The organism is Sphingosinicellaceae bacterium (genome assembly GCA_019285715.1).
GTDB lineage: Bacteria > Pseudomonadota > Alphaproteobacteria > Sphingomonadales > Sphingomonadaceae > Glacieibacterium.
Window position 1 is genome coordinate 1,002,672 of sequence record CP079108.1, and the last position, 57,110, is coordinate 1,059,781.

At 64.0% G+C, this 57,110-nt stretch carries 56 protein-coding genes and 2 pseudogenes (2 of these 58 cut by a window edge); 29 read left to right on the top strand and 29 right to left on the bottom strand.

Annotated features, from left to right (window positions below):
• Nucleotides 1–759 carry the 3' portion of a hypothetical protein gene (locus KX816_04695; GenBank protein ID QXQ07332.1) on the top strand. Its footprint begins 288 nt before the window's first position, so only the last 759 of its 1,047 coding nucleotides appear in the window; its start codon lies beyond the left edge, outside the window; it ends in the stop codon at nt 757–759.
• Nucleotides 756–1,214 (top strand): DUF1440 domain-containing protein, encoded by a 459-nt coding sequence (locus KX816_04700; GenBank protein QXQ07333.1) that lies wholly within the window; start codon nt 756–758, stop codon nt 1,212–1,214. The genes KX816_04695 and KX816_04700 overlap by 4 nt, the downstream gene beginning before the upstream one ends.
• A 584-nt stretch (nt 1,215–1,798) precedes the next feature.
• On the opposite strand, the gene KX816_04705 is transcribed toward KX816_04700, so the two are convergent.
• The 7 genes from KX816_04705 to KX816_04735 form a co-directional block, all read right to left on the bottom strand.
• Nucleotides 1,799–3,061, bottom strand: a complete 1,263-nt coding sequence (locus KX816_04705) for a bifunctional alpha/beta hydrolase/OsmC family protein (GenBank protein QXQ08407.1) — start codon at nt 3,059–3,061, stop codon at nt 1,799–1,801.
• A gap of 310 nt (nt 3,062–3,371) precedes the next feature.
• A complete protein-coding gene (locus tag KX816_04710) occupies nt 3,372–4,397 on the bottom strand; it encodes an alpha/beta hydrolase (protein QXQ07334.1) in 1,026 nt (341 codons plus the stop codon).
• A gap of 153 nt (nt 4,398–4,550) precedes the next feature.
• Nucleotides 4,551–5,252 (bottom strand): class I SAM-dependent methyltransferase, encoded by a 702-nt coding sequence (locus KX816_04715; protein ID QXQ07335.1) that lies wholly within the window; start codon nt 5,250–5,252, stop codon nt 4,551–4,553.
• Nucleotides 5,249–5,890 (bottom strand): HAD family hydrolase, encoded by a 642-nt coding sequence (locus tag KX816_04720; GenBank protein ID QXQ07336.1) that lies wholly within the window; start codon nt 5,888–5,890, stop codon nt 5,249–5,251. The genes KX816_04715 and KX816_04720 overlap by 4 nt, the downstream gene beginning before the upstream one ends.
• Nucleotides 5,887–6,474, bottom strand: a complete 588-nt coding sequence (locus KX816_04725) for a chloramphenicol phosphotransferase CPT family protein (GenBank protein QXQ07337.1) — start codon at nt 6,472–6,474, stop codon at nt 5,887–5,889. The genes KX816_04720 and KX816_04725 overlap by 4 nt, the downstream gene beginning before the upstream one ends.
• A 217-nt stretch (nt 6,475–6,691) precedes the next feature.
• Entirely contained in the window at nt 6,692–7,255 is a 564-nt protein-coding gene (locus tag KX816_04730; GenBank protein QXQ07338.1) for a GNAT family N-acetyltransferase, read from the bottom strand.
• Nucleotides 7,256–7,418: 163 nt separating this feature from the next.
• Entirely contained in the window at nt 7,419–7,973 is a 555-nt protein-coding gene (locus KX816_04735) for a nucleotidyltransferase family protein (GenBank protein ID QXQ08408.1), read from the bottom strand.
• A gap of 509 nt (nt 7,974–8,482) precedes the next feature.
• Here KX816_04735 and KX816_04740 point away from each other — a divergent pair.
• The 3 genes and pseudogenes from KX816_04740 (at nt 8,483) to KX816_04750 (ending at nt 11,099) form a co-directional block, all read left to right on the top strand.
• Nucleotides 8,483–9,259 carry a tetratricopeptide repeat protein gene (locus KX816_04740; GenBank protein QXQ07339.1) on the top strand — a complete coding sequence of 259 codons (777 nt, stop codon included), beginning with the start codon at nt 8,483–8,485 and terminating at the stop codon, nt 9,257–9,259.
• A 238-nt stretch (nt 9,260–9,497) separates the two neighbouring features.
• A pseudogene (locus KX816_04745) lies at nt 9,498–10,608 on the top strand (IS1182 family transposase).
• Nucleotides 10,609–10,910: 302 nt separating this feature from the next.
• On the top strand, nt 10,911–11,099 hold the full coding sequence (locus KX816_04750) for a lysophospholipase (GenBank protein QXQ07340.1): 189 nt from the start codon (nt 10,911–10,913) through the stop codon (nt 11,097–11,099).
• Between the two features lie 247 nt (nt 11,100–11,346).
• Here the strand turns inward: KX816_04750 and KX816_04755 are convergent, their stop codons facing one another.
• The 4 genes from KX816_04755 to KX816_04770 form a co-directional block, all read right to left on the bottom strand.
• Complete coding sequence (locus tag KX816_04755) at nt 11,347–11,556, bottom strand: hypothetical protein (protein QXQ07341.1); 210 nt, start codon at nt 11,554–11,556, stop codon at nt 11,347–11,349.
• A gap of 201 nt (nt 11,557–11,757) precedes the next feature.
• Nucleotides 11,758–12,984 (bottom strand): dicarboxylate/amino acid:cation symporter, encoded by a 1,227-nt coding sequence (locus KX816_04760; protein QXQ07342.1) that lies wholly within the window; start codon nt 12,982–12,984, stop codon nt 11,758–11,760.
• Entirely contained in the window at nt 12,981–14,015 is a 1,035-nt protein-coding gene (locus KX816_04765) for an LLM class flavin-dependent oxidoreductase (GenBank protein ID QXQ07343.1), read from the bottom strand. Before KX816_04765 ends, KX816_04760 begins: the two co-directional genes overlap by 4 nt.
• Nucleotide 14,016: 1 nt before the next feature.
• Nucleotides 14,017–14,940 carry an alpha-L-glutamate ligase gene (locus KX816_04770; protein ID QXQ07344.1) on the bottom strand — a complete coding sequence of 308 codons (924 nt, stop codon included), beginning with the start codon at nt 14,938–14,940 and terminating at the stop codon, nt 14,017–14,019.
• A 282-nt stretch (nt 14,941–15,222) separates the two neighbouring features.
• Here KX816_04770 and KX816_04775 point away from each other — a divergent pair, with 282 nt between their 5' ends.
• Nucleotides 15,223–15,600, top strand: coding sequence for an antibiotic biosynthesis monooxygenase (locus KX816_04775; GenBank protein QXQ07345.1), 378 nt, complete (start codon nt 15,223–15,225; stop codon nt 15,598–15,600).
• A gap of 4 nt (nt 15,601–15,604) precedes the next feature.
• On the opposite strand, the gene KX816_04780 is transcribed toward KX816_04775, so the two are convergent.
• From KX816_04780 to KX816_04805, 6 genes are all read right to left on the bottom strand, one after another.
• Entirely contained in the window at nt 15,605–16,408 is an 804-nt protein-coding gene (locus KX816_04780) for an AraC family transcriptional regulator (GenBank protein ID QXQ07346.1), read from the bottom strand.
• 111 nt (nt 16,409–16,519) lie between these two features.
• Nucleotides 16,520–17,221, bottom strand: a complete 702-nt coding sequence (locus KX816_04785; GenBank protein ID QXQ07347.1) for a hypothetical protein — start codon at nt 17,219–17,221, stop codon at nt 16,520–16,522.
• A 463-nt stretch (nt 17,222–17,684) separates the two neighbouring features.
• Nucleotides 17,685–18,254, bottom strand: a complete 570-nt coding sequence (locus KX816_04790) for an SDR family NAD(P)-dependent oxidoreductase (GenBank protein ID QXQ08409.1) — start codon at nt 18,252–18,254, stop codon at nt 17,685–17,687.
• Entirely contained in the window at nt 18,140–18,433 is a 294-nt protein-coding gene (locus KX816_04795) for an SDR family NAD(P)-dependent oxidoreductase (GenBank protein QXQ07348.1), read from the bottom strand. Before KX816_04795 ends, KX816_04790 begins: the two co-directional genes overlap by 115 nt.
• 204 nt (nt 18,434–18,637) lie before the next feature.
• Nucleotides 18,638–19,351, bottom strand: coding sequence for a DUF3617 domain-containing protein (locus KX816_04800; GenBank protein ID QXQ07349.1), 714 nt, complete (start codon nt 19,349–19,351; stop codon nt 18,638–18,640).
• 52 nt (nt 19,352–19,403) lie between these two features.
• Nucleotides 19,404–20,633: a TetR/AcrR family transcriptional regulator gene (locus KX816_04805; GenBank protein ID QXQ07350.1), complete on the bottom strand. Its 1,230-nt coding sequence runs from the start codon at nt 20,631–20,633 to the stop codon at nt 19,404–19,406.
• Nucleotides 20,634–20,780: 147 nt separating this feature from the next.
• Here KX816_04805 and KX816_04810 point away from each other — a divergent pair, with 147 nt between their 5' ends.
• From KX816_04810 to KX816_04855, 10 genes are all read left to right on the top strand, one after another.
• On the top strand, nt 20,781–21,860 hold the full coding sequence (locus KX816_04810; GenBank protein QXQ07351.1) for a phosphotransferase family protein: 1,080 nt from the start codon (nt 20,781–20,783) through the stop codon (nt 21,858–21,860).
• 13 nt (nt 21,861–21,873) lie between these two features.
• A complete protein-coding gene (locus tag KX816_04815; GenBank protein QXQ07352.1) occupies nt 21,874–22,650 on the top strand; it encodes an SDR family oxidoreductase in 777 nt (258 codons plus the stop codon).
• 112 nt (nt 22,651–22,762) lie between these two features.
• Nucleotides 22,763–23,686: an SDR family oxidoreductase gene (locus KX816_04820; GenBank protein ID QXQ07353.1), complete on the top strand. Its 924-nt coding sequence runs from the start codon at nt 22,763–22,765 to the stop codon at nt 23,684–23,686.
• Nucleotides 23,683–24,720: an NADPH:quinone oxidoreductase family protein gene (locus KX816_04825; GenBank protein ID QXQ07354.1), complete on the top strand. Its 1,038-nt coding sequence runs from the start codon at nt 23,683–23,685 to the stop codon at nt 24,718–24,720. The genes KX816_04820 and KX816_04825 overlap by 4 nt, the downstream gene beginning before the upstream one ends.
• 14 nt (nt 24,721–24,734) lie before the next feature.
• Nucleotides 24,735–25,700, top strand: coding sequence for an NAD(P)H-quinone oxidoreductase (locus KX816_04830; protein QXQ08410.1), 966 nt, complete (start codon nt 24,735–24,737; stop codon nt 25,698–25,700).
• A 47-nt stretch (nt 25,701–25,747) separates the two neighbouring features.
• Complete coding sequence (locus KX816_04835; GenBank protein QXQ07355.1) at nt 25,748–28,243, top strand: TonB-dependent receptor; 2,496 nt, start codon at nt 25,748–25,750, stop codon at nt 28,241–28,243.
• A 9-nt stretch (nt 28,244–28,252) separates the two neighbouring features.
• The gene (locus tag KX816_04840; protein QXQ07356.1) at nt 28,253–29,473 is read left to right on the top strand and encodes a beta-lactamase family protein; all 1,221 of its coding nucleotides are present in this window, start codon (nt 28,253–28,255) and stop codon (nt 29,471–29,473) included.
• The gene (locus KX816_04845; GenBank protein ID QXQ07357.1) at nt 29,470–31,209 is read left to right on the top strand and encodes an acyl--CoA ligase; all 1,740 of its coding nucleotides are present in this window, start codon (nt 29,470–29,472) and stop codon (nt 31,207–31,209) included. The genes KX816_04840 and KX816_04845 overlap by 4 nt, the downstream gene beginning before the upstream one ends.
• Entirely contained in the window at nt 31,206–32,450 is a 1,245-nt protein-coding gene (locus KX816_04850; protein ID QXQ07358.1) for an acyl-CoA dehydrogenase family protein, read from the top strand. The genes KX816_04845 and KX816_04850 overlap by 4 nt, the downstream gene beginning before the upstream one ends.
• Before the next feature lie 34 nt (nt 32,451–32,484).
• The gene (locus KX816_04855; GenBank protein ID QXQ07359.1) at nt 32,485–33,309 is read left to right on the top strand and encodes an enoyl-CoA hydratase; all 825 of its coding nucleotides are present in this window, start codon (nt 32,485–32,487) and stop codon (nt 33,307–33,309) included.
• A 177-nt stretch (nt 33,310–33,486) separates the two neighbouring features.
• Here KX816_04855 and KX816_04860 read toward each other — a convergent pair.
• Nucleotides 33,487–33,665 (bottom strand): annotated as a pseudogene (locus KX816_04860) (alpha/beta hydrolase).
• A 73-nt stretch (nt 33,666–33,738) separates the two neighbouring features.
• Nucleotides 33,739–34,575 carry a helix-turn-helix transcriptional regulator gene (locus tag KX816_04865; GenBank protein ID QXQ07360.1) on the bottom strand — a complete coding sequence of 279 codons (837 nt, stop codon included), beginning with the start codon at nt 34,573–34,575 and terminating at the stop codon, nt 33,739–33,741.
• Nucleotides 34,576–34,668: 93 nt separating this feature from the next.
• On the opposite strand from KX816_04865, the gene KX816_04870 reads away from it, so the two are divergent.
• Nucleotides 34,669–35,559, top strand: a complete 891-nt coding sequence (locus KX816_04870; GenBank protein QXQ07361.1) for an SDR family oxidoreductase — start codon at nt 34,669–34,671, stop codon at nt 35,557–35,559.
• Nucleotides 35,560–36,224: 665 nt separating this feature from the next.
• Here the strand turns inward: KX816_04870 and KX816_04875 are convergent.
• From KX816_04875 to KX816_04885, 3 genes are read right to left on the bottom strand one after another with little or no spacing between them, the layout of a single operon-like run.
• The gene (locus KX816_04875; protein ID QXQ07362.1) at nt 36,225–36,518 is read right to left on the bottom strand and encodes a hypothetical protein; all 294 of its coding nucleotides are present in this window, start codon (nt 36,516–36,518) and stop codon (nt 36,225–36,227) included.
• 57 nt (nt 36,519–36,575) lie between these two features.
• Nucleotides 36,576–37,325 (bottom strand): hypothetical protein, encoded by a 750-nt coding sequence (locus KX816_04880; GenBank protein QXQ07363.1) that lies wholly within the window; start codon nt 37,323–37,325, stop codon nt 36,576–36,578.
• 23 nt (nt 37,326–37,348) lie between these two features.
• Nucleotides 37,349–37,966, bottom strand: a complete 618-nt coding sequence (locus KX816_04885; GenBank protein QXQ07364.1) for a DUF938 domain-containing protein — start codon at nt 37,964–37,966, stop codon at nt 37,349–37,351.
• An 887-nt stretch (nt 37,967–38,853) separates the two neighbouring features.
• On the opposite strand from KX816_04885, the gene KX816_04890 reads away from it, so the two are divergent.
• Entirely contained in the window at nt 38,854–39,921 is a 1,068-nt protein-coding gene (locus KX816_04890; GenBank protein ID QXQ07365.1) for a zinc-binding dehydrogenase, read from the top strand.
• 21 nt (nt 39,922–39,942) lie between these two features.
• Here KX816_04890 and KX816_04895 read toward each other — a convergent pair whose 3' ends face one another.
• Nucleotides 39,943–40,182 carry a hypothetical protein gene (locus KX816_04895; protein QXQ07366.1) on the bottom strand — a complete coding sequence of 80 codons (240 nt, stop codon included), beginning with the start codon at nt 40,180–40,182 and terminating at the stop codon, nt 39,943–39,945.
• 243 nt (nt 40,183–40,425) lie between these two features.
• Between KX816_04895 and KX816_04900 the strand changes: the two genes are divergently transcribed.
• On the top strand, nt 40,426–42,339 hold the full coding sequence (locus tag KX816_04900) for a PAS domain S-box protein (protein QXQ07367.1): 1,914 nt from the start codon (nt 40,426–40,428) through the stop codon (nt 42,337–42,339).
• Between the two features lie 356 nt (nt 42,340–42,695).
• Nucleotides 42,696–43,064, top strand: coding sequence for a response regulator (locus KX816_04905; GenBank protein QXQ07368.1), 369 nt, complete (start codon nt 42,696–42,698; stop codon nt 43,062–43,064).
• Nucleotides 43,065–43,083: 19 nt separating this feature from the next.
• Here KX816_04905 and KX816_04910 read toward each other — a convergent pair whose 3' ends face one another.
• Nucleotides 43,084–44,154 (bottom strand): PAS domain-containing protein, encoded by a 1,071-nt coding sequence (locus KX816_04910; protein QXQ07369.1) that lies wholly within the window; start codon nt 44,152–44,154, stop codon nt 43,084–43,086.
• Nucleotides 44,155–44,648: 494 nt separating this feature from the next.
• On the opposite strand from KX816_04910, the gene KX816_04915 reads away from it, so the two are divergent.
• Nucleotides 44,649–44,939 carry an SWIB/MDM2 domain-containing protein gene (locus tag KX816_04915; GenBank protein QXQ07370.1) on the top strand — a complete coding sequence of 97 codons (291 nt, stop codon included), beginning with the start codon at nt 44,649–44,651 and terminating at the stop codon, nt 44,937–44,939.
• A 209-nt stretch (nt 44,940–45,148) separates the two neighbouring features.
• Nucleotides 45,149–46,030 (top strand): hypothetical protein, encoded by an 882-nt coding sequence (locus KX816_04920; protein ID QXQ07371.1) that lies wholly within the window; start codon nt 45,149–45,151, stop codon nt 46,028–46,030.
• Nucleotides 46,031–46,464: 434 nt separating this feature from the next.
• Here the strand turns inward: KX816_04920 and KX816_04925 are convergent, their stop codons facing one another.
• Nucleotides 46,465–48,033 (bottom strand): hypothetical protein, encoded by a 1,569-nt coding sequence (locus KX816_04925; GenBank protein ID QXQ07372.1) that lies wholly within the window; start codon nt 48,031–48,033, stop codon nt 46,465–46,467.
• A gap of 58 nt (nt 48,034–48,091) precedes the next feature.
• Nucleotides 48,092–48,469, bottom strand: a complete 378-nt coding sequence (locus KX816_04930; protein ID QXQ07373.1) for a helix-turn-helix domain-containing protein — start codon at nt 48,467–48,469, stop codon at nt 48,092–48,094.
• Between the two features lie 262 nt (nt 48,470–48,731).
• Here KX816_04930 and KX816_04935 point away from each other — a divergent pair, with 262 nt between their 5' ends.
• Nucleotides 48,732–48,992 (top strand): helix-turn-helix domain-containing protein, encoded by a 261-nt coding sequence (locus KX816_04935; protein ID QXQ07374.1) that lies wholly within the window; start codon nt 48,732–48,734, stop codon nt 48,990–48,992.
• Nucleotides 48,993–49,036: 44 nt separating this feature from the next.
• On the opposite strand, the gene KX816_04940 is transcribed toward KX816_04935, so the two are convergent.
• Nucleotides 49,037–49,498, bottom strand: a complete 462-nt coding sequence (locus KX816_04940; protein QXQ07375.1) for a YkgB family protein — start codon at nt 49,496–49,498, stop codon at nt 49,037–49,039.
• Nucleotides 49,499–49,633: 135 nt separating this feature from the next.
• The gene (locus tag KX816_04945; GenBank protein ID QXQ07376.1) at nt 49,634–51,244 is read right to left on the bottom strand and encodes a PQQ-binding-like beta-propeller repeat protein; all 1,611 of its coding nucleotides are present in this window, start codon (nt 51,242–51,244) and stop codon (nt 49,634–49,636) included.
• 675 nt (nt 51,245–51,919) lie between these two features.
• Between KX816_04945 and KX816_04950 the strand changes: the two genes are divergently transcribed.
• The 6 genes from KX816_04950 to KX816_04975 all read left to right on the top strand — a co-directional run bounded on the left by KX816_04950 (nt 51,920) and on the right by KX816_04975 (nt 56,735).
• Entirely contained in the window at nt 51,920–52,351 is a 432-nt protein-coding gene (locus KX816_04950; GenBank protein ID QXQ07377.1) for a hypothetical protein, read from the top strand.
• Nucleotides 52,351–53,649 carry a sorbosone dehydrogenase family protein gene (locus tag KX816_04955; GenBank protein QXQ07378.1) on the top strand — a complete coding sequence of 433 codons (1,299 nt, stop codon included), beginning with the start codon at nt 52,351–52,353 and terminating at the stop codon, nt 53,647–53,649. The genes KX816_04950 and KX816_04955 overlap by 1 nt, the downstream gene beginning before the upstream one ends.
• A gap of 78 nt (nt 53,650–53,727) precedes the next feature.
• On the top strand, nt 53,728–54,357 hold the full coding sequence (locus KX816_04960; GenBank protein ID QXQ07379.1) for a DUF4142 domain-containing protein: 630 nt from the start codon (nt 53,728–53,730) through the stop codon (nt 54,355–54,357).
• A gap of 75 nt (nt 54,358–54,432) precedes the next feature.
• A complete protein-coding gene (locus tag KX816_04965) occupies nt 54,433–54,987 on the top strand; it encodes a YbhB/YbcL family Raf kinase inhibitor-like protein (protein QXQ07380.1) in 555 nt (184 codons plus the stop codon).
• A 164-nt stretch (nt 54,988–55,151) separates the two neighbouring features.
• Nucleotides 55,152–56,132 (top strand): alpha/beta hydrolase, encoded by a 981-nt coding sequence (locus KX816_04970; protein ID QXQ07381.1) that lies wholly within the window; start codon nt 55,152–55,154, stop codon nt 56,130–56,132.
• 132 nt (nt 56,133–56,264) lie between these two features.
• Nucleotides 56,265–56,735 (top strand): YkgB family protein, encoded by a 471-nt coding sequence (locus KX816_04975; protein ID QXQ07382.1) that lies wholly within the window; start codon nt 56,265–56,267, stop codon nt 56,733–56,735.
• Between the two features lie 314 nt (nt 56,736–57,049).
• On the opposite strand, the gene KX816_04980 is transcribed toward KX816_04975, so the two are convergent.
• Nucleotides 57,050–57,110, bottom strand: partial view of a DUF2188 domain-containing protein gene (locus KX816_04980; protein ID QXQ07383.1) — the final stretch only. 176 nt of this gene lie beyond the right edge of the window; only the last 61 of its 237 coding nucleotides appear in the window; its start codon lies off the right edge, out of view; its stop codon occupies nt 57,050–57,052.

Here is a 57,110-nt window from a genome sequence, read left to right on the forward strand (position 1 = left end):
AAGCTCGTCGTCTGGGACACCCGTCGCGATGCGCTATGGAAGGTGATCCCGCTACCGACCGCGGTGTTGACTCCGTTCTCGGAGCCGAACGACTTCGTCGTCGATGCGCCCCGTGGCAAAGTCTACATCGCCGACGAAGGTGCCGGCGGCGGTGGCGACGGTTCCCGCGCTGCCCTGATAGTCGTCGACATCCAGAGCGGGGCGGCGGTCCGGCGTCTAGAGGGGCACGAGGGTATCCTGGCTTCGCATGAGCCGCTCCTGATCGACGGCCTGAAGGTCGAACGGAACCTTCCGGATGGCACGCGCGAACCGATTTACGTCGGCGTCGACGGCATCGTCATGGACCGTTCCGGTGAGTGGTTGTACCTGTCCCCGTTGAACGGCAAGACGCTTTGGCGACTTCGCATCCGTGATCTGCTCGATACCGCTCTCGATGATGTCATGCTGGCGGCGCGCCTCGAGCGCTATGCCGACAAGCCGAATTCAGGTGGCATGTGCATGGACCGGAATGGTGACATCTACCTGACGGCCATTGAAAGCAGCGCGGTCGGGCGCATCAGGGCCACGGATCGCAGTTACGACGAGATCGTCGCGCGGCCAGACATGTTCTGGCCCGATGGTATCATGGAGGGGCCCGACGGGGCATTCTACGTGGTCTGCACCCAACTTCCACGTTCTCCGACCTTGGCGCGACCGGGGGAGCAACCGGAACTGCCCTTCAAGGTCTTCCGCTTCGAAACCGGAGAATCGCAGACGTGAGCGAGCTTGGCCGCGGCGCCGTCGCCGGCGTACTGGCGGCTGCGGTCACCAGCCTGTTTCAAAGGGCTTGGACCGCCGCCGGAGCGCCGCCCACCGATAAACCGGCCGGCTCACCGCCAGCGACCGAAGTCGTAGCGGATCGGGCCGCTCAGCTGATATTTGGGGAAGCATGGCCGCCGAGTACGCGGGCGTTCGCCGGCGAGGCCGTGCACTACGCCACGGGTGCAGCCATGGGAACGGCCTATGTTCTAGGCGGCTCCCGATGGCAGCGCGGTCGCGGTGTTGCCTATGGCCTGGGTTGGTGGGTCGTCATCGAGGAACTCGGTCTCAGCCTCGCAGGGATACGTCCCGCGCCGTGGCGTGTCGAACCGGCTGAGCACGTTCTCGCAGCGAAGTCCCACATCGTTTTTGGCCTCGCCCTCGATGGATTCCTGCGCCTCGCAAAAGGCGAATAGCCGCTGATCTGGTTCGCACGCCAAGCCAGGGCTGCGTAAGTCGATCGGATCGTAATTGAGGAATCACGATAAACTGAACGAAGCTCACGGACTACGCTTTTTCGATTAGAGCACAGCAGTTGCGATCCTGTTTCTTATGTTCATGACTGTTGTCCGCAATGAAACCAGACTGGTTTATGTTTGCGGCACGAGGTCTTTAAGCGACAGGCGCACGTTCGCGAACGACCGGGCTTATAGCTTGAATCGCTGAGAAATATGGCGTTGAGCGACCATTCTAGGCCGCTCAGCAAGCGCCTCGGTCTGGTCCTTCTCGAAAGCCGTTTCGCGTACTTTCGTGTGAGCGGATTCGGGGACCCTCTACACGGGCGACGTATAGCCCAATGTCACCGAGGACGCGATCGCGGACGTCCATGCTTTGAACCGTGGGCCCCGTGGTCACCGAGGTCAGCCGGGCTGGCGACGTCTGAGAAACCGAGCCCGCGCATCAGGATTACCTGGAGAGGCTGCCATATGGCGACACCGGCCAGTTCGTCAGACCCGACTGAGTGCGGCCACGCCGAGCGACCGCCGGCCAAACCCGAACATCAGCTTACCTCATTGCAAACAGTTTCCATGTCTCTGTAGTGCTCATCGTCGGGCCTTGCCGGGATCGCAGTTCCTGAACTCTCGGCAGCGGCGGTCTTAACGCGGGCGCCGTCTTCGAGTGTCCGATGAACGGGGCACCGGTCGGCGATCTCAAGCAGCTTGGCGCGCTGCGCGTCGTCAAGCGGACCATTGAGCGTGATTTGGCGCGTGAACAGGTCGGCGGGTACGGTGCCGGCGTCTTTCACATGGCGCACCGCAACGCCGACCCGATCCAGCGGCAGGTGCTTACGCGCACTGTAGAGACGTACTGTCATCGCGGTACAGGCGGCGAGGCCAGCCGACACCAGCTGATACGGCGTCGGACCAGAGTCTAGACCGCCAACATCCACGGGTTCGTCGGCGTAAAAGCGCGCGCTGCCCGCGGTGATCTCGATCTGGAACTTCCCAGCACCAGTCTCGACCGCACGCACGACATCATCTGCGGCCGCTATCGGTTCGGAAACTGCGCCTACGTAGCGCGACGACCAGCTGGCAACGACCTGCGCGACATAATCCGCATCGCGGGCGCGGGTCAGGAGGTGGTCGGCGTCGTCGAGCGAGACGAAGCTCTTGGGGTGTCGGGCGGCGGTGAAGATATCCGCAGCGTTGTCGATGCCGACGATCTGATCGACGGGCGAGTGCATAACGAGCAGGGCGCGATGCAGCCCGGCGATGCGCGCGCCCTGATCGTGGTCCTGCAGCCCCTCGACGAGCCGCTGCGAAACGATGAACGGCCGTCCACCGATCCGAACCTCGGCTTGACCGTCGCGCGCGATCGCATCGAGGTGTCCCGCGAACAGATGCGCGACATGGGCGGCGGAGAACGGGGCTCCGATCACCGCCACCGCCTTTACCTCAGATATCGACCCTGCCGCAGCGATCACCGCCGCACCTCCGAGACTGTGGCCTATCAGGAGCGACGGCGCGAACCCTGCGGCGCGCATGAAATCGGCCGCCGCGACGAGATCCTCGACATTTCCGCCGAAGTCGCTCTGCCCGAAGGAACCCTCGCTCTCACCCAGTCCGGTGAAGTCGAAGCGAAGAACCGCAATGCCCTGCTCGGTGAGTGCTCGGGCGATCCGAACCGCGCCGAGGCTGTTCTTGTCGCAGGTGAAGCAGTGAGCGAACAGGGCATAGGCATGCGGGGTTCCGACTGGGCGATCCAGACGCGCTGCGATCCTATGTCCGCCCGCGTTGGTGAAATGCAGTGCGTCCGATTGCATGTCTGTATTCCTTGATCCGATTTGTCTGATGGCCACAAAGGGCCGCCGCGTCACCCCTGTTCAGGAGTGACGTGCACCACAATGTTTGCTCGCGCTTCCTGGCGTCCGCGAGATCGCAACGGGACTGCTGCTTGCGGCCCGACCGCGGGGCCCTCGCGTGTCCGCGTTGGACGGACTGCTTCCGCTTACGGCCCCGAGCCTGCCTCTAAGGACCACTTGAACAAGCGTCCGGTCATAGCATCCTAGGCTCGCTAAGGGATGACCGACTATTGATCGGCAGCCGCTCCGTTCAACGTCGGCGCAGCTGCCGTTACGGTTTGGCGCGAGACGCGGCAATCACGTTCTCGATTGCATCGATCACCGCTTGAGGCTGATCGACCTGGATGAAGTGGCCGGTCTTCGGCACGACGGCCGACCGGCCGCGCGTTGAGCGAGCGGCCAGTGCGTCGTGTCCAGCCTTCCACAACCCCCAATTACGCTCGGCGAGGGCACGATCGGCGTCGGCAACTTTCGGATCTGGAACAAGGGCTGCTGTTAGGACGACAACCGGCATTTCGCCCCAATTGCGGCGCGCGCCGAGCTCCTGGCGCGAGTTGATATCGCTCCGTCCGTCAGTTGAATGCTGGCTTTCAATCTCCGAAGCCATAGCGTCATACCGATCGGGCCGGATCATCTGATAGGTTAGAAACGCCCGTTGTTCTGGTGTCCGCTCGGGTGAAAAGGCGAAGCACTCGGGGTGGCGCTCGGTCGCGAGTTTGCCCGATCTCGCGAGGCCCGAGCAGGCTCTTAGATGCGTGATGGTCTCGCTGAATGAAGACGCATCTTTGGCTAGCTCGTCAGGGCTCTCGCCCTTGTCCTGCTCGGCGTACGACGGATCGATCAGCACAAGCCCGGCTAAGTCGGCTGAATAGCGATCAGCGTAGAGGGTGGAGTACAAGCCGCCGACTGAGTGGCCGACGAGAATGACCGGTAGGCGCACCCGGCTGCGACGAAGGACTTGATGCAGGTCGGCTACAGCTTGGTCAGCTGTCGATGGCCCACGCGGGGCGTCACTGTAGCCGTAGCCAGCTCGATCGTAGAAGCATGCGCGGGTCGATCGGGTCACAGGTACCGCTACCTTCTGCCAAGTGAGCAGATTGGCGCCGAGCCCGAACTCGAAAACGACGGTCGGCGCACCCCGCCCCGAACAGACGAGATTGATTCGGCGCCCCCCGGCAATCTTCACGAGATGCTTGCTCGAGAGGATCGTGTCGGCCGACAGAGTTGATGCCCGCGCGGCGGTCGCGACAAGGAGCAACGACGTCAAGCCAAGCGCAAGCAGGTGGGCTGATCTCATTCGCGGCTCCTACGGGTACGGCGTGGGTAGTCTCGCTATCGGTCACTCTAGTCAGCAAGCGTTCGCCGTCCAGCGTTCGCTTCAATGGTTGCGGATCGGACAAGGCTCGGGCGGCACCTTCCTTTCTCGAGCGGTCATGCCTGGGAGTGGAGGCTACGGCTTTCCCAGAGCGTTGCGCTCGAACACGAGCCGATCCCAAGTTACTCCCGGACGCTTGAGCTTACTGTCGGCACCAGACTCCTCGTGAATGCACAGCAACCCGCTGGCAGCGGCCAGGGCAATCGTCTCGCTCGCGCTGACCTCGAACATACGGCGCCCAGCAGGCACTGGACCGTGGCGAAGCGACAAGAACAATCGTCCGCCCGGTCGCGCGCAGGCTGCCACGTTCGGCATTGCGATCTGTCGCTCCGCCTGATCCAGGTGCATCCACACCGCCGTCAGCATCACCAGGTCGAATATTTGCGCCGTCGCAGCCAGCACCTGAAGTTGGGGCAGACAATCGTCGAGCCATTTGATCCTTGGCGAGGGATGCAGCGCTCGCGCAGGCATTCGAAGTTCCGCCGTCGGCTCGACCGCGACGACGTGATATCCAAGGTCAGCGAAGCCCGCCGCGTCCCGGCCAGTTCCAGCACCAACGTCGAGCACATTGGCAGGCGGTGGTGGAAACAGATGAAGGTGCGACGCATGCGCCTCCGCAAACGTGAAGCTCTCGTATTGGACGAGTAACTCTAGCGCTTCCGTCGCATACCCCTCCGTACCGCTGACACTCGCCCTCGACATCGGCCTTTGAGTCCGGGCGCTGGATGACAGGACCGTGCGCCCGCCGCCGTCCTGCAGGCTGCGGTCAGCGGTCATAGCGCCGCGATCACTTCGGGAAGCTCATGCAATGACGCCAGTCGAGCGTGAGCTTGCTTGCACCCAGGGAGGTCGGGATGCAGCACGCCCCAGGGACCGCGCCTCAGAAAGATCGCGATAAGGCCAGCCGATCTCGCGGGCAGGATGTCATTGTCGAGGCGATCACCGACATAAGCGATCTGGTCTGGTGGAAATCCAATCAGATCGATCAGCTTGTCGAAAAAGTCGGCCGACGGCTTTTCGACCCCTAGGCTGGCCGAGGACGCGACGAAGTCGGCGTCCAGTCCGCACGACTGGAGCGCCTCATCGGCGCCATGTGGCTGATTGCCCGCGATGCCGACCAGGATTCCGGCGGCACGCAGCCTCGCCAGACAAGGCAAAGCATCTGGGTAAAGGTCTTGTTGCTCGATCCGGTACGCAGTCCCGCTTGCAGCCATGCCCGCCTCGATGCTCGCTATATCCACGCCAGGGGCGACGAGGTCGAAGACACGGCGATGATGCTCGCCACGCTGGATCACGGCACCGAGGGCAGCAAAGAACGTGAAGCGCGAGATGCCGAGGCGATCCGCCCAGATACCCCACTGGCGCGTCTCGTCGACGAGTGTCTCGCCGACGTCGAAGACGACAGCCCGGATCATGCCTGTGTCTGAGGGGGCGAATTCGCAGCCGAGCTTGCCGCAAGCGCACGCCTGATCTCACTGGCCGCCTGCTCAGGATCGCACGCGATTGCATCAACTTCTAAATCGTAGACGCAGTTTAGATGGACCACCCCGTGTTGTCCGCGCGCCTGACCGACCCGGCGATCTCCTCGGGCAACTTCCCGGCGCTCGGCCTCGGTGATCGGGCAGTGGACGCCAACAAGGGTCAGGTGGATTCCCGCCAGTACGATATGCCAATCTTCAAGCAGCCACGGCTCGAACAGGACGTCATCCACGATTACGTTCAGTCCGGCATCGGCCACCGCCCGAACAGCCCGGTGAAAGGCGCGTTCGAGCTTCACTCCCGCCGGACCCAGCCGAAGTCGGACGCCGTCCTGATGGTCGATGAAGTATACTCCTCGGGCGCTGCCGTGCAGATCGGGCGGCAGTGCGCTGAGAAACTGGTCGATCCCGAGAAGCACATAGTGATCAACCAGCTGTCTCTGCAGGGCTATAGCGACGCTGGTCTTGCCAGCAGAGCTCGTGCCGTTCAGCAGGATAACTTTGCCGAGCTGCGAGCTCACTGGGCGGGACGTTGCAGCGGGACCAACAGGCACTGGCTACCGCCGCTGACGATCAGCCGGCCGTCGATAGCTATCCTTCGGCTGTGAGTGTCTGCTTGCGACCGGCCTGATCGGCAAGCGGACCGTCCGCGTTCGGCCACGAGCCGTAGCTCCGGAAGCCGGGTGCCGCCACGGCGATTCTCGATCTCGTCAGTCGCGCGACGAACCTTCGGATGCGTCAACATTTCTCTGCGCGACCTTTCTCCGCTGATCGTTCACCGCCCATGCTTGGACTGGCGCCCTGCTGCTCGTGCCAGTCTTTGCGGGTGCGCGCGTAGATGAAACAGTCAGACGGGTCACCTGACCCGAATCCGGAACTGCGGAGCAGCCCTTCGCGGATATAGCCACAGCGCTCGGCAATCCGCCACGAAGCCGTATTCCAGACCTCGATGATCAGCTGCAGTCGATAACAACCTGGTCTCTCGCTAAAAAGAAGCTCGGTGAGCTGTCGAAGCGCTTCGCTGGCGTAGCCTTGGCCGCGATCGGACGGGTCGTGTATGATGTAGCCGAGCTCGTATCCGTGAATGCACGGGGCGGAACGGTAAAACTGGCAGGTGCCAACGAGCTTTCCGGCAACCTCGATCGCTCGGGCGCCGGCATCCTGTTGCCAGAGGCGCTCAGCTTTAAGATTTGCAAGCAAGGACTCTACGTTCGCCATCGACGTCGTGATCGACACCGTGAAGTCGTAGTCCGCGATTGCCTTCAAATCGCCGGTTTCGACGGGCCGGAGCTTTACCTGCATGGCTGCATCATGTGCCAGACAAGTGGCCGCCGCCAGTGCGGACGGGCCCGGCGCCTATCTAGCATTGCGATTGATGACTGCCACCGTCAGGCACCGCTCCGAAGGCGTCCGCTTTCCGGATCGTCACCCCTCAGCGGACCGTCTGCCTGCGGCCCCTAAGCTGTCATGGGATAATCTGAAGCCACGGCCAGCGGCTCTTGTAGCTCTCCGCCTTGGCGCGAAACTGGTCCGGCTTAGGGTTCGCCGGGTTCATGGCAAGCCGGCCGGCGGCGAGGTCGTCTAAGCCATAAGGAGCGTACACCTCGTGGCTCGTCACATCGATGCCCACGCACGTGCAAGAAACCAAGTACATTCCAATGCCTGCGCGCACCGAGGGGAGCTGCGGATATGAGCCGCCAAAGCGGTTCCCGTACCAAAGATGCACCCGTGCCTGGTTCTTGACCTCAATCTCGATTGGAAGGTCAGCAGTAGCCTGAGCTACCCAACGAATGACGCTGTCCTCCGCTTCCCAGCTCAGATCCTGGTCGTCGAAGTAGAAGACATCGTAATCCTTGATGCCCCAGCTCGAAGCATGTCCCGAGCGCTCGTTCCAGATTGTTTGGAACAGGCACCCGGCCGTCAGGTGGCATTGCGGCAGGTCCAGAGACGCCAAGCGGTCCAGCAGTTGCGCATTGAAGGGGTTAAGGAGCGCAGCGGCGCGGAATTCTGGGCCCGTCATCATTGCCAGTATCGAGTGCGCGTGCTGCTCTGGCAATCAAGCTGGCGCATACGAACGCACAGCTCTCGCCTGCCGGTCGGAGGTTCAAGCTGTGCTGATCACTGTTGCCTTGCTGCTTGCGTCCGCTCAGACTTGTACTGACGTTAAGCGAGAGTGCCGCGCCTGCGCGGTGACAAACGGGAAGCGCCGGTGCTCGACCATCGCAATCGCCTGCCAGCCATCAGTCCGTGTTTGCGAGCCAAAGATAAATTCCCCGTCGGCTCGCGTAAGCACGCCGAAGACACCCACTGCAGTAGATGTTCACAAGCAGGCGAAGCAGCCAAAAAGCAGCTGACGGTCGAACGTCTGCTTCCTGCGGATTTACGCTGTTAGCGGACAGTCCGCTTGCGGCCCCAAAGCGGCCGTCGAGACTGCGGCTGGTGAGCCGGCTGCAACGCCTCGAATTAAGTGGAGAGCGGACATGGCCAAAGCTGTATGGTATTACTCGAGCTGCCGTAGGGGGTCTGACAATGAACACCAGCGGGAAGCTCAGGCGCTTTGTCGTCGTCACGATGATTTTCGTGACGCAATCGATACAGGCACAAAAAGCCGCCGATGCGCCGGTCCAGAACGGCGACATCGTCGTTACGGCGAGGCCGGACAAGGATGAGCCCGACTTTTCGAACTCACGTCCCATGGTCATTGTCGGGTCGCGAATTCCGCGAGAGAGCCTCCAGCACAACCCATACATTGCTAGCGCCACCAGCCTTGGCGGACTGACTCCGGACTCAGGTCTCGACGCGTTTGGCAGCATACGGAATTACCGCTGGCAAACCTGCAAAGCCGATGGCGCTGCCGTCCGCAAACATGTCGCCTGCCGCCTTGCCCGCGTCCAGCAGGCGTTGACTACCGGACATCCACTGCTGGCGGAGGAACTTATCTTACCCCTGTCCACGGACAGCGATCTGACCCTGGAAGAACGCTATGTCGTGCAAGAATACCGCTACCGCATTGCAGAAGCGATCCCCGACGCTGGACGTCGGCGCACGGCTTTGGCAGCGATGGTCGCTACCGGCTTCATGCCTGTTGCCAAAGAGCGAGCAGCACAGCTCACGCTGGCGTCGATGGCGCTCAAGGCCGGCGACCCCTTAGAAGCAATCGAACGCTATCGGGCAGTCGCGAAACTTGAACCTGATGACACCCAAAGTCGGATTAATGCAGCCGCACTTTTACAAAGGATAGGGCGCAGTGACGAGAGCAAGTCTCAGATTCGTGAGGCAATCGCGATCGCTCGTCGAACCGACTAACCAATCCCTTCTGCGTGGGTCGATAACGCGCGTTGACGAAGTGGGCGCTACCCCGCTTATAACGGGCTGTCATGAATTGAGCGCCGCGTTGAGCACGAACATTCGACCAGCGCTCGGGACTCAACGGTCAGGGCGAATATCCGGAAATCGCGGGGACGCTAAGGGTCCACTGTTGGTGGAAACTGTGTGAAAACCCGCTGATTTCTGCTAGATTTCCGGTGCTGACGGGGGTGCCGGGATGGGTCGTTTCATTGAGGGATGCTCTCGTCGAGAGCAGATGTTTTGCCGGCGTGCGTGGACGACTACGTGGGCGAGGACAGCCCGGTCCGGATCGTCGATGTGTTCGTCGACGAGCTCGACCTGACGGCGCTGGGTTTTACTGGCGCGGCGGCGACGGAGCGGCCGGGGTATCACCCGGCAACGCTGCTGAAGCTCTACATCTACGGCTATCTCAACCAGGTGCAGTCGAGCCGCCGGCTCGAGCGCGAGGCGGGCCGCAACCTCGAGCTGATGTGGCTGACCGGCAAGCTCGCGCCCGACTTCAAGACCATTGCCGACTTCCGCCGCGAGCACGGGGTCGCCATCCAGCGGGCGTGCCGGCGGTTTGTCATGCTGTGCCGGCAGCTGGGCCTGATCGCTGGCGGCATGGTGGCAGTGGATGGCAGCCGCCTGCGCGCGGTGAACGCCCGCGACCGCAACTTCACGCCCGTCACGATCCGGCGCCGCATGGAACAGGTCGATGCCAGTATCGAGCGCTATCTCGGCATGCTCGACACCGCCGACCGGCAAGAGGGCGAGGCGGCCGAGTTGCGCACGGCACGGCTGACGACACGGCTCGAAGAGTTGCACCGGCAGATGCGCGAGCTCGAGGCGATGAAGCAGGCGGTCGCGGCCACGCCCGATCGCCAGATCTCGCTGACCGATCCGGACGCCCGAGCCATGGCGTCGGCGGGCACGGGCACCGGCCAGGTCGGCTACAACCTGCGGGCGGCTGTCGATACCGGCAGCCACATCGTCGTTGCGCACGAGATCATCAATCTCGGCCATGACCGCACGTCACTGGCGAACATGGGCCGCCAGCAGGCGAAGCGACGGGCACGACCGGGCTCACCGTGCTCGCGGATCGCGGCTACTTCTCAGGCCCCGAGATGCTGGCGTGCGAAGCGGCTGGTATCGTGCCGATCCTGCCCAAGCCGCTCACGTCGGGTGCCAAGGCCGATGGGCGCTGGGGCAAGCAGGACTTTGTCTACGATCCTCCGAGCGACACCTATCGCTGCCCGGCCGGTGAGACGCTGACGAAACGCTTCTCCAGCATGGAGCACGGCATAACGTTCACGGCTACGCCCGCTTCGTCGTGACCTTCGACGGCGAGAGTCACTTCGTGAGCGATGAAAGCACCTATGCCACCCTTGACGCTTTCGAGCGTGCGGCTGCCCCCGTCGCGGACAGGAACAGCTCGACCGCAGCTTCTACACAGCATAGATCGGCCGTTATCGGCTACCCCGAGGGGTGCATCGTCCGCGCAAGATGGTGTGGCTGATGTGGGAGAGCCTCCAGGCAGCGAGGTAACTTGGCTCGACGGTATCACCTATGCCCGTGGCGCCGAGTTTTCGCTGGACGCGCTGAAGCACGATTTCGGACGGGTCACCGGATGCGCGACGCGACGAACTTCTCGATGCCGGTTTTCATCATGGCGGGGCGCAACGACCGCAACACCGACGGCCAGTTGCAGCACGAGTACTTCGATCGCATCACCGCCCCTGCCAAGCGGTTTACCTGGTTCGAGGCCTCAGCCCACTCGCCGCCGTTCGAACAGGCCGCTCCGTTACCACCACGATGATACGCGACGTCTTGCCGGTGGCGGTCGAAAGACCAAAGTAGGCCGCGCGGCTCCTTTCGCGCCGAAGTAATCTATGTGAACGAATGGCGAGTTCGGGCGAACGCGGATTTGGCGTGAGTGGCCGGATTTGAGTCAAGGATTCTCGGTTGCAACCCGTGCTCGCTTGGCTCCATCTTCCGAGCGTTGCAAGCACTAACCCTCAACGCACTTTGAGCGATGCGCTCTTTCGCACACTAAGTTCGGCTAATTATTTACGGCCCTTCGCCGCAGCAGTGACAGCCTTCACGCTTGTCTCGCCGGTTTCTTTCCGCATCGTCGAGAGCTTAGCCTGCGGCGAGAACTCCGGGATCGGGTTCGGGAGGTTCTTATTTAGTGTGTCGCCACGCTTCTGCTGAATTTGGCCGGTCTTCGGCGGAGTCTTGTCGCGGTGGCGGCCATCGAGGCCTGGCTCTTTCATCGTTGTACCCTTTCTCGTCTGGCGGATGCGGGCCACTGTAGCACGACCAGCGGCATCTCCTGCATATGAACGATCGTCCGGCTTCTGTGAACGCGGAAGCTGCCATGAATGTCCAGGTACGGGTCTTCCGCGTGTTCATTTCAGTCTGTGTCGGTGCTGTGCCGTCCGATACCGCCCCTGAGGCACGGGTTGGAGACAAGTTCACCGCGCTCGCGATGGTGAGGCGGCGGCCGCGACCGCGAGGTCGGCGGTGACATTCGTGACGGTGTAGCCAATGTCGCAGATCACATCGACCGCGAGGAACAGCGGCAGCAGGTCGACGGGCATATGCGCGGCGAGCAGCGGCGGCGCGTAAGCGGCGAAGAAGGTCGTCTGGTTCGGCAGCCCGGCGATGATCAGCGTGCCGAGGATCGCCAGACCGGCCACGGTCGCCAGCGTCGCCGGGGCGAGGGGGGTGCCATAAAGATGCGCCGTCGCGAGGGTGACGATCACGATCGAGGCCGGTGCGGCTAACCGGAATAGCGCGACGGCGAGCGGCAGCACGGCAGCGGGCGCACTCGCCTCTTTGCCGCCGCCGGTCAGCCGTCCGACCGCAGCGAGCATCGCCGGGAGCGCGGCGAGCGACGATTGCGTACTCCCCGCGACTGCCTGCGGCTCGAGCGCCGCGCGGGCGAACGTCCCGAGAGGCACCCGCCCGCCGAACGCCGCGAGCGCGTACATCGCGAAGCCAAGGACGCCGGTGACCGCGAGCTGCGTTCCAACATAACTCGCCAGAGCCGACCCGGCCCCGATCCCGAGCCTCGCACCGAGCGTGAAGCCGAGCGCGGCGACCCCAACCGGCGCGAGTGTGAGGACCCAGCCGACGATCACCAGTACGACTTCAGCGGTCTGGGCGAGCGCGTCGAGGACGGTCCGCGTGTGCTCGACGGGCAGGTGCGCGGCAGCGACGCCGAACAGCAGGGCGAAGATCGCCAGCGGTGGGATCGCGCCTTCGGCGGCGGCGGCGGCCAGATTGGGAGCGATCAGACCGAGGAGTGCATCGCTCGACCCGGGAATGTGTCCCGGAATCTGCGTGCCCGCCCCGCGCAGCGCCGCGAGCGACGCCACATCGGGCGACCATGCAGACAGTAGCACCGGCCCGAGGACGACCGCGACCACAGCGGAGACGATCAGCAGCACCAACCCGAGCAGCGCAGCGCGGCGGATGACCACGCCCCCGCTTGCCGCCGCGATCGCGCGTGCGGTGCCCGTCGCGGTCAGCGTCACTACCAAGGGCAGGACCGTCATTCGCAAGGCGTCGAGCCACAGCGTCCCGACGAGATTTGCCGCCGCCAGTGCATCGGTCGCGGGCCAGCCGCGGGCGACCGTCAGCGCCCCCGCAGCGATCCCGATTATCAGCCCGATAAGCGTCGCAATGGTGCGGTTCACGCGGCGTGGCGCAGATTCGCTGGGATCACCTGGGCGGAGAAGCGCTCCATCTCCTCCAACTGCGGGCTCATCTGGAGGAGGAGGAGGTCGAGCCCGGCGGCCTCGAACTCGTCGATGCGCGCGGCGACATGCTCGGGTGTGCCGACGAGGCCGGGGCGGAGGCCGCGGTTGCTGACCGAATACTCGCGAATCTTGAGTTCGCGTTCGAGTTGGGTGCCTGACAGCCACTGGTCGAAGTTGTCGAACCCCGGCGGCGGGGTGTCGCCCATGTCGGTAATCCGCGTGACCTCGTACTCGGCCTCGCGCGCGCTATCGCGGACGACTGCGTACGCTGCCATGCCGTAGATCATCGGCTTGAGCCCGAGCCGGTCGCGCCGCGCGCGCATGTCAGCGATCTTGGCGGCGATGACCGCCGGCTCGTCGCCGTGCATGACATAAGCGTCGCACTGCGCCGCGATCAGCGCCTTGGCGCTCTCGGACTCGCCGCCGGCATACAGGATCGGCGTAGTCACCGGCTTCGGCGACAGGATCGCGCTTTCGGTGCGGTAAAGCTGCCCCTCGAAGCTGAAGCGCGGTTCGCGCCACAGGCCGTTGACGACGCGCAGCCATTCCGACGTTCGCGCATAGCGGTCGTCGTGCGCGTCGAACTGCAGCCCGTACTGGCGCGCTTCCTCGGCCCACCACGACGAGACGACGTTGAGGCTCAACCGGCCGCCGCTGATGTTTTGGATGTTGGCCGCCTGCTTGGCGAACAGCGCCGGCTGGTGGAAGTTCGGCCTTACCGCGACCATCAGCTCGAGCCGCTGCGTCACGGCGGCAAGCGCGGCGGCGGTCGACCAAGCGTCAAGCGCGGGGGCGTCGATGCCCTTGATGTCGTTGAGGTTGAGCTCGGCGACGAGCGTCAGGTCATAGCCAATTTGCTCGGCGCGGACGCACAGGTCGCGGGTGTATTCCCAAGTCGCCACCATTTGCTCGTCGGCAACGTTGCGCAGCCAGCCGCCGAAGACGGGGGCCCAGAAACCATAGCGCATGTTAGCTCCTGCTCGCGGCGATGGCGGTTTCGAGATAGTCGACCAATTGCTCGTGCGGGTCCCAGCCGAGCACGTCGAGGGGCCGCGCGACGAAGTTCGACAGCGCATTGATGTCGTAGAACTTCGCGATGCCGTCGCGGTCGTCGATCATCACCTCGATGCCGCCGAGGTCGAGCCCTGCGGCGCGCGCGATCTGCTCAGCGGCACCGATCAGCCCCGGGGCAGGATCGGCGCGGGTGATCGTAATGGCACCCGGCCCGCGCCCGATCTCGCACGCGTCGGCGGGGCAAAGGTCGAAGGCATCGGCCGGGCTGTCGATGTCGATCGCGTAAAGGAATTTCCCGCCCAGCGTCTCGATCCGCGAGACGATGCCGGCGCGGGCGGGGACATATTCCTGGACCAGCAGCACGCGGTCGACACTTTCAGGCGCCGTCCCCGATGCGACCGATGCCGCAAGTTCCTCGGCGCTGGCGAAGCGAACGATGCCCGCGCCCGACCCGCCGATGTTCGCCTTGACCACGAGCGGAAAGCCGATCTCCGCGGCCGCCGCGGCCAAGTCGGCCGCCCGGTGGACCACCCGCGTCCGCGGGATGCCGAGCCCGAGCCCAGCGATCAGCGACAACTGCCGCGCTTTCGATCGGTCGACGGCGATGACCTCGGCTCCGTTGATCACCCGCGCGCCGCGTGCCGCCCAGTGCGCGAACAGCGCCTCGGCATAGAAGATGCCGTGCTCGCCTTCTCGCAGGAAGCTCGACATGGCGACGCGGCTGAGCACGACGGGGGCGGGCGGCACCGGATTGCCCGGGTCGAAGCGATGGTCGGACAGGTGTTGCGCGTCGTACCGCACCCCGCGCCGGTCGAGTGCGGCGAACAGCGGCGCGAACCACGCTGGGTGCTCATATAGGATGGTGAGGTCGGCAGTCATCGTCTCCAGATAGCACTCGCGCGTCACGTGTCATCATCTTCGCTGCTGCGTGCCGCACGATTGCAGCCTCGGTCACCGGTCTTGTTGCTGGGTGGGCTGCATCCACCGAACAGACAAGGCACCGAGCCGATGGCAGCAGCCTGTGTTGATCGACGGCAAGGGAAGGACCGCAGGCCGGAAGTAGGGGCGTCCCGCGGCCGATCGCGACAAGCGCAAGATCGCGATATCGATTTAATCGCACGTGCCGTTCTCCGCACGCCGATCCCGGCCAGGAGCAGTGTCATGATGCAACACGAAGAACTCGATCCGAGCTGCCCGCTTCGGAGTCAGTATGCTGACCGCACGGGGCTCACGACCGTCTTGTTGAACGTGTTCAGGGTGGACCTGAAGGATGAAGCAGCGTTCCGGCAGGCTTGGCAGCAGGACGCCGAGTTTTTCAAGAAGCAGCCGGGCTACATCTCGGCACAGCTGCACCGGGGCATCGGCGACAGCCGGATGTGGTTCAACTATGCGGTATTCGAGAACACTTCGACGTTCGCCGCGACTAACGATCAGCCGGAGTTCGGGCCTCTGCGCGGTGGCTATCCTGACAGTGCGGTCGCGCACCCGCACCTGTTTCGCCGCATCCGTATACCCGGCATCTGCGTAGGCGAGCAGTGAACCTCTAGCCTCTGACTAATTCGCGAAACCGGCCAGGCGGAACGCCGTTCATCGCTCGGAAGAGCTGGACGAAATGGGCGGGTGTCGCGAACCCGCAGCGGTATCCAATCGCGCTGACTGCCTCGTCCGTCTCCATCAGCCTGAGGCGGGCACGGTCGAGACGCCGGCGCAGGCTGTAGGCATAGGGCGTCTCCCCCGTCGAGCGGCGGTATTCGCGTGCGAAGTGGTAGAGACTGACCTCAGCGGCAGCGGCCAGATCGGCGAGGCTCGGGGATCTTGCCGAGGATCCCTCGACTGCCGCCTCGATCATCTCTGCCGCCCGCCGTAGTTGCGTGCGCGACAGGCCGCCCCGTGTTGGGCCGGCAACGATCGGGTCGAACAGAGCGGCGTCGAAGGCGAGACGCAGCTGGTCCATGGCCAGCTGCCCGGTCTCGCCGAGATGCGCGAGCGCCATAGCGCGTGTCGCAAGCGAAGCTAGAAGTGGCTCGGAAGCCATGAATCGCGGACGGACGGCGGCACCCCCGGCCACGTCGGGGAACGCCACGAACAGTGCGTTCCCGCCACCTCGGATCGTGTAGGTTGACGAGCAGCTGGGGTCTGGCACGGTCACCATTCCCATCCGAGACTGCCTGACCTCGCTGCGACCGCCGCTCCTCCGCTCGATGGTCGGCACCGAGGTCAGGCAGAGGATGACAACCAGCGCGTTGGGAACCTCGACCTCCGCTTCCGTGGCTGCGCGGTAGCGGGTGATTGACAGCGCATCACCGGCGACCTGCAAAACCGGTTCGCTCGATCTCACCGCGACCATGGGTCGTGTGTCCGCCATCGGAGCCTTTGCGCCAGCGCAACACCGCCAACGTAAGACTCCAGAGGACGGCGGGCAACCGACGGATCCTGATTCCCTCGGTCGTCCGCCCGGTCAGACGCCCGCAGCGCGTGCAAGCCTCGTCCAGTTGCCGAACTCGACGGCGAAGTGCTCGAGGTGGCCACGCACCAGCTGCTCGGGCGCAGCCTTCGGCAACGTGATCGTCAGCCGGATGTGCGTGCCGTCGGCCGCGTCCTTCATCTCGTGCATGGCCGAGCCGATGATCACGTCGTCGAGGTTCCGGATGATCGCCCCGAGGCGTTCGGGGTAGCTGTCATTCCAGGTGGTCGGGAAGCGTGCAGCGTCCTGCGTGAACTCGAGACCGATGAACCATGGGATGTCGTCCTCGCCGACATTCTCAATGACCTCGGCGCGCGGTCCAAGCGGCATGTTCATGAAATGATCGGGGTGGGCGGCGCGCAGCTCAAGCTGCTTATTGTCCCGCATCAGATGCATGAAGAACCCGTGGAACGCCGCCGCCGGTGGTCCAGGCACGACTAATTCGAGGGCGCCGCTGCGCCATTCGCCATGCGAGGCGTTGACCCAGGCCGTGGTGCGATCGGCCGATTGACGCATCTCGTCGGCCAGCAGCACTCGCATGCCGTCATTACCGATCTTCGCCTTGAGGAACGCGAGCGCTCCCTTGGCGCGCGTCAGTTCCAGCTTGGTGATCGCGGCGGCGTCCAGGCGGTCTTCGCCGATCAGCGCAAACGTCGGGTCGGTGTCGCGCGCCTGCTCATAGGGCTGCCAGTACATGCTTCGTCCTTTCCCTCATCACTCAAGCAGCGCGCGAGCACGCACCGGTTTTCCGGACAGCCGCACGTTGCCGATGATGGAAACCGGTGAAGGGACGAAGCCGATGTTGCGATCTTGCTAATTCCATAGCCGCAACGCTGAGCGAATCTCTGAAGGTGGACAGCCGGTGTACCGCCCCAGATGTCGGAATATGGGTGCGACATCCTGTCAGTTGTGTAGCCGCATGAGCCCAAAGGCTGGCATCCAGGGCCTCATAAATTTCACTAAGACCAGCCTAAGGCTGGACGAATGAGCGTCCGTTTCACGGAAGCTACGAAGCGCCTTCGAACGTCAGAGTTTGGGCCGCTGGCCCCGGAAAGCGGGCAGGCGGCAGCGCCCCAATCCCGTACTTTCAGCAGTCCCTAGCCGCTTTCCGGAAGCGGACGCTGGTTCATGTTGTCTGACTGCAGACTACCTAGGCCCGCTAAGCACCGGGTGCAATTTCAGGAAGGCCATATTGGTTCGCGATCATCCCGAGCACTTCAGCCTCCGATTTACCATAGACAGCGGACACCAGGGCGGCTTCATCCTCACCGACTACGTAGCGAAGCCGGCCGGTATTGTCGGTCGCCGCGATGAAGATCGCATCCGCGACGGCCTTGGGGCTCGCCAGCTCGCCTGAGTCGATGATCAGATCTCGGACCGTGACGATCTTGCGATACATGTCCTCATAGATTTCAATGCCTCCACCTGCGGCTGTCCGGCGGTCCGCGATCTCGTGAAAGTCGGTATCGACGCCGCCCGGCTCAATCAACTTCACCCCGACGCCGACAGCGCGAAGCTCAGACCAGATGGATTCGAAGAAGCCTTCGAGCGCGAACTTGCTCGAGATGTAGATTTCCGATGTCGGGAGGCCGACCCTAGCTCCGGCGGAACTGGTCACGAGCACGAGGCCGTGCCCGCGTGCTCGAAAGCCCGGGAGTACGGCACGCAGCACATGCATCGCCCCGAACACGTTGACGGCGAACTGATCCTGGATCTGCTGAGGCGAGATTGCTTCGAACGCACCATACTGTCCATACCTGCGTTAGAGAGGAGCGCATCGACGTGACCGATGCGAGCGGTCGCTGTGGCAACGGCCTCCGCACACTGCGCTTCGTTCCGCACGTCCAGCGGTGCGACGAGCAGCCTTGAAGATTCAACAAGACCATGAGGGACGGCAAGGTCAGGCATGGCCGGTAACGGCATTCTGGGCTCCGAGCGGCCCTTCCTTTACCTAACAGTCCAAGCCATTCAGCAACTGGGCACATCGCTCGAAAGCGATCGTGGATCTCGGTGAAGGAACGGTCGGTTTCCGATGTGGATCCTCGCCGCCGCGAAGCTGCCGGTCGGCGACCGCGGGGCCGGCGCCCGACGATGACGCAGACCTCCAAATGCTCAGCGTTCCGCGCCACCGGCGGGACAGGAACCAATGCGGCGGCCGCTGTCGCGACCACGGAACTCGACCGTAACCTCACCGGACTGCGCCTCGCCCGAGAAGCTGAAGTCATAGCCGTTGCCGCCATAAGTACCGGAGCCGTCCACGCGGAGGGCAGGGTAGCGGCTATCCTTGCACTCGCCTGCTGCCGTGATTTTCCCGTTTGCCATCGCATAGCGGGAAAAACGGCATTGGACGGCCTTGCTGGCGAGCAGGAAGCTCCGCGGATCGGCCAGATCCGAAGCCGAGTGGCACACCCGATAGGGCGGCGGGGATGGCAGCATGCTCTGCGCCTGGTCAGCGAGAAGCGAGGAGCCGTTCACCTCATCGACAACATAGACGACAGTATGCTCCCACAGCCCCGGCAACGGCACACGCGAGGGCATTGCCGCCAAAAGGACTGGCAACAGGACTACGAGCTGGACGATGCGGCGCATAGCGATCTTAACGCGCGAATTGACGACGTTGCCTGCTGCATCAGACGCTAGTGTGGCCACTGCCCAACAATCGGTCTTTGCCGGTGAACCGCGTGCCAGCTGATTACGAACCGTGCGGATATCTCCAACGGATATGCGGGGCGGAAGCTGTGGATCCGGGTTACCGAATTCGCGAACTTCAGTATTAACCGATAAAACTTCGCGGAACTCGTCGTAGACCGGCAGGTGCCTATGCACGCCGAGGATCTGGTCGTTCCCGAGGCATTCGCCGCGTGATCTGCGGCATGGTTCAGACGAGAATCCCCGTCGTGGCAATGTCGGCCAGCTGGACCGCGATCGTTTCCAGCGGCAGTGAGAAGCCGGTCAAATCCGCGCTCGCGACCCAATTCAAGTTGCCCGCCAGAGCCGCGACGACGTTGTCGACGTTCACACGACGAACGCTTCCGTCGTCTATGCCCTCTTGAATCATCTTGCGATACGCGAGCTCCAGGCCCGCGAAGCGGGCACGCATCGCGGCTTGATCTCCCGGCGTCAACCGACCGAGACCGACGTGGGACGTCAGGCTCGGCCGGATCGGATCGCCCATCGCGAGCACGGCGCCCCGCACGCCGACGTGCAGACCGTCGATGCGCTTGCCGGGCAAGGCGGCTGCGCTGCGCGCCACCTCTTGGTAAATCTCGCTCGCCCGCTCGAAGCAGGCGGCGACCAGTTCGTCCTTCGAGCCGAACGAACGGAAGATGGCGCGCTTGCTGATGCCCAGCGCGTCCGCAATCTCCTCGACCCTGGTCGCACCTATGCCACGGCGGTTGAACAGCCTCGATGCAGCACCGAGCAGTTGCTCCCGCTTTGCCTTCGCCACCGAGCCGCGGTCGAACAGATCGAGCGTCGCGGGCTGACCCGGGAGCTGCACGTGGCCACGATGCGTGCCGGCCGAACGTTCGCGCGCCAGTCCCCGCAGGAAAAAGTCCTTGGCGCCGGACCGGACCGCGTCGACCGGACGGCCGGGAAGCAGCCGACGTTGGAGAGGAGCCCAAGTCGCCAATCCGAGGACAGAGTTGGCCACAACCATCGGGTCGACCGGCTTCAGGTGCCCGTGCAGCGTGCCGGCCCTGACCAGATCGGCGACCTTCGCGACCAGCGCAATCCAGCGACCGCGTATCATCCCTTGGCGCGGCTCGGGCAGCACGTCGATCTCCGCCACGACCGCCAGCTCGGGGAACCCATCGCCCATGACGACGTCCAGGAAGGCCTCCAAGGCCGCACCTTCGTCGTTCACGGCCACCTGCAGTTCGGCAAAGGCCACCTCCAGCGTCTCGATCGCATGGCTGTAGCAGGCGAATAGAAGATCGTCCCGATCACGGAAATGGGAGTAGAGAGCCGGTCGCGAGATCCTCAGCTCCGACGCGATGTCGGAAAACCACTCGTCCGATACCCCTCTGGAATTGAGGACGCGAGCCGCGACGTCGAGGACCTCGACGATGCGGCCTCCTGCCGAGAGTCTACGGAGTGGTGCGTTCATCCGTCCTGCTTGCCTCGGCTGGACGACCTTTACCAGCCGCAGGCTTGACGGGAGCATTACGAACAAGCGACATAGGCGCACAAATTCGTAAGCACTAGCGCTTGGATCCGGACGGGAACAAAGGGAGCGTGCAAGGATGAAGAGGATATGCACGCGCGCGTCGTGCCTGCCATCCGGCGCATCGGGCCTTTCGCTTCCGTGACGGAGGTACTCCTCATTCCATCGCTGGACAGCTGGCTCGCGACCAACATCCCTGGCTTCACGTCGCCCGCGACCGCGACCAAGTTTCCGGGTGGGCAGTCCAATCCGACCTACCGGCTTGAGTGCGGCGGACGGTCGTTCGTCTTGCGGCGCAAGCCTTTCGGCGACCTCCTGCCGTCCGCCCATGCGGTCGAGCGGGAGTACCGGCTCCTCGAGGCACTCTACCCTACCGACGTACCCGTCCCTCGGCCCTATGCCCTGTGCGAAGACTCCACCGTCATCGGAGCGGCGTTCTACGTGATGGAGCTGGTCGAAGGCCGGACCCTATGGGACGGGGCCCTACCCGGCATGGACCAGCAAGATCGTCGCGAACTCTACGCTTCGATGATCGACGCGCTGGCCGCTCTGCATTCGGTCGATCCCGGAGCGGTCGGCCTCGCCGACTTCGCTCCCCCCGGCAACAACTTCGGACGTCAGATAAGTCGCTGGTCGAAACAGTACCGTGCCTCTCAGACCGACGACCTCGGCAACATGGAACGGCTGATCGAGTGGCTGCCACAGACGGTCCCGGAGCAGACCCGGACAACGATCATCCACGGCGACTACCGGCTCGATAATCTGATCTGCGCGCCCGACCGACCTCGGATCCGTGCCATCCTCGACTGGGAGCTGGCAACGCTGGGCGACCCGCTGTCAGATCTCGCCTATCTCCTGTTGAACTGGGTCCTGCCCCATGCACCCGGGAAGGCCACGCTCGGCACCCTGGACCTCGTCGAGCTTGGCATTCCGACGCTCTCAGACGCGATTGAGCGCTACTGCACGGCGAGCGGCCGGAACGAACCTCCTTCCCTAGACTGGTACTTCGCGTTCAGCCTGTTCCGCGCGGTCGGCATAGTCCAGGGCATCAAGAAGCGTATGCGCGACGGCAACGCCTCGAACCCGGATGCGGCACTGCTGGTTGCCCAACTACCGATGCTCGCCGCGGCGGGCTGGGATTTCGCCCGCCGTGCCGGTGCCCCGCGATGAGAGGAAGCGACGCATGTCCCAGTTCGACCTGACCGGCAAGGTTGCCGTCATAACCGGCTCCTCACGCGGGATCGGCAAGGCGATCGCGACGGAACTTGCGGCCTTGGGGGCCAAGGTCGTGATCTCCAGCCGGAAGCAGGATGCGTGCGATACGGTCGCCGCTTCGATCAACAACCTTCGCGGAGAGGGCAGCGCCATCGCGGTGGCGGCCTCGATCTCGGACAAGGAGGCGCTGCAACGGCTGGTCGACGAGACTGAGGCCACGTTCGGTCGGCTCGACGTGCTGGTCTGCAACGCGGCGTCCAACCCGTACTTCGGTCCGATGTCAGGGATCAGTGACGAGCAGTTCCTGAAGATTATGACCAACAACGTGTTCGCGAACAACTGGCTGATCCAGATGGCCGCGCCGGGCATGGGCCGTCGGCGCGACGGATCCATCATCGTCGTCTCCTCGATCGGCGCTCTGGTCGGGTCCGACACCATCGGTGCCTACAACATCTCGAAGGCTGCGGACCTTCAGCTCGTCCGCAATCTCGCGGTCGAACTCGGCCACCTCAACATCCGGGTCAACTGCATCGCACCTGGTGTCATCCGCACCGACTTCGCCAAGGCGGTCTGGGAGAATCCGCAGGCGGAGGCCAGGATTTCGCGCGCCGCTCCGCTGGGCCGCATCGGCGAGCCATGCGAGATCGCGGGCGCGGCCGCCTTCCTAGCCGCGCCCGCCAGCGCCTACATGACCGGACAGACGATCATCGTCGATGGCGGCCTGATGATCGGCGGCAGCCGATGACCTTTAGCCTCCGGGCGACATGGCCGGCAGGCATGTCTGAGGACAGAGGACAGTTTCTCCGCTGGTCCGCGCATCTGACCGACGCCGAGCCTTACGAAGGAAATCTCAAACCATGACATGGACCTTGAAGGACGCGCCGTCCCTGTCGGGGTGCCTCGCCGTCGTGACCGGTGCCAGCGGCGGCCTCGGCTTGGATACAGCGCTCGGACTTGCAAGCAAGGGTGCGACGGTAGTCGTCGCCGCGCGGGATCCGATCAAAGGGCGGGCCGTGCTGCCCAAGCTCGGCAAACGGGCACATTTCGAATTGCTGGATCTCGCCGATCTGTCGTCTATCGAGGCGTTCGGCCGCCGGATGGTCGAAGCCGGCCAGCCGGTGGATATCCTGGTCAATAACGCCGGTCTCGCGGCGCCACCGAAGCGCTCGATGACACGCGACGGCTTCGAAGTGCAGTTCGGGACCAACTTCCTCGGTCATTTCGCGCTGACGGGCCGGCTGCTGCCACTGCTTCGGAAGGCCGACGGTGCTCGGGTGGTGTCCATCTCGAGCCTCGCGCACAAGGGGGTCAAGGTCGACTTCGACGATCTGATGAGCGAGCGACGCTACTCGCCCGTCAAGGCGTACGGCCTGTCCAAGCTCGCCGACCTGATCTTCGCACGCGAACTGCAGCGTCGGTCCGACGCGAACGGTTGGCAGCTCACGTCGGTCGCTGCCCATCCGGGGCTGGCGATGACCGAGCTGACCAAGAGCCGGCCTGGAATGCCCGGACATCGGCTGAACGGACTCGTCGACTTCGTGTCGCCCTACATCGGCCAGTCTTCTGCGGCCGGGGCTCTTATCACGCTCCACGCGGCCACTTCGCCCGATGTCCTGCCGGGCGGGTACTACGGCCCCGACGGCTTCGGTGAGCTGAAGGGACAGCCGCGTCTGGCGCGGAGCAGTGAGGAGTCCAACGATCCCGTCGTCGCGGACCGGCTCTGGCGTGTCGCCGAGTCGCTCACGACGGTAGTCTACGAAAAGCACGGCGGGATCGGATGAAAGCCTTGGCCTCGATCCGCGCTGGCGGACCGGAATCGTTGGAGCTGGTCGATATGCCGGTGCCGGACCCGGGGCCCGCGCAGCTGCTCGTCCGAACGCTCGCCTGCGGCATCAACTATCCGGACGTGCTCATCATCGAGGACAGATATCAGTCCCGGCCGCCCCGGCCGTTCATACCGGGAGGCGAGATCGCCGGAATCGTCGAGCGGGTCGGCGACGGTGTGGCGGGCTGGGCGGTCGGAGACCAGCTGGTCGCGGTGCCCGGCATCGGCGGCCTTGCCGAATACATTGTCATCGCCGCCGATGCGGCCTTCGCGCTGCCGGCCGAACTTAATGCTACGCAGGCGGCGGGATTGCTGTTGACGTACGCGACGGCGATCCACGCACTCGTCGACCGCGGTCAGCTGAAATCGGGAGAGACCCTGCTGGTGCTCGGCGCGGCGGGCGGCGTGGGTCTCGCCGCGATCGAGATCGGCAAGGCGCTGGGTGCAACCGTGGTGGCCGCCGTCTCCGAGGCCGACAAAGCGACCGCCGCGACCGCTGCCGGTGCCGATCGCACGGTGATCTACGCCCGCGGCCCCTTTGACAAGGATGGCAGCAAGATTCTTGGCGGCCAGTTCAAGGACGCCGGCGGCGGTAACGGCTACGACGTCGTCTACGATCCCGTCGGCGGAGAGTATTGCGAACCCGCCTTCCGCTCGATGGGCTGGGGCGGCCGTTATCTAGTCGTCGGCTTTCCGGCGGGAATACCGCGCCTGCCGCTCAATCTGACCCTGCTGAAGAGTTGCGACGTGCGCGGGGTCTTCTGGGGCGCGTTCGCGGCGCGTTACCCGGGCGCCAACCGGGCGCATGTCGAGCAACTGATGCACTGGTGGCGGGACGGTGTCATCAGTCCGAAGGTCGGTCGAACCTGGCCACTGAACCAGGGCGGCGAAGCGATCGCCTGGCTCGCCAACCGACAGGCCATCGGCAAGGCCGTCGTGATCATCGCTCCAGCCACGACCGGCGCGCCAGCGACAAGGATGCCCGAGTGACGATCCCAAGAGACATGACCGCGATCGACGTCGAAGGTGGCACCGGTGCGGCTTCAGCGTTGAGGCCGGTGCGGATTCCCGTACCGCATCTGGGCGAAGGAGAGATCCTGATCAAGGTCGCGGCGGCGGGTATCAATCGTCCCGATCTGTTTCAGCGGATGGGGTACTATCCGCCGCCGCCGGGTGCGCCGGCGACGCTCGGATTGGAGGTCGCAGGCGAGGTCGTGGTGGCAGCGGGTCGCTGGAATGTCGGCGACCGTGTCTGCGCGCTGCTCGGTGGCGGGGGGTACGCCGAGTATGCGGCCTGCGACGCCCGCCATGCGCTCCCCGTGCCTGCCAACCTCAGCCTGATCGAAGCAGCGAGCCTTCCCGAGACCGTCTTCACGGTTTTCGCGAACGTCTTCGAAAGCGGGAGTCTGCGAAGTGGCGAGACGTTGCTGCTGCACGGTGCGACGTCGGGGATCGGCGTGACCGCAATACAGATGGCGAAGGCGGCGGGGGCGCGGGTTATCGCTACGGCCCGCGGTGTCGGTAAGGCTGCAATCGCGAGGACGCTGGGTGCGGATATCGTCATCGAGGCAAGCAGCGAGGATTTTGCCGCCTCGACCATTGCCGCCGGCGGTGCGGACGTGGTGCTCGACATGGTTGGCGGCGAGTACTTTGCCCGCAACCTTTTAGCGCTCAACCACCGTGGCCGCATCGTCTTCATCGCGACGCTGGGCGGCAACGACATCGTCGTGCCCATCATGGCCTTGATGCAGAAGCAAGCCACGCTAACCGGGTCGACGCTGCGCGCTCGGCCCAGTGAGGAGAAGGCGCGTCTCGCTGCGGCCGTCGAGGCGACGGTCTGGCCGTGGATATCACAGGGCCGGTTCAAGCCCATGATTGATGCGACGTTCTCGCTGCTCGATGCGGCTACAGCTCACGCCCACCTGGAACGCGGATCGCACGTCGGCAAGATCGTCCTGACAGTCGCCTGAAACCGTCCGCACGAAACCTCGGCTCGTATTCATCACGTAAGCCGCCCTTGACAGGGTCTTTCGAATGGGTGACATCATGTCACCTGTTTGTAAGTCAACGTACCGGCAGCGGTTCAGTCCGTTCGCAAGGCACGGCTTCATCAGGACAAGACGACGGTTGCCCCATCCGGGAAAAAACAACCGCGGCTGGGGAGATGGTCATGACTGGCTTGTTGAAGACGGGCGTCTCGAGCACCGCCGTCATTTTCAGTTTATTCGCCTTTGTGCCGGCGGTTGCCCAAGGCGGCGCGACGCAAGGGGCCGCCCAGGAGTCAGCGCGCCCGGATCCGGTCTCGCTCTCGGCGTCCAGTCCGACCGCGCCAGCGCCCGAATCCCAAACCGCTCCCGGACCGGCTGCGGTCAACCCACAGGACCAAGCGCCGACGCAGGCCGACGGCATCCAAGACATCGTGGTCACGGCGACACGCCGCGAGACCAGCTTGCAGCGCACACCGCAAGCGGTGTCGGTGCTCTCAGGCGAGTCGCAGTTCGCCAAGGGCCAAACCCGGCTCGAAGACCTCCGCACCTCGGTCCCGAACGTCAACCTGTCGACGACCAACAACACCACCCAGCTCTACGTCCGGGGTATCGGAAACCAGTTCCTGACGGTCGGCGGCGACCCGGGCGTCGCGCTCTACCAGGACGGCGCGTACGTATCCGACCAGTCGACGACGAACTCGAACTTCTTCGACGTGCAACGGATCGAGGTACTCCGCGGTCCCCAGGGCGCGCTGTATGGCCGCAACGCGACCGGCGGTGCGATACAGATCATCTCGGCCAGGCCAACCAGCACGTTCGCTGCCAACGTTTCCGCCACGATCGGTGACTACGGTCGCCGCGAGTCCGAGGGCTTCGTGTCGGCACCACTCGGTATCGCAAACACTGAATTCCGCGTCTCCTATCAGGTCAAGCACCTCAAGGGGTACACCGACAACCTGATCGGCGGACAACCCGGCGCGCCCAACCACCTGGACGACCTCGATTCGCAGGCGGTCCGGGTCCAGACCCTTACGCACCTGCCGTCCGACGGCACCTTCCGCGTCATCGGCACCTACTACCACGAGAACGATGCGGGATCGGCGCTTTCGGTTAAGCCAACCCCGGGCGTCCAGTACCCTGCCGAACTGCTGTTCGGGGCCGTGCCAAGCGATGATGTCCGGAAGGTCTTCGCCAACGTCGGCTACAACCGGGTCAGGACCTACACCGTCAACGCCGACTACGAGCAGCCGATCGGGGACGTAACCTTGTCAGTGCTCGGCAACTATCGCCACTCCCGTCAGGCCTTCCTGAACGACTGCGACGGCACTTCCGTCGATGATTGCCGCTACGGCCGCGACAACGAGAGCAATGACTACTACGGCGACGTCCACCTTGCCGGACCGAGCGACGCGAAGCTGCGCTGGCTCGTCGGTGGCACCTACCTTCGCTACAAGGTCAACTCGCTGAACGACATCCGTTTCAGCTTCCCTCTCTCTTATGTCGCGCCGGGTGCGCCGTCATTCATTCCGGTGTCGTTCGCGACCTTGGCGGGCGGTAGCATCGACACCGAGTCCTACGCCTTCTACGCCGACTTGCGGCTCAAGCTGACTGACATCTGGGCGCTGCAGGGTCAGGTCCGATACAGCCACACCAGCAAGGATGCGCTCGAATCCGTCATCCTGCCACTGTTCGGGGTAAACGTCGTCAATGCACCTAACCGCGTGCGGAACTCGTTCGTGCCGTTCAAAGTGGGCGTTGAGGGACAGCTGTCACGCGACATCCTCGTCTACGGAAACTACGCGACGGCCTACAAGGACGGCGCGATCAACCTCGCCGCGCTTCAGACGACGCCGGTCCGCACGGAGCAGGTGCAAAGCGCCGAGCTCGGTGCGAAGACCAGCTTCTTCAACCGCCAGCTTCAGGTCAACGTCGCGGTCTTCCACAGCATCTACAAGGACCTGCAGCTGTCCCAGCTGATCGGCACGGTGGTGGCGCTGGTCAACGCGCCGAAGGCCGAGGTCAACGGGGCAGAGGCAGAGATCGTCGCCACTCCGCTCGACGGCCTGCAGTTGCGCGCCAACATCGGCTATCTCGACCCCAAACTGCGCCGGTTCTCGAACAGCCCGACGATCCCTGGCCCAGTCTCCGGGCCTTTGCAGAACCTTGCCGGCAACCAGCTTCCCTATGACGCGAAACTGAGCCTCAACCTCGGTGCGGATTACAAGTTCGAGCCGGTTTCCGGGTACACGCTGCGGCTAGGCGGCGAATACTCCTACCACAGCCGCATCTACTTCAACGAATTCAACACCAGGCTGATCTCGCAGAAACCGGTCGGCGTGTTCAATGCCAGTGCCTCGGTCGGACCGAACGGCGATCGCTGGAAGGTCTTCGGTTACATTAACAATATCACCGACAAGGACGTCCAGACGGGCGTCAACATCTTCTCCGGCCTGATCGGGGCGGCACGTGCGGTGAGCTACGCGCCGCCGAGGAGCTTCGGCGTCGGCGCCTCGGTGTCGTTCTAGGGAGGTCCGATGACCAGCACAACGGTGACCGTGCACGGCGTATGCGACAGACGTTTCGCCGCAGTCCGGGAGGAGTTCGAGCGCAACTTCGAGACACGCGGCGAGGTGGGTGCGGCCGTCGCGATCTCACTCCGCGGCGAGCCGGTGGTCGACCTGTGGGCAGGGACGGCGGACCGGGACAGTGGCCGCCCGTGGCAGAAGCAGACCAGCGTCGTCGTATTCTCGGCGACCAAGGGCATGGCGGCGACCTGCCTGCATATGCTCGCCGACCGCGGGGAACTGGATTTCGACGCGCCAGTCGCGAGCTACTGGCCGGAGTTTGCCGCCAACGGCAAGGCGGGCGTGACCGTGGCAATGGTGATGAGCCATCAGGCGGGGCTACCCGTCTGGCATGAGCCGCTGCCTGAACGGGCGATGCTCGATTGGGAACTCGTCACAGGCCGCCTGGCCGAACAGGCGCCGCAGTGGGAGCCGGGCACGACGCATGGCTACCACGCCATGTCGCTCGGATTCCTCGAGGGCGAGATCTTCCGACGTATCGCTGGGCGGACGATCGGCAGCTTCTTGGCCGACGAGGTCGCCGGCCCGCTCGGTGCCGAGGTGTGGATCGGCCTGCCCGAGGCCGAGGAGATCAACGTCGCCACCACCTATCTCGCTGAAACCAATCCCACTTCGCCGATCTTCAGCAAGCTGATGGCCGAGCCCGAGTGGTTCGGGTGGAAGCTGATCACCAACACTGGCGGTGACGGCGCGGCCGCGATGGTCAATTCGCGCGAACGGCACGCAGCCGAGATACCGGCGGCCGGCGGCATCGCCACTGCGCGCGGGTTGGCGCGGCTCTACGCGCCGCTCTCGGCGGACGGCTCGATGGACGGCATCCGGCTCGTCGCGGCGGACGCCGTCCCACTCATGAGCAAGATCAGGGCCGCATCGGATATCGACACCGTACTGCGCGTGCCGACCACTTTCACGCTCGGCTTCTCCAAATGCTGGGGTGACCGCCGTCTTGGCCAGGGCGAGCACGTCATCCTCGGCGAGCACGCGTTCGGCACGCCGGGTCTCGGCGGCAGTATCGGTTTCGCCGATCCGGAGGCCGGGATGTCGTTCGGCTACGTCATGAACCAGCACGGCAGCGGCGTCGGCCTCAACGACCGAGGCCAGAGCCTGATCGATGCCGCGTACCGTTCGATCGGCTACTCGTCGTCGGCAAGCGGCCCCTGGACCCGATGAGCACGAGCGCAACCGATGCGGTGATCGACGCGACCTGGGCCGAACTCACTGCAACGGGAGCGGACTACGAAGTAACGACCGTCCAGTTGGATGGCCTGAGCGTCCGGACCTACGCCAGAGCACCGAGCACGATGACCGAGGTCTGGACCGCGAGCGCAGCGTTCGGCGACCGCGACTATCTCGTCTTCGACGGCGAGCGCATCAGCTACCGCCAGGCCCATGTCGCCGTCGCGTCGGTGGCCCACTGGCTTCGGAGCGTCGGAGTTGCACCCGGCGACCGTGTCGCCATCGCGATGCGCAACTATCCCGAGTGGATGCTGGCCTACTGGGCGGCCCTCTCCGTCGGGGCGGTCGCGGTCGGCATGAACGCCTGGTGGGTGGCGGAAGAGCTCGCCTTTGCCCTCGATGACGCGGCGCCGAAGGTGGTGTTCTGCGATGGAGAGCGGCGCGAGCGCCTGACCGCCTGGGCGGCAAGGTCACCGAGCGCGAGGATCGTGGTCGTGCGAACAGATGTCCCGCCGGGTTCAGTCGCCTGGTCGGAAGTCGCCACGGCAAACACGGCGACACTGGCGCACCTATGCCTACCCGACGACGACGCGTGCATATTCTACACATCCGGCACGACAGGCACCCCCAAGGGGGCGCAACTCACCCACCGCGGCTGCGTCAACACGCTCGTGAGTATCGGCTTCGCGACCGACTTGGCGCGGATTTCTGCGGCACGGGAGGCGGGACGGATACCTGCCGAACCGACCGTGCCCGTCGCCTTGGTGACCACGCCGCTCTTCCACGTGACAGCCAACAACAGCCTCGCGCACCCCGTGACCGCCGTCGGCGGTGCCTTGATCCTCATGTACAAATGGGATGCCGCCGAAGCCCTGCGTCTGATCGAGGCCGAGCATGTTACCGTCATGTCCGGGGTGCCGACGATGCTGCGGGAACTGCTTACGCACCCCGACGCGCTCACCCGGGACCTGTCGACCCTGTCGACGTTGAACGGCGGTGGTGCGGCGGTATCCCCGGACCTGGTCTCGCGCGTCTCGGAACGTCCCACCGGCATGCAGCCGAGCACCGGCTTCGGCATGACCGAAACCTGCGGCATCGTCAGCGCGATCTCCGGTCCGGCCTTCGCACGCCGTCCGACGAGTTGCGGGAGGCCACTGCCGACGTTCGAAGTCAAGGTCATCGACGACGCGGGGACGGCACTGCCCCAGGGCTCCATCGGCGAACTCTGCGTGAAGGGTGCCGGCGTCATCAAGGGCTACTGGAACCGTCCGGAAGCCACGGACAAGAGCATTGTGGACGGCTGGCTGCGTACCGGCGACATTGGGCGCATCGACGATGCCGGCTACCTATTCATCGTGGATCGCAAGAAGGACATGGTGCTGCGCGGCGGCGAGAACGTCTACTGCGCGGAGGTCGAGGCGGCCCTGTATCGGCACCCGCACATCGCCGAGGCCTGCGTCTTCGGCGTGCCGGACGAGCGCCTCGGCGAGGAGGTTGGGGCGGCTGTCGTGCTCGGGCGCGATGCTTCGATGACGGAGGTCGAGCTTCGTGAGCACACCGCGGCCCTGATCGCCGCGTTCAAGGTGCCTCGGCACATCTGGATTCTGAGCTCCCCGCTGCCGCGGAACGCGAGCGGCAAATTCCTGCGCCGCGAACTGCGTGACAAGCTGTCTGCCGCGACGGCGCGGCCATCGACCAATCAACCCCCATCACGAGAAGGCGCGCCATGATCAGCATCGACCAGGAGGCGGCGATGAACGACCTGCGCATGTCCGACGGTGCCCGGCCGTTGTTCGAGGCCGTCAAGCGGCACATCGTGGAGAACGTAGATCCCATGACCGCGGAGTTCGTCCGGTTGGGCGAAGCCCGGACGGACCACTGGAGCTTCGCGCCCGGCCAGCTCGACCTGATGGAGGCGGCCAAGGACAAGGCGCGCGCCGCCGGCCTCTGGAACTTCTTCCTGCCCAATGCCGAGACCGGCCAAGGACTCAGCAACCTTGACTACGCCTACATCGCTGCCGAGCTCGGCAAGTCGCCGCTGGCCTCCGAGACGCTCAATTGCTCCGCTCCGGACACGGGCAACATGGAGGTGCTCGAGCGCGTCGGTACGTCGGCTCAGAAGCACGACTGGCTGGAGCCCCTGCTCCAGGGCAAGATCCGGTCGGCCTACGCGATGACCGAACCGAACGTAGCGTCGTCGGATGCAAAGAATATCAGCACGACGGCGGTCCTCGACGGTGACGAATGGGTGATCAACGGGGAGAAATTCTACATCTCGGGCGCCGGAGACCCGCGATGCAAACTGCTGATCACCATGGTCAAGACCAGTCCCGACGCACCGCCCCACCAGCAGCAATCCCAGATCCTGGTGCCGAGGAACGCCCCGGGCGTGACCATCCTCGGTCCGATGCACATCTTCGGCGAGGACCATGCGCCGTTCGGGCACATGCACATCCGCTATGACAACGTCCGGGTCCCGCGCGACAACATCCTCCTCGGCGAGGGCCGGGGGTTCGAGATATCGCAGTTGCGGCTCGGACCCGGCCGGATTCACCATTGCATGCGGACGATCGGCAAGGCCGAAGTCGCACTTGATCTGATGGTGAAGCGTGGGAAGTCGCGCCAGGCTTTCGGACGCGAGCTGATCATGCTCGGCAAGAATCTCGAGCAGGTGTCGCGGGCCCGGATCGAGATCGAGGCCATGCGCCTGATGGTGCTCAAGGCCGCCAAGGCGATGGACGTGCTTGGCAACCGCGAAGCCCGTGTCTGGGTCAGCATGGTCAAGGCTATGGTCCCCGAGCGAGCCTGCCTGATTATCGACCAGGCGATTCAGATCCACGGCGCCACCGGCATGTCGAAGTGGACGCCACTTGCCGACCTCTACACCGACGTGCGCCACCTCCGGTTCGCCGATGGACCTGACGAAGTCCATCACATGGTCGTCGGCCGCGCCGAGCTGCAGCGCCACTGACCCGCCCCAACCCGCACAAACACAGGAGCGCTTCATGACCGACGTGATCGACACCGGCACCACCGAGCTACTGGCGACGCTGAACGCCGGCGTCCTTACCCTGACGCTCAACCGGCCCGAGGCCCGCAACGCGATGACGGCGCCGATGATCATCGCCCTGGCCGATCAGCTGGAGAAGGCGGAGACCGACGGCAATGTCCGTTGCATCGTCCTGACGGGTGCCGGGAAGGGCTTCTGCGCCGGCGGCGACGTTAAGGGCATGGCGGAGGCCGGTGACGGCACCGTCGGCTCCAACACCATCGACGGCGCCATCCACCGCCAGCGCATCGCGCAGCGTAGGACCGCCGGGAAGCTATTCACGATCCCGAAGCCGACGATCGCAGCGATCAATGGACCCGCTGCGGGAGCCGGACTCTCGCTGGCGCTGGCCTGTGACATGCGCATCATGGCCGACGGCGCATTCATGACAACCGCGTTCGCGAAAGTGGGCTTTTCGGGCGACTACGGCGGCACCTACTTCCTCAGCAAGCTGGTCGGTTCGGCTAAGGCGAGAGAGCTCTACTTCCTGTCGGATCGCGTCGACGCGGCAGAGGCGATCCGACTTGGACTGGCCAACTGGTCGTGCGCACCGGAAGAGCTCGCCGCCCGAACCGAGGCTCTGGCGCAAGGCCTGGCCGCGGGCCCGAGCGTCGCCTACCGGTACATGAAGGAGAACCTCAACCGCGCGATGGGCGGAGGCCTGGAGGACTGCCTGGACCTCGAAGCCACACACCATGTGCACTGCGGCCAGACCGCGGACCATCGCGAAGCAGCGCAGGCCTTCGTCGAGAAGAGGCAGCCGGTTTTCACGGGGCTCTGACCTCCGCCCGTTAAGGGCGGCTCGGGCTCCTCCCTCCTAGGCAGGTTCCGATACGCAGACCGGCTTCCATCGCGTAGGCTTCTGACTCGCTTCAACGACGATTCTGCTATGTCTTTAATCGCCGAACAGCAGAAAATTGAGTGGAGGAATGACAGCCTGTTGGATCGACGAGACCCGTCCAATCGCGAGCACGGGGATCGAAAGTTTCCTTGCGGTGGCCAGCATTGCCCGGTTGTGGATTGCGTCCTGATCGAAGGCGGCAAACTGGGCGAAGCCCGAATGCATGGCGCCCGGCACCGCGTACCGCTTCGCGTAGTGCTCCCCCGCGAGCCTTCCGTGAACCGTACCGGTGTCGCCGGCCGAAATCGAAAATTGAACAATCGGCATGAGTTGGAACGCGGATGGCGCGGGGGAGTGGTCGCGACCTGGTCAGTGCTCGCTAACGCCCAACAGGGCACGCAGCCGCTCTGCATCGGTCGGAGAGGCGGGGTTGTAGACGATCATTCCCAATTCCGGCCTGCCTTCGACGGCGAACGAGGAGAATTCCATCGCGAGCAGCCCCGCGTCGGGGTGATGAATACGCTTCAGGCCCTCGCCGTGAGCGACCACGTCGTTGTCCTGCCAGAGCGCCTCGAACTCGGCGCTAACGCGGGACAGTTCTGCGACCAGCCGAGAGGCCGCCGCGCTGTTGTTCGCCCCCGCCCGTGCCACGTCGGCGCGAAAGGCGCCGACGACGAAGCGGGCGATGTTGTCCCAGTCCTCGTTCCGGGCGCGGACCTGGTCGCTGCCGAACATCAGGCGGAGGATGTTGCGTCCTTCGCGCGGTAGCTTGGGATAGTCGGTCAGCAGCAGCGCCGCCGCCCGGTTCCAACCGACGACGTCCCACATTGCCGTCTTGATGATCGCCGGGCTGAGCACCATCGCGTCGAGCACGCGCTGCAGCCGGGGGCTGATCCCATCGACCGGCTGGTAGCGCGCCTCCGGCGGACGGCCGAGGCCGAGCATATAGATGTGTTCGCGTTCCGGCTCCGTCAGCATCAACCCTTTGGCGATCCGGTCAAGCACGTCGGCCGACGGTGCACCGCCGCGGCCCTGTTCCAGCCACGTGTACCACGTCGGACTGATGTTCGAGCGGCTCGCCACCTCCTCGCGGCGCAGTCCCGGGGTGCGCCTACGCCCTCCGCCGAAACCGAACGCCGCAGGATCGAGCCGGGTGCGGCGATCGCGTAGATAGATGCCGAGCTGGTTGCGCGCTTCGCTGGCCATGACAGATCCTGTTGCACGTTATACCACGATAACGTCACTAGTTTAACACGTTCACGCTCATCTCGATAAGCTGCTTCGACAAGGAGATTTATCATGCGCGTGTTTCTGACCGGTGCGACCGGCTTCATCGGCTCACAAGTCATTCCCGAGCTTCTCGATCGAGGCCATCAGGTGCTCGGTCTCACGCGCTCTGACGCTGGCGCCCGTGAACTCGAGGCGGCCGGCGCCGACGTGCACCGCGGCGATCTTGAGCGGCCCGAGACCCTCGCCAGCGGCGCGGCGGCGGCCGACGCGGTGATCCACTGCGCATTCGACCACAATTTCGAGACCTTCTTCGCGAACACGAGAAAGGACGAGCGCAACATCGCCGCCATGGGCGAGGCGCTGGAGGGGACGCAGAAACCCATCCTGATCACCTCGGGCGTCGGCATCGGTACGCCGCTGGGCGGCGGCCCGGCGACCGAAGACGTCCTCAACCCGCGCCACGCCAATCCCCGCATCGCGACCGAGCTCGCCGGCGCGGCGCTGATTGCGCGGGGGATCGACGTGCGCACCATACGGCTGCCGCAGGTGCACGACGTCACCAAGGCCGGGCTGATCACGCCGCTGATCGCCGAGGCACGCCGGGCCGGGGCGGTTGCGTATCTGGGCGAGGGGAGTACTCGCTGGTCCGCGGCCCACGTCAGCGACGTGGCAAGACTTTACGCGCTGGCGTTGGAGAACGGCGAACCAGGCGCACGGTACCATGCGTCAGTAGAAGAGGGTGTCAGCGCATGCGCCATCGCCGAGGCGATAGGCAAGGGTACCGGGCTGCCGGTCCGGTCGGTGGCCTCCGACGAGGTCGAACGCTACTTCGGTTGGATGGCGCCCTTCGCAGGGCTCGACATGACCGCCTCGAACGCCTGGACCATCGAGCGGCTGGGGTGGACCCCGACAGGCCCCGATTTGCTCAGCGACCTCGCCGCGATGGACTATTCTCATTGAACTAAGGCTGTCTCCATCCCTGCCCGCTGATCGTGCCTGCAGGTTCAGCGATCCCGGCGACGGTCACAGGCGTCAGGTCTTGCCCAAGAGCCGCACCTTCGATTGAAAGTCTTCGTCGCCCAGATCGGCTCTACGACACGGTCGTCCTGCCGCGAGCCAGGCAACTGCGCTCAAGGTCTGGGGGAAGCGTCAAAACCTGTTCACCGGGGGGGGCAGGCTCGCATCATCGACAAGACGATTGCGGCACGCTGCGTAGCGAACCTCGTACGCTCCTACCGGTTCGCGGGTCTGTCCGGGTGACGGATCGCATGCTGCCAGTCCGCGGCGGGGGGTTTGCATGATCGGCCGCGCTACGGAGCATCGACGACACGTGCACCGGCGGCGGTCCCGAGCCGCGCAAGAAAATACTATCATGGCAGACGTTACGTGCTGAAGGTGAACTCCTGTTACGACGTGTCCTGGAATGCGTTTGCGCGGCCAATACGCAAGTAAAACCTGCGCCAGCCGGGAGGGGAAGAGGACAGTCGTTCGACACTGGATCGTGGGCCCGACTTCAAGCCCGTGATAATTGTCCGTATCAGGGGTTTGACAATCGCGCCGTTCGATAAGGCTCGACTGCCTGCGGTCGTCCTTAGGGTACTGATGGCCGCAAGGGGAGCTGCCGTTCAGGCGGCCGCGCTTCCGGCGTCATCTAGTTCCAGCTGCTCGACGAGGACGCCGATCGCCGTGCCCTTGAAGGAGCCGGTTGAGACGCCCTCGATCTGGATCGGGTGCTCCGGCGTCAGCGTCGCCGCTTCCTGATGTTCTGGGTCGAGGCTCTGCCAGGCGCGGACGGCACCAAGTAGGCTCGTGACTTCCGCGAGGTCGGTGTCGCCGCGATGGACGTTCTCGAGCGAGGCGCTCATCCGCCAGTCGATCTGCGGCGTCATCGCGTCGTTGCCCCATGTCGCTTCGTTCATGACGTGATCCTCGATTTTGCAAGCCGGGCCTGACCCTACAGCCAAGCGTCGGCAAGGCTATGGAAGTTTCCGGACGAGCGGTACGTTGCCGTCCGCCCAAGTGTCGGCAATGGGCCTGGTCGGAAATGAAGCCGTGCCGACGCTAGACAGGCCGTAGACGCCGGGTTTGACGCGTGCGAACCAGCCATAGACGTTGCGACGCAGGATCGCGCCCGCATCGTCAGCCAGCAGCTTGAGGTCGCGCGGTCGCAGAGGTCCGGCATGCAGTGCCTCGGCGCAGGCCATGGCGCGCTGACGGTACGCCGTCATAATCGGTTGCCTGGTCGAGCCGCCGCTGGTCGGGTCGCCGCGTCTGCCCGCATGCTCTTTGAGCAATCGTCGGCGCAGCGGCAGATCTGCTCTCGGCCGGTAGCGCTGGGGCTCGGCGACGACCGTCACCATGCCCCGTTTGGTGTCGACGGTAAGTAATCCGAGCCCGAGCAGCCGGCAGAGCCTGTGGACCCGCCCGTCCTGATCGCGGCCACGCCGTGAAGCCGTGACGGCGAGATAGACCTGATCGGCGGCGCGAAATCGATCGACGGCCTGAAGCACGAGCTCGAGCGTGAACGATAGCTTCAACTCGGTAACGACGACGAGGGGTGGCTCGCCCTCTCGGACCGCGACGACGTCGCAACCGCATATCTCGCCTTTGACCTCGAAGCCCTGCGCCTCGAGGAAGACCTTAACGGCGGGATAGAGTGCGGTTTCCTGCACCGGGGTCAAGATCACCGGCTCGGCGTCAGGGGCGCGGGCGGCGGCAACGGTCACGGCGGCACGACCCGCTTCCCGGGTCACGAGCGACGAAACACTAGCGACAGGTTGTTTGCCGGCATCGGAATGACGCCGTGTACGAGCAGTCCCGACTTCGAGGCTTCGGCCTCGACGTCCCCGAGGTCCCGCAGGCCCCATCCAACATGACGCTGGCGAAGATCCTCGTCGAACGTGGCGTTGCTAGGGGCGAGCGGCACGCCCGCCCGAGCGAAGGGTCCATATAGGTAGAGCAGGCCTCCCGAAGGCAGCAGTCTGCCCGATTCCCTCATCAGGCCCTGGGTCGCCGACCATTCACTGATGTGCACCATATTGATCGCCAGGATCGCTTCGACCTCGGCCACCGGCCACGGCGAAGCGCTCGAATCGAGATCGAGCGGTGGACGGACGTTGGCAAGTCTGTCGTGAGCCGTCCAGGCTGCGATCGAGGCTCGTGCGGCCGGCGACGGATCGGAAGGCTGCCAGTCGAGATGCGGCATGTGGCCGGCAAGATAGGTGATGTGCTCGCCGCTGCCGCTGGCGATCTCGAGGATCGTACCACGCTGGGGTAGTGCGTTCCGCAGCACGCCGAGGATCGGGACGCGATTGCGGAATACTGCCGGCGAGGTCAGGCGCGCCTCGTTAAGATCCTTCAGGCTCATTGGTGCTGTACTCTGTCTTCATATTGCAGGCGGGGTCGCGCTCGTTTCACTGCGGCCCATCCAAAAACCGGGCATCAGCGCTGCGTATCGGTCTTCTCGTCGGCCGTGGCGCAAAGCATCGATACCATCAGCGAGAATGGTGGCCCGGCGCAAGCTGCAACAGCTCGACCGGATCATGCACTTTGTGGAAACCCTCGCGCCCGTCATGGAGCTGCCTGCCGGGGTTGCGGAAGAAGCTGCTGGAGGACACGCTGCCTGACGAGCCGAAGCCCATCCAACCCCACGGGGGACAGCTCGTCGGCAAACTTTCAGACCAGAGTAAGTTGGGTCGGGCGCAGACTGGAGACAATGGATGGTGAACCCCTGCTTAGCTTTAGTACTCAGCATCGATGATCCAGACGGGACAGGACGGGTCCGGGTCAGGATTAATCGAGCTAAGTTCGCGACCCGGACTGTCTGGGCCAACGTACCGCAACCGTATTTCACCGGAGCCCCGGCTCTGGGTCCAGAAGTCGGAGATGATGTACTGATCGTATTCGAGAAAGGAGATATTCGATTTCCGTATGTAGTTGGTCGTATTCGAAAAATTACCGACCGAACGATTCGATCGTCCGTGACGGAGTTTGATTCGTCCGCCCCGGCGTTTTCTTGTCCGTAATTGTCGTTGCCTAATCCGACGCCCTCAAGAAGTTCTGCGTTTCCAAGGACCGCAGCTGTGTGCGAGGTCGAGTTCCAGCGGTGCTCCAGGGCCAGTGAGGCGAGAGCTCACTTGCCCCCTAGGGCGCCGCCTTGGCGTTCAGCAGTAGAAGCCACCGGGGTCATCGCGATGGCGCCGTGCAGCGTTGCTGCATGACACTCCAAGAAAAGGACGTGCTTTGAAAGCCGCGATGTTTTCCCGCATCGGCGAGACGCCGATGGTTTGCGATCTTCCCGATCCCGTCGCTGAGGCCGGCGACGTCGTGGTCGACGTCGTGGCCGCTCCGGTACTCGCCTACGCGCACGAGGTTTTCTCGGGCCAGCGTCCGATGCTGTTCACGTTGCCGTTCGTGCCGGGCACGGGTGCCATCGGCAGGATTAGTGCGGTCGGCGCCGGCGCGACTGATACGGTGGTAGGTTCATGGGTCTATTGCGATCCCACCCTGCGGGCCCGGGATGGTCTCGGCTTGCCGGCGATCTCGCTGCAGGGGCTTACTGCAAACGGCCCAGCAGCGGTGGCGGTCCAGCGTCAGTATCCGAACGGAAGCTGGGCCGAGAAGCTGCGCCTGCCGCTCGAGAACATCGTCCCTCTCGGCGATGTCCTAGCTGGCGACGCGGCACGTTGGTTGATGCTCGGTACATTGTTGGTCCCCTATGGCGGGCTGTCCAGCGTTGCGCTGACCGCTGGCGAGACTGTCGTGATCAACGGTGCGACCGGCAGCTTCGGCAGCGCGGCTGTTGCTGTAGCTCTCGCGATGGGCGCTGCGCGCGTGGTGGCGACGGGGAGGAACGCGGAGGCGCTCGACGAGCTGGCGCGGCGTCACGGCGACCGGGTGCGGATCGCACGCATGCTGGGCGAGGAAGCGACCGACACGGCGACGATCCAGGCAGCGGCTGGCGCACCCATCGACGTGGTGTTCGACATCCTGCCCCCGCACGCCCAACCGACGCAGGTGCTGACGGCGGTCCGTGCTGTACGGCCCGGCGGGCGGATCTCGCTGATGGGCGGTGTCGGTATGGCGGGCGACGGCGACCTGACTCTGCCGTATCCGTGGCTGATGCGGAACAACATCACGATCAGGGGCCAGTGGATGTACCCCCGTGCGGCGGTCCCCCGCCTTATCGCAATGGTGCGAAGTAGCCAAATCGACTTGACCCGGTATCATGTCGCCGAGTTCGCACTCTCCGACGTCGGTGATGCGATTGCCCATGCCGCAACAACAAGCGGCCCGTTCAATCGGACTGCGCTCAGAATGTAGTTTGTTTGATCACGGAGGCGGTCAGGTAGTCGGCTTCAAAATCGCTTGGAAGCTGTTCCCCCCCATTCGGTTTCGTATCCTGGGGGTAAGCGTGGCTAGAGTTGCACCAAGAGCAACGCTTTGTCCAAACACGACGTTGATGATCGGATCCTCGGCAGCTGCCGGCCCGATAATACCCCAGCTTGCCGTCGCGAAGGTTCGCCCGCCGTCGCTGGCGCCGCGGATGATCGGTGCCTGACGCTTCGGATCGAACTCGTTCAAACTGGCAGGCTGGCATCGCTGGATACGCCGAACAGACGACGTATCGCTTAGACGTTTTGGTCATGCGAAGAGGTTGCAGATCGCCCGTCACCTTGCTGACCGCAGCCGGTCCGAGCAATACCCTTCCATTTCCGACTGCTTGCGCCGCGAGCCGGCACCCTCGCGCCGGCCCCACTACCGACCTTCGGGGTCCGCAACGATGATAATGGTTTCGGCGGTCAAAGGACCTGCTAATCAGTTAGCATGCAGGTTCCTTGGGATCCGGATTCGTCCGAGGAGACGTCGCGGCGGGCCGCGCTTTCCCGCTATGACATTCTGGACACTTCGAGCGAGCCGGAATTCGACGACATCGTCTTCCTCGCCGCACAGATCTGCGGTGCGCCGACGGCGTTGATCAGCCTGATCGACGGACGACGGCAGTGGTTCAAGGCTGCCGTTGGTATCGAAGCCAGGGAGACCCCACGTGACGTCGCTTTCTGCGCCCACGCGATCGCGCAGACGCAGATGATGGTTGTCGAGGATGCCCGGCTCGACGAGCGCTTTGCGGATAATCCCTTGGTCACCGGGGAGCCGCACGTCCGGTTCTACGCTGGCGCTCAATTGCGGACACCCGAAGGCGTGGCACTTGGTACACTGTGCGTGTTGGACACCCGTACTCGAAGCCTGTCTGAGGACCAGCAGTCGGCATTGAAGGTGCTCGCCCGGCAGGTCATGGACCGGTTGGAGACGCGAAGGCTTCTCGCCCAGACCCGCATAGACGCCTCACGCCTCCGTTTGATTATCGAAGCGGCGGTCGACTACGCGATCATCACGACGGATCTGGATGGCATCATCGAAAGCTGGAGTGCCGGTGCGGCGCGAATGTTCGGAAGGGACGCCGATATAGTAATCGGACGGCCCTGCGCGATGCTCTTCACCGATAGCGACCAGGCGGCCGGCGTGCCCGAAGCCGAAATCCGCAATACGTTGGCGTGCGAGCGGGCGCATGATGAACGCTGGCATCCGCGGTCGAACGGCGAGCTGTTCTGGGGTCGTTGCGAAATCATCACGCTGCGCAGTCCCGGGTCGCAGCCGCTCGGACTCCTCAAGATTCTGCAGGACAGGACTGCACCCCGCGCGGCGGAAAGGAAGCTACGCGAAAGCGAAACCCGCGGCAGGCTGGCGCTCGACGCCGCGGAACTTGGCGCCTTCGAGGCCGTGCCCGGCTCGGGCGAAGTCTTCGGTGACGAGCGCGCGCACGAGCTGCTGGGACATGCCGACACCGAGGCGGTTTCGTTCGATGAACTGATGGCCCGCTTGCACGTAGAGGATCGTGAACGGTTCGATGCTGCGGTGCGGGCCGCGATCGCGGCTGGCAACGAAGGGCGTCTCGACATCGACTACCGCGTCCTCGTAGCCGCGACCGCCGAGATCCGTTGGCTGCGGTCGAGAGCGCGGGTGATCAAGTTGCCGGGTGAGCGCCTCCGGCTGGTCGGTACGGTGCGCGACATCTCGAGGGAGCGTGCCGCAGACGAGCATCGCCGCCTGCTTTCCAACGAGTTGCAGCATCGGGTCAAGAACACCCTCGGCGTCGTGCAGGGTATAGTCGCTCAGTCGCTGCGCACCGTAGCCACCCCTGCCGAAGCGCGTGAAGCTATCAGTAGCCGGCTCACGACCCTCGCTCATGCGCATGATCTGCTCACCCAAACGAGCTGGCAATCGGCGAGGATTCACGCCGTCGTTCAAGGTGCCGTCCTCGTCCACTTGGCCGAGCCGGACCGCGTCGTCGTCGAAGGTCCCAACATCGAATTGAAGGCCCGCTCGGCCCTAGCTCTCTCGATGGCGCTGCACGAGCTCTTCACGAACGCCGTGAAGCATGGCGCGTTGTCCAATGCGGACGGTAGCGTCGAGCTCCGATGGGCGGTCGGAGACGGGAACGGCAACGGTTCGAAGTCATTCGACATAGTCTGGCAGGAGGAGGGCGGCCCGCAGGTATCGCCGCCGACCCGCAGTGGCTTCGGAACACGGCTCATCGGAGCCAGCCTGAACGGCGATCTCGGCGGCCGCGGGGTCGTGGAATATCTCGAAGCGGGCGTGAGGTGGTCGCTCGCGACGACAGTCGAAGCTCTCCAGGAAGGAGAGTTGCAGTCGCCTAGCCCGGCAGGCAGCAGCGGATGACACTGGGCATCAGCTGTCGCTGGATAGGCGGTCGGGTGCACGACCATTGAAAATGGCAACAGCGTCCGTGGTTCTGAGAAGCTGGACCTGATATTGCCTGCGACGCCAGCCAACGAAACGTGGTCGAGCCCTTGCGGAGGCGGTCGTCCGAGAGTGATCGGCAGCCGATCATCACTACCGTTTTGGCGATCGCACCTTATGGTTCCGAGATTGCCGCCTGAGCGGCCGGCGGATCGAATACCCGCACGCGGGGTTGTAACTCGGACGCATCGCCGATGCGCTGATTGCGACTGCCGGAACGCGGGTCTTGCCTGACCATGTTCCCGAACGCTCGTCTCCAGGTGGAAGGTGCGCGTATGGTGGTCGGCGAAGCTCGTCCGGTGGTCCTCGTCGTCGAGGATGAGGCCATGATCCGCATGGGGGCTACAGCGCTCGTCGAGGATCTGGGATTGGAGTTCTATGAGGCTTCGGGTGCCGACGACGCCATCACTCTGCTTGAACAGCATTCGCACATCACCATTGTATTCACCGACATCCAGATGGCGGGGTCGATGGATGGGCTCGAGCTCGCAGCATATGCTCGGAAGCGCTGGCCGCCATTGAAGTTCATCATCGTCTCTGGGAACCACATAGCGGAAGCAGGGGAGATGCCAGAGGGTGCCGTGTTCTTCCGCAAACCCTATGGCGACGCCGCGATCGGCGAGGCGATCCGCGCTTTCTCCTGAAATGAGGGACTGCGTCTCGCTAGACGGCCTGGACCTCCGGCTCATCTGCAATACCGTCAACAAGTCGCAGTTTGGTTTCGTTGACGATGATCGATGTACCTGGGCGCCCGGGCGCGACGCGGACGGTCGCGTGTAGCTGCTTGGCGAGCGCGTTGACGATCGTGGTGCCCAGACCGGCTTTGGCGTCGGGCATGTCGCCGGGCATCCCTACGCCGTCATCGTCGACCGTCAGCTTCCACCCCGTGGCGCTGTCCGAATAGCCTACCTGAATCTCGCCGTGCCGGTGGTCGGGAAACGCGTGTTTCAACGCGTTGATGACGAGCTCGGTCACGATGAGGCCGATGCTTACAGAGGCGTTGGGACCGGCGCTGCTGTCATCGACATCGACGGCGATCGACAGCTGATCGTGATCAGCGATCATCGACGCCCCGATGCTCTGGCAGAGCTGGCCAAGGTAGGGTTTCATGGCGACGTCGGCCAGGCTGGACACCGCCAGCTGACGCTGAAGTTCGGCGACGGACATCACGCGATTGTGCGCGTTCGTGAGGTGATCGCGAAGTTCCTCGGACTGCGTCTTGCGGGCGCTTTGCATCAGCACGCTGGCGATGATCTGCAGGCTGTTGGCGATCCGGTGCTGCAGCTCCTGCAGCATGACCGATTTGTCGCGAACGAGCTCGTCCCGAAGACGGTCACTGGCGCGGGCGTCGGTAACGTCGAGGATCGCGACGAAGAGGCGGACAGCCTCATGGTCGTCGTAGTCGAGCCGATGTGCGTTGATGCAAAGGCACCTTACGCCGCGATTGCGCGTACGCAGGTCCAGTTCGTAGTTCTCGATCTTCGCGCCACCTGAAGCCACCGCGGTCAACAGCGACCGCAAGCGTGGCGAATCCCATTCGCCGGTTCCCAACGAGAACATCACCCGGCCGGTGACGTCGTCAGGGTCGAGTTCGAACTGCCGGCAGAACGCTAGGCTCGCGGCCACGACATCGAGTTTTCCATCGAGCAGTAGGAGGGGGGTTCCGGCAGATGCAACCATGGCGATCGCCAAGGTAAGTTCAACGGCGGGCGGCGGCGGCGTGAGGTGAGCCATCGTTTGTCCCTTTCTAGGGACCGGAGACTCGCAGCGTGAAAGCCATACCCGGCAGGCGGTTTTAATCGGGGGTGCGCGGTGCTGACCTTGCCACCCCAGTATTGTACGTTAGCACACCAAGCCGAGGGTCCGTCACGGATTCGAAACGCCGATATCCGTGGTTCGAAGGCGACAAGCGTCGCTGGTGCTTCATATTCGCAGAGTGCGCGGTCTCATTGAATGCCAAATATCGTCTACCAGTCGTTCGCCGTCGTCATGATAGCCTGACCGTGCCGAGGACGTGCGTGCCTTGGTGTTGCGTAGCTGATCGCAGCCGCCGCGTTTGCTTCGTGAAATGCGGCGTCCCGATACTTCGATAACACAACAGCGCCGGAGCAATGATAAATGTGCAAGATCGCTTCACTCGATTTACGATCGGACATGCACATTGGTCGGGGTTGCCAGCCGGTCGCCCCTGCTCGATACGTTTCGGACAACCAACCAGAAAGTTAATCATGCCGACGACCGTCAAGAAGGCAGCGAAGGCGCCAGCCGCCGGTGCCAAACCGAATGCGTTACAGAAGCCGCTACAGCCGTCGCCGGAACTCGCCGAGATCGTTGGTAGCGATCCGATCGCCCGCGGTCAGGTGGTCAGCAAAGTTTGGGACTATATCAGGGCCCACAAACTGCAGAACCCCGCGGACAAGCGCGAGATCCTCGCAGATGCGAAACTCAAAGCTGTATTCGGCAGGGACAAGTGCACCATGTTCGAGATGAACAAGTATCTCGCCCAACACCTGAAATAGCGGTGCCCGCCGCAGGCCGACTTGACCGATAATCTCCGTCGCGCACCGGCCGCTGTTCTGCGGTACGGCTCGGGTGATCGTTGACCTGACCAGCCGGCAACGACGAATGCTACGCTCCTCGGTCCACCGCCGCCTGCTCAGCCGAGCCGCAGAGACGACAGCTGTCGCGTGGGACATGAATACGGCGCGACATGAAGCGGGAGGCTTCGATGCTGGTTAAGTGGCTTCATCATGTCCAGCTGGCCATGCCACCCGGGGGCGAGGAGACCGCGCGTGCCTTCTACGTGCAGTTGCTCGGCATTCCGGAGGTCGAGAAGCCGGCGGGCTTGGCCGGGCGAGGTGGCTGCTGGTTCGAGCACGGCGCCCTGAGGGTTCATATCGGCGTGGAGCCGGTGTTCATGCCGGCCCGGAAGGCGCACCCGGCCTTCGTCGTCTCCGGTCTTTCCGAACTTGCCGAACGTCTGGAGGCGGCAGGCTTCCAGACGTCGCGGGATTTGCCGGTCTCGGGACACGACCGGCTGAGCGTCGCGGACCCGTTTGGCAACCGCGTCGAACTCATGGAGCCGACGGGACTCGACGAGCGCCTCGGCAGCGGCATCGATGCGGCGGCGGCGGCGGCGGCGGCTGCGGCTGGCATGGGCGCGCCGCCCGCCAACGCGACACTTCAGCCGTTGGCGTTCCTCGCCGGCGAATGGCGGACGACCGGGACGCATCCGCAGGTCCCGGGCGAGACGTTGAAGGGCAGGACATCGTTTACGTGGTGCGAAGCCGGGGCATTGCTGTTGATGCGGTCGACTGTGGACCATCCGCTGTTTCCAGATGGCACGGCGGTCATCGGCGGCGACGGGTCGTCGCGCCGGTTCGCGATGATCTATTGCGACGAGCGCGGGGTCTCGCGCCTGTTCGACGTGACCACCGGGCCTCGCACGGCGGTCTGGCGCCGTGACGATCCCGCGTTCTCGCAAGAGGTCACGATTTCGGCAGGCACCGACGGCGAAACCCTGACCAGCGTGGGTCGGATATCCGTCGAAGGCGGACCCTGGACCGGCGACCTGTCCCAGATCTTCGTTCGTGAATTGGACGAGGAATAGGCCGATGACGGTCGCAAGCGCGGGATCCGCTGAACGCCGCCTGCGAGACTACCGGAGCTCAGGCTCCCTGCAGTTTGGCCAGCATGAAGCCGACGAAGTCGGCGAGGAAGTGCGCGACCATGATCGACTTAAGACCCCGGCGCCGCAGGGACAGCAGCGAGGATCGCCGCGCCGAACGCGACAACGATCAGCTGCGCATGAGCGGCAGTGGCACCGTATCCGGTACCTGGACGAGGGAAGTTCTCGGATGGCAGCCACGGGGGATCGGACTGATCGCCGATATCGATTGGCCAGAGTATTAGATGAGCGTGCCCAGACTTCCAGCATATCCATGCGCAGCCATAGTGGCGCGACAGCGTCCAGAAGCACGTCTTTCCTATGTCGCGTTCAACGGCGACGGCGCTGGCTGTCATCGCCGCTGTTCCTAAGTACGATTAGTTTGGATCCGATCCTTCGGTCGTCTGAGCATCTCCCACGCCGGCGTCCGCCGGCATGGCGTTGAGGGCGTTGTCGAGCGCCAGCACCCCCGGTGCGCTGGCAAGCCGCCGGTAGTCATTCTTGAAACGTTTTAAGGCATCAGCGTCGCTGGTCGAGAAGGCGAACGGTTCGAGTAGTAGCGGCTTTCCAAATTCCGCCGTCCAGCGTCCGCCTGTGCGCGATTGACTGACGAGCGGGAAGCGCTGGATCCCCGCGAAGACCCAGTCGCCGACCTGTACCGCTGCGAAAGCGATGCCGGCGGTGAAGTCAGGGATCGCCGTCGGCTCATGGAGCTCAACTGCCAACCGCATCTCGGTCGCATTGATGAAGCGGTGGAAGTCACCGATCCGCTGGGCCTGTGCGACGTCGGCGATGGATACCGCGGGAACCTTCGTCCTGAGATGCCGAGAGACGAGCGCCAGCGGCAATGCGAGTTCCGCGATGTCGGCGAAATGATCCTGGTCCGGAAGGGCGTCCATTCTTGCTGTCGCGCCGAGAGCGACCTCGTCCTCCACGGTCACGCGCACGTCGATATCGCCTTTGCCAGCCCAGCGCACGAAGCTCAGCGTCTTCACCAGCTCCGCCGGCGAGGTCTTCTCATGCCCGTCGAAGTGACCACGGATGGTCGCAGCGCCCGAGGGGGACCAGACGATGTCGAGGTTCGCCGCACGGAAGCGATATCTGTAGCTGTCCGCGGGCAGACCGAGGTTCGGCGGGACGATGACGTCGGCGACCAGATCGACGATGGTGCCGTCGGGGCCGCGCATGCGGATGTCGGCGGTCGCAACCGGGTGTGCCTGCATGGACGCGCGATAGGTCGCGCCCTCCGGCACGAATGAGGGGAGCGGGATGTCGACGCCGAGGCGGCGCGCGCCGATTTCGAAGCCCTGCACCGGAATGTCGCTGGTGAGCCCGATGGTGTGGTCGATGAGTTCGTCGATGGAACTAAGCGGCCCGATTTTGATCTCGCCGACAAGCGAGGGCGGCGGCACGATGGCCGCCTTCACGGCTGCATAGTCGGCGCCGATGCGCCGTACCGTTTGCGCCATCCAAGGCAGGATGCTCTGACCATGGTGCAGATCGGCCTTGGTCATCGTGAGGCTGAACGTCTTCTTGTTGAAGTCGTCCTCGGACGTTCCGTCGCGGCTCTCCTCGCGGGCGCGCCTGAGTATGCGCTCAAGGAGTTCTCCCCAGACGTGGACCGCATGCCACGTCGCGACGTCGCTGCCGGCGGGAAGGGTCGCCAGCGCCACGAAGCAGGGATTCGGGCTCGTCGCGAGCTTGACTGCGTTGCTGAGCGTCAGGGTGACGGTCAGACCATCGGCCTCGTGGCTCTTGGTCTGCACGAAAACGGCCGGCAGCCTTGACTGCATGTCTGCCGAGACCCCGACGATGGTCTCGTGCTGGAACTGCACGATATGGTCCCAGCCGTGGTCGTCTTCGATCGCCGGGTTGCAGGTGATACCGAGGTCGGAACAGAGCGTGCCGAACCGCTTTTCGGCAGAGCGCCCTAGATTGCGAACCATGTTCGGGGAATAGCCTGATATCGCACCGAAGGCGATGGCCTTAACAAGCGCGGAAGGTTCAGGGCACCTTCGAAGTCGCGCTCTTTCGCAAGCCGGCTTTGCCTGTCTTGGGGATCTCGGCCTTGGCCCGCGGACGGGCGTTCACGCGGGGTGCCGGAACGAGCAGGGCCGTATCTGGCTCGACGCCAATGAAGAACTCGGCCGGGGGGACCTTCAAGGCGAGCGCTAGCCGCCCGATCGTCATCAGCGAAGCGTTCTTCTTTCCCTTCTCGATGCGCCCGATCGAAAGCCGGTTGATGCCGCACGCGTCGGCCACCTCACGCTGGTTCAAACCCGACCGTTCGCGCGCCTCGCGAATCCTTGTTCCGACATCGACGTAGAACTTGCTCTGCATCGGCGCATCGTAGTCGCGCGTTGCTCGCGCTGCCAATGCCACGCGACCCGTGGATGGCTGGCCGGCAAGGCTCGCGCCCGTCGCTTGGCTCGAGAGGGACCGGTCATCCGGGCATGCTGCCACGAGGCCGGCGGTCGCGACCGTCCTGACTCGGGACGGCTACGAAGCGAGCGGTTCGTGACGCTTCGCATACACTCACCTGGAAGCCGCCGCCGAGAGGCTGCCAGCCCGATGCCCCATCGAGCTGCCGCACGCCGTCATGGTCTGCCCCAGTGGCGTGGGACGCGCCGGGAGTTCCGCGCGCATGGACGCACGCTCGCTGCTCGGTCGCAACATGCGCAAACTGCGGTCCGGGCGGGGTATCTCGCAGGAACATCTCGCCGCCGACTCGTCTATCGACCGCGCCTACGTCAGCGAACTCGAACGCGGCGTCGTCGCGGCCTCGGTCGACATGCTGGACAGGCTCGCCGCAATCCTGGATGTGCCGGTCGCGGCCCTATTCGAAGTTCCGGCCGCAGGTGAGAAGCCACCTCCAAACCTGCCGAGAGGTCGCAAGCGGGCCTGACCTTCGCCAATAACGAGTGTATCCACCCGTGGACCGATCCCGCATTACGCCAGACCATCCGCCAGCAGCACGAACGACGCAGCTAGCAGGACGAGGTCCTTGATCAGGAACGTGCCGAAAGTCGTCGACAGGAAATAGGGAGGGCCCCTGTGTTCGAATGCGCCCGGCGTGGTCAGCAGGAAGCTCAGCGTGACCAGAAAGGTGCCAATCGAACCAGCCGCGCCGAGGAGCGCCACCGGACCTCGCGGCCAGCTGAAACCGGCCGCGAGACATAGGCCGATGCCAATCTCGGCTCCCCCGACAACGCGCGCCGCCCCCGCTTCGCCGAACCGGCTCAGCCATCGGGTCAGCGGGCTATTAGTCAATAGTGGATCAATGCCCTTGGCCTCGTAAGCGAAGAATTTCAGCGTTCCGAACCAAAGGAAGGTGACGACCAGCGAAAGCCGCAGCAGCAGTATCGCGATCTGCTCGAGCGGGGTCCCCGCCATATTGGCGATGTCTTTCATCGCGCTCTCACGCAGGAACGCTTCGAGTGGGGATGGCTCATGATCTCCCGATCGCGACAGTGCTGACGATTCGGCTGATCAGGGACGCGGGGGACCCTGGGAGAATGTGACGCGGTAGGCGAAGGTCTGCGACGGTCATGGCGAATCCTGCTCGTCCGGCAGGCTGTAGATGAAAATCTGCGCTCTCGTGCCCTTGACCCGCCACTCGGCGTCGGACTCCATCCCCGCCGCGACAGCGATGTACTGCCTGCCATTCACCGCGTAGGTCACGACGCCGCCGCCCACCGGCTGCCTCGTGGCATCCTTCCACAGCATCCTCCCGTCGAGCGCGTCGAAAGCCATGACGTTGCCCTTGAGGTCGGCGGTGAACACCAAGCCCCCGCCCGTCGATATGACACCGGCGATGATCGGCGCTTCGGCATGGTATCGCCATTTCGTCCTGCCGCTGTCGGCGTCGATCGCATTGAGCCAGCCGGAGTCTTCACCTGGCGGATCGAAGGCGCCGAAGAACGATCCGCCCGGTTCGCCGCTGAAGGTGTGGCCGAGCTTCGCCGGCGGTGGGGGGTTACCCAACTTAACGGTTGTGCAAACGTCGGCCGTGCCGATGAACAGCGTGTTGGAGGATGGATCGAATGCGGGACCGTTCCATTGCACCCCGCCCCTGATGCCGGGACAGAAGCGCGTACCCGCTGCTCTGATCGGCGCCTCGACGTTGAGTAGTTTCGTGATTTCGGTCCTGTACGACGTCCTGCCGGTATCGAGGTCTATCCCGTAAAGGTGGCCGTCCTTCGCACCAACGGACATCATGCGGACCCCGTCCCTGGTCGTGATCAGAGCGGGCGGCGCGACGACATCCCAGTCGTGATAGTCGCCGGGAGTGATCTGATAGTATCTGCTGAGCTTACCCGTGCCCGCGTCAAGGATGACGATAGAATTGGTATAGAGGTTGAGCCCGGGACGAGAAGCGAGGTCGAAATCCGGAGCCGCGTTGCCGACAGGGACGTACAGTAGGGCCCGTTCCTCGTCCAACGTGCTTGAACTGTACGAACCGCCACCCGTCCGTGGCGCCCTTGCGGTGGGTTTCGGCCAGGTCTCGGAACCTGGCCCGGTAAGGGGCGCCAGTTCGAACGTCCATTTTCTCTTCCCGGTCGTGGCGTCGAAGGCCATCATCCGCCCGCGCACACCCGCGATGTCGCCTCCGGCCAAGGTCGTGTATACGGTTCCCTTCCAGACCTGCGGAGCAGCCGGCAGGCTCTCCCCAGCCTTCTGGCTCGCGGCCTTGGCCCTCCAGAGCTGCCTACCGGTCGTGGCGTCATGGGCATAGAGATAGCCATTGCCGACGCCGCGGAAGATACGCCCGTCGGCATAGGCGACGCCGCGGTTGTTGTTGATCGCGTCGGGAGGCGGCGACACCTTGAACTCGTTATAGACATGCTTCCATTTCAGCGCACCCGTGGCTGCGTCGATCGCCATCGTGCTGCGGTTAGCGCTGATGTACATGACGCCGTCGATCACGACCGGCGCTGGGGCGAAGTTGCTGGTCTCACGCAGATCGTAGGACGCCGAAACCTTCAGCCGGCTCACATTGTCGCGATTGATCTCCTTCAGCTCGGATCTCCGTTGCGAGTCATGAGTATTCGCAAAGCCCGACCAATTGTTCGGATTGACGGCGGTCGCCTGCGTGGCCGTGGCTCGGACGCTGGCCGCGGGAGCGGCGTCATTGTCCGGCGCCCGCGCGGCGGCCATCGCTTCTCTGAAGGCCAGGGCGAGGACGCAGGTTCCAAGCACACGGAGTCCGTGTCGTTTCATCATGGATTCCCAGCAGTTTCGATTCCGCCTTTGGCCATCCGCATGCAGTGGCCTTTTCATCTCAAGAAGAATTTCCGCGCCGCGACGGGCGGATTCTCGAAACAGAGCGACCCGAGTGCGACCGTCGATAGGCTCGGGTCGACGCCGTAGCTGAGCGACGCCGCCTCGAAGATCCAAAGTGCGAGTGCCAAGCGCAACAATGGATTTCGTCATGCGAACTCATCACAGCAATTACGCGCCTATGGAATTTAGGAACTCGGAATCATCGCCGCCCGCAACTGAGTTCAGGCAGTCAAATCTCAATTTGCGCAAGAAAGTATAATTAGAGTCACGATCCGGCGGTGTCTGCACGGGCTGGAGTCTCAGAGCGGTGGAACAACAAGGCTAGTTCTTGCCGGCCGGAAGGCTTGAAGCACGCGAAACTGAGCAGAAATCATGGATACGTCATAACTGCCCTTTTGTCGTGATATTGCTAAACACCGCGTCGTCTAGAACTTCTTTGGCACTTGGTGGTTTAGACTTCGCAGAAACCGTTGATAAAGCTCAACTTGATCCTGCGCGAAGCCAATGGAGCACGTTATGGGCGGTCGCGGTGCGTCATCCGATGCTATCTTGGCATCGTCCTCCGTAGGTAGACTCTATGCGATCAATCACGCGCTTATCGCATTTCCGCTGGTCTTGTTTGCTGCGGCATTCGTAACCGACATCATCTACGTCGGCAGCCTGCAGATAATGTGGGCGCAGTTCTCCATCTGGTTGATAACTGGAGGCCTGATTATGGGAGGCGTCGTCCTCGCAATCGAGATTGCGCGCTTCATCTTGAACCATGGGAAGCGACCGCTGCAACGGTGGTTTGGCTTACCATTCTGGGGCGGAGTCATCGTGCTGACACTTTCCCTCCTCAATGCTCTCATTCACAGCCGTGACGCGTACACGTCGGTCGTCCCCGGCGGCATCGTCCTGTCCGGCGTCGTCACCCTCATCGCCATCATCACGAGCTGGAGCCTCATCACGCTTCCCGGTCGGGGGCGGGAGCCGGCGTGATGCGTTTCTTGCCCCCCATTCTCTGTGCGCTCGCGCTTTTCGGCTGCGGCGACCGGAACGGCGGCGACATCGAAGCGCAGGTCGGTCCCAATCCCGACCTACCCGAGCCGCATCAGTATCTCATCCCGCCGGTGGGGGTCGCCACGAGGGTCGAGTGGGGCTCGGCGAAACCGGCGGCGCCTGTCGGGATGGAGATACATGCCCTCGCAGTCAGACTTGCTCACCCGCGCATGCCCTATGTGCTGCCTAACGGAGACGTGCTGATCGTCGAATCGAGTGGCCCGTCCGAGCCGGTCTTCCGCCCGAAGACGATAATCGCCGCGAAACTTCAGGCATACTCCGCGGGAGGCGCCAAGGGCGCGAACCGGATCACGCTGCTACGCGATGCGGACGGTGACGGACGGCCTGAGCTCCGCGTGACGTTCCTCGACAAGCTCGTGAACCCGTTCGGAATCGTGCTTGTCGGCAATGACCTCTACGTTGCCAATACCGATGCCGTAGTGCGCTATCCGTACAGCGCCGGACAGACCAGGATCACCGCGCCGGGTACCAAGCTGACCGATCTACCGGGCGGTCCCATCAACCATCACTGGACGAAGACGCTCGTCGCCAGCCCTGACGGCACCAAGCTCTATGTCGGCGTCGGCTCGAACAGCAACATCACCGAGAACGGCATCGAGGCTGAGAAGGGGCGCGCCGCGGTCTGGGAGATCGACCGGGCGACCGGCGCGTCGCGCATCTTCGCCAGTGGCCTGCGCAATCCTTCAGGATTGGCCTGGGAGCCTCATACCGGCGCGTTGTGGGCGCTCGTCAACGAGCGGGACGAACTCGGTCCCGATCTCGTACCCGACTATATGACATCGGTACGCGACGGCGGGTTCTACGGCTGGCCGTACAGTTACTTCGGCCAGCACCTGGACCCGCGCGTCAGGCCGCAGCGGCCCGACCTAGTCGCACGCGCGACGAAGCCCGACTACGCACTGGGTTCGCACGTCGCGCCGCTGGGCCTCGCGTTCTACGCGGGAGGCAGTCTACCGACCCGCTACCACGATGGTCTGTTCGTGGGCGAACACGGCAGCTGGAACCGCGGAAACCTGAGCGGCTACAAGGTCGTGTTTATTCCCTTCGCGAGCGGTCGCCCGAATGGGAAACCGCAGGATGTGGTGACCGGATTCCTGACTTCGGATGGGCATGCCCGTGGTCGCCCGGTCGGTCTCGCGATCGACCGCACCGGCGCGCTGCTGATCGCCGACGACCTCGGCGACACACTTTGGCGCCTCACCACACCATCGGGTTGACGCCTCCGGCGGCAACGAATTGCGCGACCGTGCTGAACCCCAAGAACGTGCGGCAAATCCTTCATGCAGGAGAATAGGATGACCTTCCAATCGATCAAGCGCCCATCACCGCTTCGGTTTTTGCCAGGATCGCGAGCAGCGCGAGCAGCTTTCGTCGCACTTGCAGCGGCGACTGTGGTCGCGTCGTCGCCTGCGGATGCACAGCACTCGGGCGGGCAGATGCACCAGTATCCCATCTCACCGGCCCAAGCCGAGCCGCAGACGCAGCATCTCGGTAAATTTGATCGGGACATCGTCTATGACGCCGGCCGACGCGAGCTGTTTGAGACGGGGATATCGCGCTTGGTCCTACGAAACTCGCAGAACTCGGAAGTTCGGCTGTTGGCCGAAACGGTCATTGAGGATCATGGATACGCCACAGCAAAGTTGAGGAAGGTCCTGGACCCCCTCGGCTTCGAAGGCGCAACCGAACTCTACCCTGATCAACAGAGTGAGTTGGAGCAGATGAAGGGACTCAGAGGGGAGGCATTTGACCGGGCCTACATGGATGCGATCACTCAGACACACGTGTTGTCGGTCGGTTTCTTCGAGCAGCTTTCGAGCAAGGCGCAGAACCCTGAGCTAAGGCAAGCAGCTTCGGAAGTGCTGCCGCGGGTGAAACACCATTTGGCGATGATGCAGGATCTGAAACAACGCGTCCCCCGATGACTGGTCACGGCCACCGGAGTGGCTGTGTCGACCAGTCCGGACGGAGCGACCCGATCCACCAGAACGGAATTTCGCATGCGAACCATCGTGTCACCATTGGCGGCAGTCTTCCTGTTGGCGTCACTTGGTACTCCGGCAGTAGCTGGAACGGGCTTCCGCCTCTCCTCACCGACGCTAAAGGCGGGCGGACGGATTCCAGCCTCTCAGATACTTGATCGCGAGGGCTGCAGCGGCGGTAACAGGTCGCCCGAACTGCGGTGGTCGGGCGCGCCTGCCGCCACCAGAAGCTACGCTCTGACGCTTCATGATCCCGATGCCCCGACCGGGAGCGGCTGGTGGCACTGGGTCGCGTTCAACATCCCGGCGACTTCGACGTCCCTTCCTGCAGGCCTGCCTGAGGATTCGGCCGGAAGCCGCATCGTCCAGAGTATGACCGACTTCGGCAAGGTCGGCTATGACGGCCCATGCCCGCCGAAAGGCGATACCGCGCACCACTACGTCTACACATTGCACGCTCTCCGCGTCGGGTCCGTGCCATTGGACGCGAAGGCGACGGCGGCCATGGTCGGCCTGTTCCTGCATCAGAACGCGCTGGCCACAACCACTCTGACCGTCAGGTATGGACGTTGACGGTGACCCCGACCGGCGCGCTGCGGGGACGCCGTCTGTCATCACGGGAATGGCCGAGGCCTCCGCGGGAGGAACCGGTGAAGTCCCGGTCATCGGCGTGAGCGCCGACGATCCGACGATAGCCGGCGATCATCCGCCAGAGACCACCTTTCGGAGACGATAAGATGAAGCGAATCCTGAAACTCGCCGTCGGTGCCCTAGTCGCATCCGCAACCGTCGCGCCGGGCGCCCATGCCCGATCGGCGCCCGTCGCCGCTCAGTCGGCGCCCGTGGAAGAGTTCCCCGTGCCTGCCGGCTTCAAGAGCGCCTATCGCGACGTGGATGGCGTCAGGATGCATTATCTCATGGGTGGCGAAGGGCCGCTCGTTCTGCTGGTGCACGGCGTCGGTCAGGCCTGGTACGAGTGGCACCGGCTGATGCCGCTGCTCGCGCGCACTAACACCGTGGTGGTGCTGGACCTACCTGGCCTCGGCCTGTCCGGGCCGCCGCAGTCCTATGCCGGGCAGGACGTGGCAGAGATCATCTACAAGTTTGCGAAGAGCTTCAGTCCCACGGCTTCGTTCGACCTGGTGGCCCACGATATCGGTATCTGGAACACCTATCCGATGATAGCCCGGCACCCATCGGATATCCGGCGCGTCATCTTCATGGAGGCACCGATCCCCGACGAGGGCCTCTACCAGTATCCGGCCTTCACACCACATGGTGAATCGTCGGTTTGGCACTTCAGCTTCTACGCCGCCGACGACAATCTTGCGGAGACGCTGATCACCGGCAAGGAGCGGTTCTTCTTCGAGCATTTCATCAAGGCTCATGCCGTCAAGAAGGATGTGTTCACGCCGGAGCTCTTGGATCTCTATGCGCGCTCCTATGCGAAGCCGGGGGTTCTCAGGTCCGCCTTCGGCTACTATCGGGCGCTGAACGAGACCGCGCGCCGCAACGAGCCGCTGCTGCAGACTAAGCTCACGATGCCCGTTCTTGCGATCGGTGGTGAAGGCGGCTTCGGGAAGGCGCTGGCCGACCAGATCAGGCGATACGGCACCAATGTCGAGGGCCTGGTGCTGCCCGGCTGCGGCCACTGGCTACCGGAAGAGTGCCCCGCGCCGCTGAACAATGCCGTGATCGATTTTCTGGGAAGAAGATGATGCGGAATTAGAGTTGATGCCGTCGGTGTCGTTAACCGCATCGACTGGCAACAGTGATCTCGTCGCGATCGATCAGGATTGCGGCTTGGCGTGCGAGTATTTGAACTGACTCGAACCTGTCCCCAGCCGAGGATGAGAATTGCCATGCCCACCCGACATACAGCCATGTACTTCGTGCGATATTCGCTCGTCCTGATCTTCTTAGCGTTCGGCTACGTGAAGTTCTTTCCGTTCGAGGCCAAGGGGGTCGCGCCGCTTATATCGGCTCATCCTCTGCTCTCCTGGATGATTTCCGCCTTTGGGCAGGCGGGGGCGTCGGCCTTCCTAGGCGTTGTCGAGATCACGACGGGCTTGCTGCTCGCGTGTGGTCGGTGGGCGCCTCGACTTTCGATGGTGGGCGGTGTCATGGGAATGTTCGCTTTCTTCACGACCGTGACATTGTTCTTCTTCTTGCCGGGCATGAAGTTATTTGAAGCGTCTGCTGGTGGCTTCCCTGCGATCGGGGGTATGGGCCCCTTCCTGCTCAAGGACGTCGTGCTGTTCTCTGCGTGTCTAGCATGCGTCGCCGATTCACTGGATTTTGCAAAACGCGGCTTAGCCTGATCGCTCGGCCTGAATGATCGCGCGATCTAGATGCGCCTCCGGCGCGCGCGTGCGCCATGAAATGCCGGCCGGCGGTCCGGACGGCCGGGCAGGTTACACGGTGGAGCACGACGCGCGAAGCACCTGACGCCCATGTCTCGTGCCGGATGGGGCGCCGAGAGTAGGATGTTTTGGCGCGTCGGCGGAGGGCTTGAAGGTCGTTCCGTCGAAGCGGTAAGCTGCCCGCTACTTCATGCCCCAGGGACACTTGCCTTCCCGCATCGCTGGAATTCGCCGTCGCTGTGTGCGCCGCCGAGACGCGGCCGTAGCCGCCGTCAGCCGGGACTGCCCTTTGGGTCCTTCGAACGCGGATAGGTGCGCTCCTCCTGGATCGTA

Coding starts and splice junctions, on each gene's coding strand:
- KX816_04910 (QXQ07369.1), bottom strand. CDS start 44,154: ATGGCTCACCTCACGCCGCCGCCGCCCGCCGTTGAACTTACCTTGGCG.
- KX816_04710 (QXQ07334.1), bottom strand. CDS start 4,397: ATGAGATCAGCCCACCTGCTTGCGCTTGGCTTGACGTCGTTGCTCCTT.
- KX816_04935 (QXQ07374.1), top strand. CDS start 48,732: ATGGACGCACGCTCGCTGCTCGGTCGCAACATGCGCAAACTGCGGTCC.
- KX816_04890 (QXQ07365.1), top strand. CDS start 38,854: ATGTTTTCCCGCATCGGCGAGACGCCGATGGTTTGCGATCTTCCCGAT.
- KX816_04795 (QXQ07348.1), bottom strand. CDS start 18,433: ATGCCTGACCTTGCCGTCCCTCATGGTCTTGTTGAATCTTCAAGGCTG.
- KX816_04820 (QXQ07353.1), top strand. CDS start 22,763: ATGACATGGACCTTGAAGGACGCGCCGTCCCTGTCGGGGTGCCTCGCC.
- KX816_04875 (QXQ07362.1), bottom strand. CDS start 36,518: ATGAACGAAGCGACATGGGGCAACGACGCGATGACGCCGCAGATCGAC.
- KX816_04925 (QXQ07372.1), bottom strand. CDS start 48,033: ATGGTTCGCAATCTAGGGCGCTCTGCCGAAAAGCGGTTCGGCACGCTC.
- KX816_04825 (QXQ07354.1), top strand. CDS start 23,683: ATGAAAGCCTTGGCCTCGATCCGCGCTGGCGGACCGGAATCGTTGGAG.
- KX816_04940 (QXQ07375.1), bottom strand. CDS start 49,498: ATGAAAGACATCGCCAATATGGCGGGGACCCCGCTCGAGCAGATCGCG.
- KX816_04885 (QXQ07364.1), bottom strand. CDS start 37,966: ATGAGCCTGAAGGATCTTAACGAGGCGCGCCTGACCTCGCCGGCAGTA.
- KX816_04775 (QXQ07345.1), top strand. CDS start 15,223: ATGATGCAACACGAAGAACTCGATCCGAGCTGCCCGCTTCGGAGTCAG.
- KX816_04720 (QXQ07336.1), bottom strand. CDS start 5,890: ATGATCCGGGCTGTCGTCTTCGACGTCGGCGAGACACTCGTCGACGAG.
- KX816_04765 (QXQ07343.1), bottom strand. CDS start 14,015: ATGCGCTATGGTTTCTGGGCCCCCGTCTTCGGCGGCTGGCTGCGCAAC.
- KX816_04870 (QXQ07361.1), top strand. CDS start 34,669: ATGCGCGTGTTTCTGACCGGTGCGACCGGCTTCATCGGCTCACAAGTC.
- KX816_04770 (QXQ07344.1), bottom strand. CDS start 14,940: ATGACTGCCGACCTCACCATCCTATATGAGCACCCAGCGTGGTTCGCG.
- KX816_04735 (QXQ08408.1), bottom strand. CDS start 7,973: ATGACGGGCCCAGAATTCCGCGCCGCTGCGCTCCTTAACCCCTTCAAT.
- KX816_04955 (QXQ07378.1), top strand. CDS start 52,351: ATGCGTTTCTTGCCCCCCATTCTCTGTGCGCTCGCGCTTTTCGGCTGC.
- KX816_04780 (QXQ07346.1), bottom strand. CDS start 16,408: ATGGTCGCGGTGAGATCGAGCGAACCGGTTTTGCAGGTCGCCGGTGAT.
- KX816_04830 (QXQ08410.1), top strand. CDS start 24,735: ATGACCGCGATCGACGTCGAAGGTGGCACCGGTGCGGCTTCAGCGTTG.
- KX816_04850 (QXQ07358.1), top strand. CDS start 31,206: ATGATCAGCATCGACCAGGAGGCGGCGATGAACGACCTGCGCATGTCC.
- KX816_04920 (QXQ07371.1), top strand. CDS start 45,149: ATGCTGGTTAAGTGGCTTCATCATGTCCAGCTGGCCATGCCACCCGGG.
- KX816_04960 (QXQ07379.1), top strand. CDS start 53,728: ATGACCTTCCAATCGATCAAGCGCCCATCACCGCTTCGGTTTTTGCCA.
- KX816_04905 (QXQ07368.1), top strand. CDS start 42,696: ATGGTGGTCGGCGAAGCTCGTCCGGTGGTCCTCGTCGTCGAGGATGAG.
- KX816_04810 (QXQ07351.1), top strand. CDS start 20,781: ATGCACGCGCGCGTCGTGCCTGCCATCCGGCGCATCGGGCCTTTCGCT.
- KX816_04785 (QXQ07347.1), bottom strand. CDS start 17,221: ATGTACTGGCAGCCCTATGAGCAGGCGCGCGACACCGACCCGACGTTT.
- KX816_04815 (QXQ07352.1), top strand. CDS start 21,874: ATGTCCCAGTTCGACCTGACCGGCAAGGTTGCCGTCATAACCGGCTCC.
- KX816_04730 (QXQ07338.1), bottom strand. CDS start 7,255: ATGCAGGTAAAGCTCCGGCCCGTCGAAACCGGCGATTTGAAGGCAATC.
- KX816_04740 (QXQ07339.1), top strand. CDS start 8,483: ATGAACACCAGCGGGAAGCTCAGGCGCTTTGTCGTCGTCACGATGATT.
- KX816_04945 (QXQ07376.1), bottom strand. CDS start 51,244: ATGGCCGCCGCGCGGGCGCCGGACAATGACGCCGCTCCCGCGGCCAGC.
- KX816_04865 (QXQ07360.1), bottom strand. CDS start 34,575: ATGGCCAGCGAAGCGCGCAACCAGCTCGGCATCTATCTACGCGATCGC.
- KX816_04855 (QXQ07359.1), top strand. CDS start 32,485: ATGACCGACGTGATCGACACCGGCACCACCGAGCTACTGGCGACGCTG.
- KX816_04715 (QXQ07335.1), bottom strand. CDS start 5,252: ATGACCGCTGACCGCAGCCTGCAGGACGGCGGCGGGCGCACGGTCCTG.
- KX816_04975 (QXQ07382.1), top strand. CDS start 56,265: ATGAGAATTGCCATGCCCACCCGACATACAGCCATGTACTTCGTGCGA.
- KX816_04845 (QXQ07357.1), top strand. CDS start 29,470: ATGAGCACGAGCGCAACCGATGCGGTGATCGACGCGACCTGGGCCGAA.
- KX816_04755 (QXQ07341.1), bottom strand. CDS start 11,556: ATGAAAGAGCCAGGCCTCGATGGCCGCCACCGCGACAAGACTCCGCCG.
- KX816_04965 (QXQ07380.1), top strand. CDS start 54,433: ATGCGAACCATCGTGTCACCATTGGCGGCAGTCTTCCTGTTGGCGTCA.
- KX816_04840 (QXQ07356.1), top strand. CDS start 28,253: ATGACCAGCACAACGGTGACCGTGCACGGCGTATGCGACAGACGTTTC.
- KX816_04970 (QXQ07381.1), top strand. CDS start 55,152: ATGAAGCGAATCCTGAAACTCGCCGTCGGTGCCCTAGTCGCATCCGCA.
- KX816_04900 (QXQ07367.1), top strand. CDS start 40,426: ATGCAGGTTCCTTGGGATCCGGATTCGTCCGAGGAGACGTCGCGGCGG.
- KX816_04705 (QXQ08407.1), bottom strand. CDS start 3,061: ATGCAATCGGACGCACTGCATTTCACCAACGCGGGCGGACATAGGATC.
- KX816_04915 (QXQ07370.1), top strand. CDS start 44,649: ATGCCGACGACCGTCAAGAAGGCAGCGAAGGCGCCAGCCGCCGGTGCC.
- KX816_04805 (QXQ07350.1), bottom strand. CDS start 20,633: ATGAACGCACCACTCCGTAGACTCTCGGCAGGAGGCCGCATCGTCGAG.
- KX816_04750 (QXQ07340.1), top strand. CDS start 10,911: ATGCGCGACGCGACGAACTTCTCGATGCCGGTTTTCATCATGGCGGGG.